Annotated in this window: 51 protein-coding genes and 3 pseudogenes (2 of these 54 running past the window's edge); 36 read left to right on the top strand and 18 right to left on the bottom strand. The window is 65.5% G+C overall.

Annotated features, from left to right (window positions below; translation table 11 throughout):
- Both mtnC and B7D75_RS16420 read left to right on the top strand, forming a co-directional pair.
- Positions 1-619, top strand: partial view of an acireductone synthase gene (mtnC, locus tag B7D75_RS16425; RefSeq protein WP_311622681.1) — the 3' portion only. The gene continues 59 nt to the left of window position 1, outside the view; the window shows 619 of its 678 coding nt (coding positions 60-678); its start codon lies off the left edge, out of view; the stop codon is at positions 617-619.
- A 48-nt stretch (positions 620-667) separates the two neighbouring features.
- On the top strand, positions 668-859 hold the full coding sequence (locus B7D75_RS16420; RefSeq protein ID WP_012076227.1) for a PLDc N-terminal domain-containing protein: 192 nt from the start codon (positions 668-670) through the stop codon (positions 857-859).
- A 13-nt stretch (positions 860-872) separates the two neighbouring features.
- Here B7D75_RS16420 and B7D75_RS16415 read toward each other — a convergent pair whose 3' ends face one another.
- On the bottom strand, positions 873-1,766 hold the full coding sequence (locus tag B7D75_RS16415) for a DNA-3-methyladenine glycosylase family protein (RefSeq protein WP_012076226.1): 894 nt from the start codon (positions 1,764-1,766) through the stop codon (positions 873-875).
- Between the two features lie 149 nt (positions 1,767-1,915).
- Between B7D75_RS16415 and speE the strand changes: the two genes are divergently transcribed.
- From speE to B7D75_RS16400, 3 genes are all read left to right on the top strand, one after another.
- Positions 1,916-2,776, top strand: coding sequence for a polyamine aminopropyltransferase (gene speE, locus B7D75_RS16410; RefSeq protein WP_003152170.1), 861 nt, complete (start codon positions 1,916-1,918; stop codon positions 2,774-2,776).
- Positions 2,777-2,937: 161 nt separating this feature from the next.
- Entirely contained in the window at positions 2,938-3,807 is an 870-nt protein-coding gene (locus B7D75_RS16405) for an NHL repeat-containing protein (protein WP_034078843.1), read from the top strand.
- A 2-nt stretch (positions 3,808-3,809) separates the two neighbouring features.
- Entirely contained in the window at positions 3,810-5,912 is a 2,103-nt protein-coding gene (locus B7D75_RS16400; RefSeq protein WP_058129340.1) for an LTA synthase family protein, read from the top strand.
- A 57-nt stretch (positions 5,913-5,969) separates the two neighbouring features.
- Here the strand turns inward: B7D75_RS16400 and bglX are convergent, their stop codons facing one another.
- Together bglX and B7D75_RS16390 are read right to left on the bottom strand one after the other, a co-directional pair.
- Positions 5,970-8,264 carry a beta-glucosidase BglX gene (gene bglX, locus B7D75_RS16395; protein WP_107114230.1) on the bottom strand — a complete coding sequence of 765 codons (2,295 nt, stop codon included), beginning with the start codon at positions 8,262-8,264 and terminating at the stop codon, positions 5,970-5,972.
- Positions 8,265-8,422: 158 nt separating this feature from the next.
- Complete coding sequence (locus B7D75_RS16390; RefSeq protein WP_034078846.1) at positions 8,423-10,480, bottom strand: putative bifunctional diguanylate cyclase/phosphodiesterase; 2,058 nt, start codon at positions 10,478-10,480, stop codon at positions 8,423-8,425.
- Between the two features lie 363 nt (positions 10,481-10,843).
- On the opposite strand from B7D75_RS16390, the gene B7D75_RS16385 reads away from it, so the two are divergent.
- The 6 genes from B7D75_RS16385 (at position 10,844) to B7D75_RS16360 (ending at position 16,334) form a co-directional block, all read left to right on the top strand.
- Entirely contained in the window at positions 10,844-11,185 is a 342-nt protein-coding gene (locus B7D75_RS16385; RefSeq protein WP_003157539.1) for a ribonuclease E inhibitor RraB, read from the top strand.
- A gap of 126 nt (positions 11,186-11,311) precedes the next feature.
- Positions 11,312-12,010 carry a type 1 glutamine amidotransferase gene (locus B7D75_RS16380; RefSeq protein WP_034078847.1) on the top strand — a complete coding sequence of 233 codons (699 nt, stop codon included), beginning with the start codon at positions 11,312-11,314 and terminating at the stop codon, positions 12,008-12,010.
- Positions 12,011-12,354: 344 nt separating this feature from the next.
- A complete protein-coding gene (locus B7D75_RS16375) occupies positions 12,355-13,767 on the top strand; it encodes a circularly permuted type 2 ATP-grasp protein (RefSeq protein ID WP_107114229.1) in 1,413 nt (470 codons plus the stop codon).
- A gap of 2 nt (positions 13,768-13,769) precedes the next feature.
- On the top strand, positions 13,770-14,726 hold the full coding sequence (locus B7D75_RS16370) for an alpha-E domain-containing protein (protein WP_003152872.1): 957 nt from the start codon (positions 13,770-13,772) through the stop codon (positions 14,724-14,726).
- Entirely contained in the window at positions 14,723-15,523 is an 801-nt protein-coding gene (locus B7D75_RS16365) for a transglutaminase family protein (protein ID WP_012076219.1), read from the top strand. Before B7D75_RS16370 ends, B7D75_RS16365 begins: the two co-directional genes overlap by 4 nt.
- A 79-nt stretch (positions 15,524-15,602) precedes the next feature.
- Entirely contained in the window at positions 15,603-16,334 is a 732-nt protein-coding gene (locus tag B7D75_RS16360) for a peptidase (RefSeq protein ID WP_003152877.1), read from the top strand.
- Between the two features lie 7 nt (positions 16,335-16,341).
- On the opposite strand, the gene B7D75_RS16355 is transcribed toward B7D75_RS16360, so the two are convergent.
- Positions 16,342-17,160 (bottom strand): cytochrome c, encoded by an 819-nt coding sequence (locus B7D75_RS16355; protein ID WP_107114228.1) that lies wholly within the window; start codon positions 17,158-17,160, stop codon positions 16,342-16,344.
- Positions 17,161-17,272: 112 nt separating this feature from the next.
- Here B7D75_RS16355 and B7D75_RS16350 point away from each other — a divergent pair, with 112 nt between their 5' ends.
- The 4 genes and pseudogenes from B7D75_RS16350 to B7D75_RS30100 all read left to right on the top strand — a co-directional run.
- Positions 17,273-18,160 (top strand): AEC family transporter, encoded by an 888-nt coding sequence (locus B7D75_RS16350; protein WP_107114227.1) that lies wholly within the window; start codon positions 17,273-17,275, stop codon positions 18,158-18,160.
- A gap of 572 nt (positions 18,161-18,732) precedes the next feature.
- Complete coding sequence (locus tag B7D75_RS16345) at positions 18,733-19,938, top strand: acetyl-CoA C-acetyltransferase (protein WP_107114226.1); 1,206 nt, start codon at positions 18,733-18,735, stop codon at positions 19,936-19,938.
- A 14-nt stretch (positions 19,939-19,952) separates the two neighbouring features.
- Positions 19,953-22,097 carry a 3-hydroxyacyl-CoA dehydrogenase NAD-binding domain-containing protein gene (locus tag B7D75_RS16340; RefSeq protein WP_043103142.1) on the top strand — a complete coding sequence of 715 codons (2,145 nt, stop codon included), beginning with the start codon at positions 19,953-19,955 and terminating at the stop codon, positions 22,095-22,097.
- Between the two features lie 110 nt (positions 22,098-22,207).
- Positions 22,208-22,333, top strand: a pseudogene (locus tag B7D75_RS30100) (hypothetical protein); the annotation flags it as partial.
- Here the strand turns inward: B7D75_RS30100 and B7D75_RS16330 are convergent.
- On the bottom strand, positions 22,303-22,674 hold the full coding sequence (locus B7D75_RS16330; protein ID WP_003152886.1) for a glutaredoxin family protein: 372 nt from the start codon (positions 22,672-22,674) through the stop codon (positions 22,303-22,305). The pseudogene B7D75_RS30100 and the gene B7D75_RS16330 overlap by 31 nt on opposite strands.
- A gap of 245 nt (positions 22,675-22,919) precedes the next feature.
- On the opposite strand from B7D75_RS16330, the gene B7D75_RS16325 reads away from it, so the two are divergent.
- The gene (locus tag B7D75_RS16325; RefSeq protein ID WP_034078856.1) at positions 22,920-23,642 is read left to right on the top strand and encodes an amidotransferase; all 723 of its coding nucleotides are present in this window, start codon (positions 22,920-22,922) and stop codon (positions 23,640-23,642) included.
- A 56-nt stretch (positions 23,643-23,698) separates the two neighbouring features.
- On the opposite strand, the gene B7D75_RS16320 is transcribed toward B7D75_RS16325, so the two are convergent.
- From B7D75_RS16320 to B7D75_RS16310, 3 genes are all read right to left on the bottom strand, one after another.
- On the bottom strand, positions 23,699-23,938 hold the full coding sequence (locus B7D75_RS16320) for a hypothetical protein (protein WP_012076212.1): 240 nt from the start codon (positions 23,936-23,938) through the stop codon (positions 23,699-23,701).
- A 27-nt stretch (positions 23,939-23,965) separates the two neighbouring features.
- Positions 23,966-24,184, bottom strand: coding sequence for a hypothetical protein (locus B7D75_RS16315; RefSeq protein ID WP_012076211.1), 219 nt, complete (start codon positions 24,182-24,184; stop codon positions 23,966-23,968).
- Positions 24,185-24,316: 132 nt separating this feature from the next.
- Positions 24,317-24,802, bottom strand: a complete 486-nt coding sequence (locus tag B7D75_RS16310) for a hypothetical protein (protein WP_003152894.1) — start codon at positions 24,800-24,802, stop codon at positions 24,317-24,319.
- Positions 24,803-25,012: 210 nt separating this feature from the next.
- On the opposite strand from B7D75_RS16310, the gene B7D75_RS16305 reads away from it, so the two are divergent.
- Positions 25,013-25,519, top strand: coding sequence for a macro domain-containing protein (locus tag B7D75_RS16305; protein ID WP_003152896.1), 507 nt, complete (start codon positions 25,013-25,015; stop codon positions 25,517-25,519).
- A 66-nt stretch (positions 25,520-25,585) separates the two neighbouring features.
- On the opposite strand, the gene B7D75_RS16300 is transcribed toward B7D75_RS16305, so the two are convergent.
- Complete coding sequence (locus B7D75_RS16300) at positions 25,586-25,774, bottom strand: hypothetical protein (RefSeq protein ID WP_107114225.1); 189 nt, start codon at positions 25,772-25,774, stop codon at positions 25,586-25,588.
- A gap of 150 nt (positions 25,775-25,924) precedes the next feature.
- Entirely contained in the window at positions 25,925-26,614 is a 690-nt protein-coding gene (locus B7D75_RS16295) for a crotonase/enoyl-CoA hydratase family protein (protein WP_034078860.1), read from the bottom strand.
- 440 nt (positions 26,615-27,054) lie between these two features.
- On the opposite strand from B7D75_RS16295, the gene B7D75_RS16290 reads away from it, so the two are divergent.
- The gene (locus B7D75_RS16290; protein ID WP_003087762.1) at positions 27,055-27,339 is read left to right on the top strand and encodes a GNAT family N-acetyltransferase; all 285 of its coding nucleotides are present in this window, start codon (positions 27,055-27,057) and stop codon (positions 27,337-27,339) included.
- Positions 27,340-27,397: 58 nt separating this feature from the next.
- Here the strand turns inward: B7D75_RS16290 and B7D75_RS16285 are convergent, their stop codons facing one another.
- Entirely contained in the window at positions 27,398-28,474 is a 1,077-nt protein-coding gene (locus B7D75_RS16285) for a 3-deoxy-7-phosphoheptulonate synthase (protein ID WP_034078862.1), read from the bottom strand.
- A gap of 320 nt (positions 28,475-28,794) precedes the next feature.
- On the opposite strand from B7D75_RS16285, the gene B7D75_RS16280 reads away from it, so the two are divergent.
- From B7D75_RS16280 to cysB, 4 genes are all read left to right on the top strand, one after another.
- Complete coding sequence (locus B7D75_RS16280) at positions 28,795-29,151, top strand: thioredoxin family protein (protein ID WP_034078932.1); 357 nt, start codon at positions 28,795-28,797, stop codon at positions 29,149-29,151.
- Positions 29,151-30,098, top strand: a complete 948-nt coding sequence (locus B7D75_RS16275; RefSeq protein ID WP_053814118.1) for a putative 2-dehydropantoate 2-reductase — start codon at positions 29,151-29,153, stop codon at positions 30,096-30,098. The genes B7D75_RS16280 and B7D75_RS16275 overlap by 1 nt, the downstream gene beginning before the upstream one ends.
- A 137-nt stretch (positions 30,099-30,235) precedes the next feature.
- Entirely contained in the window at positions 30,236-30,733 is a 498-nt protein-coding gene (locus tag B7D75_RS16270; protein WP_003152906.1) for a universal stress protein, read from the top strand.
- A gap of 137 nt (positions 30,734-30,870) precedes the next feature.
- Positions 30,871-31,845, top strand: a complete 975-nt coding sequence (gene cysB, locus B7D75_RS16265) for an HTH-type transcriptional regulator CysB (RefSeq protein WP_034078869.1) — start codon at positions 30,871-30,873, stop codon at positions 31,843-31,845.
- A gap of 56 nt (positions 31,846-31,901) precedes the next feature.
- On the opposite strand, the gene B7D75_RS16260 is transcribed toward cysB, so the two are convergent.
- Together B7D75_RS16260 and B7D75_RS16255 are read right to left on the bottom strand one after the other, a co-directional pair.
- Positions 31,902-32,249, bottom strand: coding sequence for a hypothetical protein (locus B7D75_RS16260; RefSeq protein WP_003152907.1), 348 nt, complete (start codon positions 32,247-32,249; stop codon positions 31,902-31,904).
- Between the two features lie 63 nt (positions 32,250-32,312).
- Positions 32,313-33,046: pseudogene (locus B7D75_RS16255) on the bottom strand (phosphoadenylyl-sulfate reductase).
- Between the two features lie 203 nt (positions 33,047-33,249).
- Between B7D75_RS16255 and thrH the strand changes: the two are divergent.
- Positions 33,250-33,867 (top strand): bifunctional phosphoserine phosphatase/homoserine phosphotransferase ThrH, encoded by a 618-nt coding sequence (gene thrH, locus B7D75_RS16250; protein WP_012076205.1) that lies wholly within the window; start codon positions 33,250-33,252, stop codon positions 33,865-33,867.
- Positions 33,868-33,906: 39 nt separating this feature from the next.
- Here the strand turns inward: thrH and pabB are convergent, their stop codons facing one another.
- Positions 33,907-35,268 carry an aminodeoxychorismate synthase component I gene (gene pabB / locus B7D75_RS16245; RefSeq protein WP_107114223.1) on the bottom strand — a complete coding sequence of 454 codons (1,362 nt, stop codon included), beginning with the start codon at positions 35,266-35,268 and terminating at the stop codon, positions 33,907-33,909.
- 164 nt (positions 35,269-35,432) lie between these two features.
- Here pabB and B7D75_RS16240 point away from each other — a divergent pair, with 164 nt between their 5' ends.
- The 7 genes and pseudogenes from B7D75_RS16240 to B7D75_RS16205 all read left to right on the top strand — a co-directional run bounded on the left by B7D75_RS16240 (position 35,433) and on the right by B7D75_RS16205 (position 46,257).
- Complete coding sequence (locus tag B7D75_RS16240) at positions 35,433-38,144, top strand: LuxR C-terminal-related transcriptional regulator (protein WP_069734894.1); 2,712 nt, start codon at positions 35,433-35,435, stop codon at positions 38,142-38,144.
- A gap of 2 nt (positions 38,145-38,146) precedes the next feature.
- Entirely contained in the window at positions 38,147-40,870 is a 2,724-nt protein-coding gene (locus tag B7D75_RS16235) for a LuxR C-terminal-related transcriptional regulator (RefSeq protein ID WP_012076202.1), read from the top strand.
- 231 nt (positions 40,871-41,101) lie between these two features.
- Positions 41,102-41,539 (top strand): DUF6160 family protein, encoded by a 438-nt coding sequence (locus B7D75_RS16225; RefSeq protein WP_003152910.1) that lies wholly within the window; start codon positions 41,102-41,104, stop codon positions 41,537-41,539.
- 79 nt (positions 41,540-41,618) lie between these two features.
- Complete coding sequence (locus B7D75_RS16220; protein ID WP_003098072.1) at positions 41,619-42,380, top strand: C39 family peptidase; 762 nt, start codon at positions 41,619-41,621, stop codon at positions 42,378-42,380.
- A gap of 39 nt (positions 42,381-42,419) precedes the next feature.
- Complete coding sequence (locus B7D75_RS16215; RefSeq protein WP_107114222.1) at positions 42,420-43,445, top strand: transporter; 1,026 nt, start codon at positions 42,420-42,422, stop codon at positions 43,443-43,445.
- A 19-nt stretch (positions 43,446-43,464) separates the two neighbouring features.
- Positions 43,465-45,063 (top strand): outer membrane protein transport protein, encoded by a 1,599-nt coding sequence (locus B7D75_RS16210; RefSeq protein ID WP_079741318.1) that lies wholly within the window; start codon positions 43,465-43,467, stop codon positions 45,061-45,063.
- Between the two features lie 10 nt (positions 45,064-45,073).
- Positions 45,074-46,257: pseudogene (locus tag B7D75_RS16205) on the top strand (MalM family protein).
- A 56-nt stretch (positions 46,258-46,313) separates the two neighbouring features.
- Here the strand turns inward: B7D75_RS16205 and B7D75_RS16200 are convergent.
- The 4 genes from B7D75_RS16200 to ppsR form a co-directional block, all read right to left on the bottom strand.
- Positions 46,314-47,297, bottom strand: coding sequence for an alpha-L-glutamate ligase-like protein (locus B7D75_RS16200; protein WP_003120311.1), 984 nt, complete (start codon positions 47,295-47,297; stop codon positions 46,314-46,316).
- A 3-nt stretch (positions 47,298-47,300) separates the two neighbouring features.
- Positions 47,301-48,827 (bottom strand): osmotic stress tolerance membrane protein RloB, encoded by a 1,527-nt coding sequence (gene rloB, locus B7D75_RS16195; protein ID WP_012076197.1) that lies wholly within the window; start codon positions 48,825-48,827, stop codon positions 47,301-47,303.
- Positions 48,828-48,832: 5 nt separating this feature from the next.
- Entirely contained in the window at positions 48,833-49,372 is a 540-nt protein-coding gene (gene rloA, locus B7D75_RS16190) for a retropepsin-like aspartic peptidase RloA (protein WP_107114221.1), read from the bottom strand.
- Between the two features lie 288 nt (positions 49,373-49,660).
- A complete protein-coding gene (gene ppsR / locus B7D75_RS16185; protein ID WP_003152915.1) occupies positions 49,661-50,479 on the bottom strand; it encodes a posphoenolpyruvate synthetase regulatory kinase/phosphorylase PpsR in 819 nt (272 codons plus the stop codon).
- A gap of 171 nt (positions 50,480-50,650) precedes the next feature.
- Between ppsR and ppsA the strand changes: the two genes are divergently transcribed.
- The 6 genes from ppsA to B7D75_RS16150 form a co-directional block, all read left to right on the top strand.
- On the top strand, positions 50,651-53,029 hold the full coding sequence (gene ppsA / locus B7D75_RS16175) for a phosphoenolpyruvate synthase (RefSeq protein WP_107114220.1): 2,379 nt from the start codon (positions 50,651-50,653) through the stop codon (positions 53,027-53,029).
- Positions 53,030-53,097: 68 nt separating this feature from the next.
- Positions 53,098-54,108: an alpha/beta fold hydrolase gene (locus B7D75_RS16170; protein WP_012076194.1), complete on the top strand. Its 1,011-nt coding sequence runs from the start codon at positions 53,098-53,100 to the stop codon at positions 54,106-54,108.
- Between the two features lie 104 nt (positions 54,109-54,212).
- A complete protein-coding gene (rraA, locus tag B7D75_RS16165; protein ID WP_003152917.1) occupies positions 54,213-54,701 on the top strand; it encodes a ribonuclease E activity regulator RraA in 489 nt (162 codons plus the stop codon).
- 189 nt (positions 54,702-54,890) lie between these two features.
- Positions 54,891-55,889, top strand: coding sequence for a zinc transporter ZntB (locus tag B7D75_RS16160; protein ID WP_043101496.1), 999 nt, complete (start codon positions 54,891-54,893; stop codon positions 55,887-55,889).
- 48 nt (positions 55,890-55,937) lie between these two features.
- A complete protein-coding gene (locus B7D75_RS16155) occupies positions 55,938-56,192 on the top strand; it encodes a hypothetical protein (RefSeq protein ID WP_023443014.1) in 255 nt (84 codons plus the stop codon).
- A 2-nt stretch (positions 56,193-56,194) separates the two neighbouring features.
- Positions 56,195-56,507 carry the 5' portion of a mechanosensitive ion channel family protein gene (locus B7D75_RS16150; protein WP_033997249.1) on the top strand. Its footprint extends 512 nt past the window's final position, so only the first 313 of its 825 coding nucleotides appear in the window; the start codon lies at positions 56,195-56,197; the stop codon falls past the right edge of the window.

Raw genomic sequence — 56,507 nt, 5'->3', positions numbered from 1 at the left:
CTTCGACGTGCTGTTTCCCTATGCCGTCCGGCACCTGCCGGATTTCGTCCGCGAGCACGCCGGGGAGGCCGAGGTGGCCGCGCAGCTGGATGCGGTGCGCGCCGCGAGCGGTGAGGCGGACGCCGGTGTCGAGCGAGTGATCGCGATCCTCCTGCAGTGGATCGCCGAGGACCGCAAGGCGACGCCGCTGAAGACCCTGCAAGGCATGGTCTGGGCCCAGGGCTACCGCGACGGCCAGTTGAAGGGGCATGTCTACCCGGACGCGGCGCAGGCGTTGCGCGAATGGAAGGCGAGAGGGCTGGACCTGTACGTCTATTCCTCCGGTTCGATCCAGGCGCAGAAGCTGATCTTCGGCTGTTCCGAGGCCGGCGACCTGGGCCCGCTGTTTTCCGGCTACTTCGACACTACCAGCGGGCCTAAGCGGGAAAGCGCCTCCTATGCGCGGATCGCCGGGGCCATCGGCCTGCCGGCCGCGCAGATCCTCTTCCTCTCCGACGTGGTGCAGGAGCTGGATGCCGCGCGCGACGCGGGCCTGCGCACGCTCGGCGTGGCCCGCGAAGGCGGCAGCCTGGACGGGCATCCGACGGTGGCAAGCTTCGCCGACATCGTCGTGGAGTGAACGCGCCGGCTATCCTGAGGGAACACTCTCGCTCGGGAGCATCGCGCCATGGGTTCCACCCTCAGCGGGCTGATCAGCCTGGTCATCCTGGCCCTGGATATCTGGGCCATCGTCAACATCCTGAAAAGCGCTGCGGAAACCGGGATGAAGATCATCTGGGTCCTGGTGATCATCATTCTGCCGGTGCTCGGCCTGATCATCTGGGCCATCGCCGGCCCGCGTGGCAACGTGAAGCTCTAGGTACGCGCGGCGGCTAGCCGCCGGCGGCATAGTGCTGCCACAGGTGGATGGCGGCGTAGGCGCGCCAGGGCCGCCAGGCCTCGGCGCGGGCCTTGAGGCTGCGCGCGTCAATGCCGCCCGGGCCCCAGACCGTGGATTTCAGCAGGCCGAGGTCGGCGGCGGGAAAGGCATCGGCTTCGCCCATGGCGCGCAGCGCTATGTACTCGGCAGTCCAGGGGCCGATGCCGGGCAGGGCGCAGAGGCGTTCGACCAGCGCCTCGGGGCCGTCCGCCAGGTCCAGGCACAGCTCTCCCGAGGCGATCGCCGCGGCGAAGCGTTGCAGTGTCTGTACGCGCTTGCCGGGCATGCCGATGCCGTCGAGGTTGGCTTGCGCCAGCGCGGCGGGCGTCGGGAACAGGTGGCTGATGCCGTCGTAGCCGGGATTTTCCAGCGGCTCGCCGAGGCGCTGGATCAGGCGCCCGGTGATGGTCACCGCGGCCTTCACCGTGACCTGCTGGCCAACTATGGCCCGCACCGCCTGCTCGAACGGATCGAAGGCCACCGGCAGGCGCAGCCCGGGGTTGGCAGCCACCAGCGGGCCGAGCAGCGGATCGCCGGCGAAATGCCGGGCGATGGCTTCCGGGTCGCTGTCCAGGTCGAACATCCGCCGGACCCGCGCTTCGAGTTCGCGGGCCAGCGGGCGGGCAGCCGGGCTCAGGGTCAGTGCCAGGGCCTGGCGCTCCGCCAGCGGACGCACCTCGAACCAGGCGCCACGGCCATCGGCGCGGAAACTGCGGGCATAGTGTCCCTCGCCCAGGTTCTCGACGCCGGCGAGCAGGCGCAGGGCGAAATGCTGGTGGAACTGGCGCCATTCCCAGGGCGACTGGTAGGGCAGGTGCAGGACGAGGGGAGAGTCGGGCTGGTTCATGGGCAGACGATACCCGTCCGCCGCGTTCGGCGCCATCCGCCGGCGGGGGTTCGACCTGTCATGGCCGCCAGCGTAGAATGCGCGCCTTTCTTCGCGGCGCGGGCAGGTCCCCGTGCCAGATTGCAGCCTTACCAGGGAGATCCCGGCCCATGAGCGATTATCAGGAAACTCTGTACCAGGGCTACGGCCAGCGCTTCAGCATCGACAACATGCTGCACGAGGTGCGCACCGAACATCAGCACCTGGTGATTTTCGAGAACGCCCGGATGGGTCGGGTCATGGCGCTCGACGGAGTGATCCAGACCACTGAGGCCGACGAGTTCATCTACCACGAGATGCTCACCCACGTGCCGATCCTCGCCCACGGCGCGGCCAGGCGTGTACTGATCATCGGCGGCGGCGACGGCGGCATGTTGCGCGAGGTGGCCAAGCACAAGAGCGTGGAGCGGATCACCATGGTCGAGATCGACGGCACCGTGGTCGACATGTGCAAGGAGTTCCTGCCCAACCACTCCCAGGGCGCCTTCGACGATCCGCGGCTGAACCTGGTGATCGACGACGGCATGCGCTTCGTGGCTACCACCGAAGAACGCTTTGACGTGATCATTTCCGACTCCACCGACCCGATCGGCCCTGGCGAGGTGCTGTTCTCCGAGAACTTCTACCAGGCCTGCCGGCGCTGCCTGAACGAGGGCGGCATCCTGGTCACCCAGAATGGCACGCCGTTCATGCAACTGGACGAGGTACGCACCACCGCCGGGCGCACCAACGGCCTGTTCGTCGACTGGCACTTCTACCAGGCCGCGGTGCCGACCTACATCGGCGGCGCCATGACCTTCGCCTGGGGCTCGACCCGCGAGGGTCTGCGTCACCTGCCGCTGGCGACCCTGCGCCAGCGCTTCCGCGACAGTGGCATCGCCACCCGCTACTACAACGCCGATATCCACCAGGGCGCCTTTGCCTTGCCGCAGTACGTACTGCAGGCCATCGGCAAGCAGGACAACGACTGACGCTTCACCGGGGAAGGGCCGAAAGGCCCTTTTTCATGTCCGGCGCGGACATCCCCTGTTACTGCCAGCTAACATTTTTTTCACAATTGATCCGGGAAAATCTGCGCGCTTTTTTCCATCGCCATGGCTATAAATGGCAGTTTTGTCCTTGAGTGCATCGAATGCTGACCAAACGATTGCGCCAGAGCGGCGTAGTAGCCTCCTGCCTGCTCGGTAGCGTCCTCCTAATCGCCCTGGCCTTCCTCGGCTGGCAGCGTTTCGCCCCGGTGTCCGCGATTCCGGGCTGGTCCTATCGGGTGGTGCTCGAGGATATTCCCCATGTCAGCGCCCTGGCCCGCGACCCGGACGGATTGCTCTACGTGAGCCAGGAGCTGCAGGACGGCAAGGGGCTGGTCTTCCGCATCGCCGCCGACGGTAGCCGGACTACCGTGCTCGACGGCTTGTCCAAGCCCGACGGCATGGCCGCGTTCCGCGACGGTATCGCGATCAGCCAGGAACAGGGACAGTCGCCGGTGTTCTGGTGGCATGGGCAGCAGGCCCTGCCGCTGTTCGACGGGGTCCAGGTGGAGGGCGTCGCCAGCGACGGCCGCTACCTGTACGCCGCCGAGGATCGCGACCTGGACGGACGGATCCTCCGCTACGACCCGGAGACGGGCGCACTGGCGGTACTGCGCGAGGGATTGCAGCGCTCCGAGGGGGTGGCTGCCTGCCCGGACGGCGGCGTCTTCTATACGGAAAAGAAACGTGGCCACGTCATGCGCCTGCATGAGGGGGCCGAGGACGAGGTGGTGCTGAACGGACTGAACGCACCGAGCTTCTTGCTGTGCGATAGCGAAGGCCTGTGGATCACCGAGGACTCGACGCATAATGCGCGGGCCCTGTTGCTGCCGCCCGGCGGCCAGCTGCAGGTGATCGTCCGGCGCCTGCGCTCCGCGCAATCCCTCCTGCCCATCGGGCCCGGCCGCTACCTGCTGGCCGAGCAGGGGCGGGACCGCATTCTCGAAATCGAACGACAGAAGAGCGAATTGTAAACATGGACCAAACGGAAGTCCGAACCACCCAATCGCCATCCCGGCTGTTCCAGCCGACCATCCGCAGCCACCTGGCATTCACCGCCCTGAGCGCCCTGGTGCTGCTGGTCATGTTCAGCCTGCTACGCCTGGCGCTGCTGATCTACAACCGCGAACTGATCGGCGCGACCCCGGCGAGCACCTTCCTCGAGGCGTTCTTCAATGGCGTGCGCTTCGACCTGCGGGTCGTGGTCTACGCGGTGGCGCCGCTGGTGCTCTCGCTGTTCGCGCTGCGCGCGATGGCCGCCCGCGGCCTGTTCCGCGCCTGGCTGACGGTGTTCGCCAGCATCACCCTGTTCCTCGGCGTACTGGAACTGGACTTCTACCGCGAGTTCCACCAGCGCCTGAACAGCCTGGTCTTCCAGTACATGTCGGAAGACCCGAAGACCGTGATGAGCATGCTCTGGTACGGCTTCCCGGTGGTCCGCTACCTGCTGGCCTGGGCGTTCGCCACCTGGGTGCTGTACCGGCTGTTCAAGGCGGTGGACCTGGCGACCCGCCCGAGCCAGCGCAAGCCGCGCGAGGACAGCGTGGTCGCCCGGCCGAACGCCGCCGCGCCCTGGTACGTGCGCGGCGTGGTGCTGTTCGTCTGCGTGCTGGTCTGCGTCCTCGCCGCCCGCGGCACCCTGCGCCAGGGCCCGCCGCTGCGCTGGGGCGACGCCTTCACCACCGAATCGATGTTCGCCAACCAGTTGGGCCTCAACGGCACCCTGACCCTGGTCAAGGCGGCCAAGGAGCGCTTCTCCGAAGATCGCGCGAACATCTGGAAGGCCACCCTGGACGACAAGGTCGCCCTGGAAACCACCCGGCAGATGCTGCTGACCCCCAACGACAAGCTGGTGGACGCCGACGAGGCCGCGGTGCGCCGCGAATTCACCCCGCCGGCGGCGAACACCCTGCCGGTCCGCAACGTGGTGGTGGTCCTGCTGGAAAGCTTCGCCGGCCACTATGTCGGCGCCCTGGGCGCGCCGGGCAACATCACGCCGTATTTCGACAAGCTGTCGAAGGAAGGCCTGCTGTTCACCCAGTTCTTCTCCAACGGCACCCATACCCACCAGGGCATGTTCGCCACCATGGCCTGCTTCCCCAACCTGCCGGGCTTCGAGTATCTGATGCAAACCCCGGAAGGCGGCCACAAGTTCTCCGGCCTGCCGCAGCTGCTCAGCGCCCGCCAGTACGAGGACGTCTACGTCTACAACGGTGACTTCGCCTGGGACAACCAGTCCGGCTTCTTCAGCAACCAGGGCATGACCACCTTCATCGGCCGCAACGACTATGTCGACCCGGTGTTCTCCGACCCGACCTGGGGCGTTTCCGACCAGGACATGTTCGCCCGTGGCAACCAGGAGCTGGACAAGCTGGCGAGCACCGGCAAGCCGTTCTACGCGCTGCTGCAGAGCCTCTCCAACCACGTGCCCTACGCGCTGCCGAAGGACCTGCCGGTGGAGCGCGTGACCGGCTACGGTTCGCTCGACGAACACCTGACCGCGATGCGCTATTCCGACTGGGCGCTGGGCCAGTTCTTCGAGAAGGCGAAGCAGTCGCCGTACTACAAGGACACCCTCTTCGTGGTGGTCGGCGACCACGGCTTCGGCAGCCCGGAGCAGCTCACCGAGATGGACCTGCACCGCTTCAACGTGCCGCTGCTGCTGATCGCTCCCGGCATCCAGGAGAAGTTCGGCACCCGCCTGCCGACCGTCGGCACCCAGGTCGACATTGTGCCGACCATCATGGGCCTGCTCGGCGGCGAGACCGTCCACCAGTGCTGGGGCCGCGACCTGCTGAACCTGCCCGAAGGCGACAAGGGCTTCGGAGTGATCAAGCCGTCGGGCAGCGAGCAGAACGTCGCCATCGTTTCCGGCAATCGCATCCTGGTGCGGCCGAAGGACGGCGACGTGCGCGTCTACGACTACCAGCTGGGCGGCGACGCCAAGGCGGTGATCACCAAGGACGTGCCGGACCAGGCCGAACTGCAGAAGAAGCTGGAATCGTTCATCCAGACCGCGACCAAGAGCCTGCTGGACAACACCGCCGGCGTGGTGCACGGGATTCCGGACAAGGACTGATCCGCGGGGTGCATGAGAAAGGGGCCGTCAGGCCCCTTTTTTTCATCCCGCGGTCGCTCAGAGCAGGGTGAAGCGCCCTTCCTCGACCTTTGCCGAGTCCAGGCCGACGAAGACCTTGAACTCGCCTGGCTCGGCAGCGTGTCTGAGCTGGCTGTCGTAGAACTTCAGGTCCGCCTCGCCGAGGGTGAAGACAATCTCGCGGGACTCGCCTGGCTGCAGCAGCACCTTGCGGAAACCGCGCAGTTCCTTCACCGGCCGGCTGAGGCTGGCGACCGGGTCCTGCAGGTACAGCTGGACCACCGTGGCGCCGGCGCGCTTGCCATCGTTCTTCAGGGTCACCCGTGCTTCCAGCGTATCGCCGCGGGCCAGGCGCTCGCTGGACAGGCGCAGTGGCGAGAGGCTGAATTCGGTGTAGCTGAGGCCGTAGCCGAACGGGTAGAGCGGTCCGTTGGCCTCGTCGAAGTAGCGCGAGGTGTACTTGCCGGGGTTGTCGTGGTCCATCGGCCGGCCGGTGTTCAGGTGGTTGTAGTAGACCGGCACCTGGCCCACCGAACGCGGGAAGGACATGGTCAGCTTGCCGCTGGGGTTGTGCTCGCCGAACAGCACGTCGGCGATGGCGTTGCCGCCCTCGGTGCCGCTGAACCAAGTTTCCAGGATCGCATCGGCGTTTTCCTGCTCCCAGCCCAGCGACAGCGGGCGTCCGTTCATCAGCACCAGCACCAGTGGCTTGCCGGTGGCCTTCAGTGCCTTCAGCAGCCGCCGCTGGCTGGCCGGGATGCGCAGGTCGGTGCGACTGGAGGCCTCGTGGGCCATGCCCTGCGATTCGCCGACCACGGCGATGACCAGGTCGGCGTCGCGCGCGGAGCGCAGCGCCTCGTCGAGCATTTCGTCGGCGGGACGGGGGTCGACCTCGACTTCCGGGTTGTAGCTGTTCAGGTAGTCGAGGATCGCCGGGTCGCCGCTGACATTGGCGCCCTTGGCATAGAGGAGGGTGGCGCGCTCGCCGACGGCGTTGGCCAGGCCCTGGTACACGCTCACCGCCTGGCGTGGCACGCCGGCGGCCGACCAGCTGCCGATGACGTCGCGCTGGCTCTTGGCCAGGGGGCCGATCACCGCGATCCGCCCCTGTTTCTTCAACGGCAGCAGGCCGTCGCGGTTCTTCAACAGGACCAGCCCTTCGCGAGCCACCTCGCGGGCGGCCTGGCGGTGCAGGCGGCTCTCGGCGTTGGTGTCGAACGGCGGGTCGTCCGGCTTGCCCAGGCGCCGATAGGGATCGGTGAACAGGCCGAGATCGTATTTCGCCGCCAGCACGTCGCGGCAGGCGCGATCGATGTCGGCCTGGTCGATCTCGCCGGCCGCCAGCAGCTTCGGCAGCCAGGTGGAGTAGAGATCATCGTTCATGTTCATGTCGACACCGGCCTGGATCGCCAGGCGCGTGGCGTCCCGCTCGTTGCCGGCGAGGCCGTGCTTGATCAGTTCCTTCACCGCGCCGTGGTCGCTGACGGTCAGTCCCTTGAAGCCCCATTGCTGGCGCAGCAGGTCGGTCAGCAGCCAGCGGTTGGCGGTGGCGGGCACGCCGTTGATGGTGTTCAGCGAGACCATCACCGCGCCGGCGCCGGCGTCCACCGCGGCCTTGTAGGGCGGCAGGTAGTCCTGGAACATGCGCGGCAGGCTCATGTCCACGGTGTTGTAGTCGCGGCCGCCCTCGGCTGCGCCATACAGTGCGAAGTGCTTGACCGCCGCCATGATGCTGTCCGGCGCGGCGAGGTCCTTGCCCTGGTAGGCGCGGACCATCGTGCCCGACAGCAGCGAGGTCAGGTAGGTGTCTTCGCCGAAGCCTTCCGAGACCCGTCCCCAGCGTGCGTCGCGGGTGATGTCGACCATCGGCGAGAAACTCATGTCGAGGCCGTCGGCGCTAGCCTCCAGCGCGGAGATCCGTGCGCTGCGGGCGACCACCTCGGGGTCCCAGCTGGCGGCGAGGCCGAGGCTGATGGGGAAGATGGTGCGATGCCCGTGGGCCACGTCGTAGGCGTAGAACAGCGGGATCTTCAGGCGGCTGTGGCGGACCTGGTCCTGCATCGCGCGGATGTCCGGCCGGGTCACCGTGTTGAAGATCGCGCCGACCTTGCCGGCGCGGATGTCCGCCATCAGCGCTTCCTTGGGATGGTCGGCGCCGACGCTGACCAGGCGCAGCTGGCCGATCTTTTCCTCGTTGCTCATGCGAGCCATGAGGGTGGAAATGAAACGCTCCTTGGCGTCCGCTGCCGGATCGGCGGATCCAGCCTGGCCTGCCGCCAGTGCCGGGCTCCCGCTCAGCCCGATGAAAAGCCCCAGTACACACAGCCTGTTCATGCATGTTTTCTCGTTATTGGGTAGACGCTCGTCGTGGCGGCGTGGCGCGCATTGGCCCATGCCGCCCGGCGGGCGCGACATAAGGTGTTCGCAGCGAGGGCGGAAGTCAACGCAGCGGCGATGGTTCGACGGCTCTGGCGACGGGCCGCTGTCGGCGCTCAGGCGACGCTGGCGAGCAGTTGCTCGGCCGGCATCGGCCTGCCGAGGAGGAACCCCTGCAGCGAATTGCAGCCGAGACGGGTGAGGAACTCCTTCTGCGCCTCGGTTTCCACGCCTTCGGCGACGATCTTCAGGTTCAGCGTGCGGCCCAGGGCGACGATCGCCGAGACGATCGCCGCGTCGTCGCTGTCATGGGCCAGCTCGTTGATGAAGCCGCGATCGATCTTCAGTTCGTTTGCCGGCAGGCGCTTGAGGTAGAGCAGGCTGGAGTAGCCGGTGCCGAAATCGTCGATGGAGATGCCGACGCCCATCGCCGACAGCCGCTCGAGGATCACCAGGCTGGCATCGGCGTCGCGCATGGCGGTCGATTCGGTGACCTCGAGGATCAGGTGTGCGGGTTCCAGGGCATGCTGCTGCAGGGCGTCGCGCACCGCGTCGAGCAGTCCGGCATGGGCGAACTGCAGGGCCGAGAGGTTGACCGCGATGCTCCAGTCCGAGTGGCCGGCGTCCAGCCACAGACGCATCTGCCGGCAGGCCTCGCCGAGGACCCACTCACCGATCTGCACGATCAGCCCGGTCTTTTCCGCCAGTGGCAGGAACTGGTCCGGGGTGATCAGGCCATGCAGCGGATGCTGCCAGCGCAGCAGGGCCTCCACGCCGATCATCGGGCCGCTCGGCGCCAGCACCTTGGGCTGGTAGTGCAGCACCAGTTGCTGGCGCTCCAGGGCCTGGCGCAGGTCGTGGAGCAGTTGCAACTGCTCCTGGGCGTTGGCGTTCATCGAACTCTCGAAGAAGCAGTAGCCGTTCCGCCCCTGGTCCTTGGCGTGGTACATCGCGGCGTCGGCGTTGATCATCAGTTCGTGGCGGGTCTGGCCGTCGCCGGGGAAGAGGGCGATGCCGATGCTCGCCGATACGCGCACCTCATGGCGGGAAATCTGGTACGGCTGGCTGATCTGCTTCACCAGTTTCTCGGCGAGCGTCGCGGCGTCGGCCGGCTCGCGCGCCTCGATCAGCAGGACGAACTCGTCGCCGCCAAGGCGGGCAATGGTGTCCTGGGCGCGTACATTGCCGCGAATGCGCTCGGCGACCTCGATCAGCAGCAGGTCGCCGAGGTGGTGGCCGTAGGCATCGTTGACCGCCTTGAAGCCATCGAGGTCCATGAACAGCACGGCGAACCGACGCTCATCGCGAATCGCCTGCTGGATCGCCTGCTCCAGCCGGTCGTCGAGCAGCATGCGGTTGGGCAGCTTGGTCAGGTTGTCGTGCAGCGCCAGTTGGATCAGTTCGCGGTTGGCCCGCGCGAGGGAGTTGGCGAGCACCGAGGTGCGCGCTTCCAGGCGCGAGTCCAGGACCGAGACGATCAGCGCGATGGCGATCACCGCCAGGGTGATGACGATCACCAGCACCGCCAGCCAGCCATTGTCGATCCCGCGCCCGGCCGCGCCGCAGAAGCTGCCCAGGGGAAATTGCGCGGCGGCCATGCCGGTGTAGTGCATGCCGACGATGGCGCAGCCCATCACCAGGGCGGCGCCGGTGCGCACCAGGACGATACGGCGGCTGCCGTGGCGCAGGCGGAAGGCGATCCACAGCGCGGCGCCGGAAGCGACCACCGCGATCAGGATGGACAGGCCGAACCACAGCGGGTCGTAGACGATGCCCGGCATCATCAGCAGGGCGGCCATGCCGGTGTAGTGCATGGCGGCAATGCCGCTACCCATCAGCAAGGCGCCCAACGCCAGCCGCTGCCAGGGCAGCTCGGCCTGGCACACCAGCCACAGGGCGAAAGCCGAGCTGCCGACGGCCAGCAGCAGCGACAGCAGGGTCAGGCCGAGGTCGTAGCCGAGCGGGATCGGCAGGCTGAAGGCGAGCATGCCGAGGAAATGCATCGACCAGATGCCGAAGCCCATGGCGAAGGCGCCGCCGCTCAACCACAGGGCCGCCTCGCGGCCTTTCGCCAGGGTGACCCGTCCCGCCATGTCGAGAGCGGTGTAGGACGCGAGGATGGCCACAAGCAGGGAAAAGGCGACAAGAACCTGGTTGTAGCTGCTGATAAGCATGAAAGCGTCCGAGCGGGATTACGGGAAAAGAGTGATTGATGTCAACCTGACATTATTGCATGAGTCCCGTCCGCGATTGCCAACGGGGAAGACCAACGGTCGCTATCGGTACTTCGGCGCAGCTGAAATCTAGCTCAACCCGCCGGGGGTTGGTACAGCGCTTCGTCTGCCGCCGGTCGCTCCTCGCCCGCAGAGTCGCTGGAAAGCTCGGCAGCGCTGGCAGGTTGACGCTACCCTGAAAGAAGCCGTGGTCGCCGATCATCACTTCAAGCAGTCAAGAAAATCCTACGATCGCCGACGATGACTGCAAGTTATTGGGGAATCCGGTGATCTACATGAATGTCTCGGCAGGAGGTGCGTCTCATGGAAAAGCCCTTCTCGGATGATGTCAGCGTGAATGTCCTGCGCCGCATGAAAGAAGGCGGCTTCGATTTTGCGCGGATCCATCCCATCGACTTCTTCGCCATCTTTCCCAGCGAGCGGGAAGCCCGCCAGGCCGCGGGCCAGTTTCGCGGCGAATCCTTGAGGGCCCAGGTGGTAGCCCGCGACGATGGTACCTGGAACCTGCAGGTCAGCAAGGTGATGTACGCCACCCACGCCGCCATCGGCGCCTTCGAGCATGACCTGGAGGAAGTCGTGGTGCCGCTGGGGGGTGTGCTCGATGGTTGGGGCGTAACCCAGGAGGTCACCTCGCTGCGACCGTGATGGCGGTATGCCCCCGGCCGCCGCCAACGGCCGGGGGGGGGGGCCGCGACGCCCGGGGCTCCGGCGGTGGGCGCCGGGCTTTTCTTCCGTGCAGGCTTTCCTTCAGACTGGGGACGGAGGTAAGCCATGAGCGATATTCTGATTCTGACTCATGCCGAGTTCTGTCCGCCGGGTCACTTGGCCACCGTGCTGGCGCAGCGCGGCCTGGATTTCCGGGTGGTCCGCGCCGACCTCGGCCAACTCGCCGGCCTCGACGCCGAACGCCCGCGCGCGGTGGCGATCATGGGCGGGCCGATGAGCGTCAACGACGACCTGCCCTGGCTGGGCGACGAACTGGCGTTGCTGCGTCGCTTCGTCGAGCGACGCATACCCTTGCTCGGCCATTGTCTCGGTGGGCAGTTGCTGGCGCGCGTCCTTGGCGCGACGGTACGGCAACAGCCCTATACCGAGATGGGCTGGCAGCCGATGCAGCGCGAGAGCCGCGACAGCCCGTGGCTGGCGCACTTGCCGGAGCGCTTCGCGATCTTCCAGTGGCACGGCGATGCCTTCGACCTGCCGCAGGGCGCGGAGCGCCTGCTGTCGAGTGCCTGGTGCGAGAACCAGGCGTTTTCCTGGGGTGGGCATGTGCTCGGCCTGCAGGGACATCCGGAAATGACCGAAGAACTGGTGCGGCGCTGGATCGATGGCTGGCCGCAGCTGCTCGACTCCTCGCAGCCCAGCCAGCAGTCCCGCGAGGCGATGCTGGCCGACCTGCCGCTCAAGGTTGCCGCGCTGAACCGGGTGGCGGAGGGCTTCTATCGCCACTGGCTGTCCCTGCTCCGCTGAGGACGCCTGCCTCGGGCGGCCCTCCCTGCTACCGTTGGTCCGCCCGATCGCTCGTTCGAGCGAGGCGGCTGTCTGGATAGAAGGTGGGAGAAGAACCTCTACCTTCCGGGTCTGTTCCAGACCCATCGGCCCGATAGGATGCTTCGTGACCGGCAGGTCGATGCCGGTCCGTGGTTGCGGGCGCGTACGCCGTCAAACGGGGCGCCCTTTCTTTCCGTGTCGGCAGGATGCACCAGACTGGGGCGAAGCCGCCGCAACAACCCTGCCAGTGGCCACTGGGTCCTGGCTCGGCGCTGGCACGGGCTTTGCGAGTTCCCGTTGTTCGTGACGACAAGGAGTCCGGCATGGCACGCATGTTTTACGACGAGATGCACGATGCGGGCGGCGAATGCCGTTCGCATTACCGGGAGTTCGCCCGCTGGCTGGCCGACACCCCCGAAGAACAGCTGCTACAGCGCCGGCGCGAGGCCGACCTGCTGTTCCACCGGGCCGGGATCACCTTCACTCTCTACGGCGACGAGCAGGGTACCGAGCGGCTGATCCCCTTCGACACCATCCCGCGCAGCATCCCGGCGCTCGAGTGGGCGCACATCGAGGCTGGCTGCATCCAGCGGGTCCAGGCGCTGAACCTGTTCCTCGCCGATCTCTACCACGAACAGCGGATCCTCAAGGCCGGGGTGATCCCCGCGGAACAGGTGCTGGCCAACGACCAGTACCAGCTGGCGATGCAGGGGCTGGATCTGCCGGGCAACGTCTACGCGCACATCGCCGGGGTCGACCTGGTCCGCGACGGCAGGGGCAACTACTACGTGCTGGAAGACAACCTGCGCACGCCCAGCGGCGTTTCCTACATGCTGGAAAACCGCAAGATGATGATGCGCCTGTTCCCCGAACTGTTCGTTCGCCAGCGCGTGGCGCCCATCGACCACTACCCGGACCTGCTGCTCGATACTCTCAAGCGCGCCAGCGAGGTCGAGGGGCCGAGCGTGGTGGTGCTGACTCCGGGGCGCTTCAACAGCGCCTACTTCGAACATGCCTTTCTCGCCCGCGAGATGGGCGTGGAACTGGTCGAGGGCGCCGACCTGTTCGTCCGCGACGAGCGGGTCTACATGCGCACCACCGCAGGACCGCAGGCGGTGGACGTGATCTACCGGCGGGTCGACGATGCCTACCTCGACCCGCTGGCGTTCCATCCCGATTCGCTGCTCGGCGTACCCGGCCTGCTGGCCGCCTACCGGGCCGGCAACCTGGTGCTGGCCAACGCGATCGGCACCGGTGTGGCGGACGACAAGTCGATCTATCCCTATGTGCCGGAGATGATCCGCTTCTACCTCGGCGAGGAGCCGCTGTTGCACAACGTGCCGACCTGGCAGTGCCGCAAGCCGAAGGAACTGGCCCATGTGCTGGCTCACCTGCCGGAGCTGGTGGTGAAGGAAACCCAGGGCTCCGGCGGCTACGGCATGCTGGTCGGGCCGACGGCGAGCCGGGAAGAGATCGAACTGTTCCGCGAGCGCCTCAAGGCCCGCCCGGAGGCCTATATCGCCCAGCCGACGCTGTCGCTGTCGACCTGCCCGACCTTCGTCGAAAGCGGCGTCGCGCCGCGCCACATCGACCTGCGCCCGTTCGTCCTGTCGGCGCCGGACCGGGTCCGCCTGGTACCCGGCGGCTTGACCCGGGTGGCGTTGCGCGAGGGCTCGCTGGTGGTCAACTCGTCCCAGGGCGGTGGCACCAAGGACACCTGGGTGGTGGAGGAATAGGCATGCTCAGCCGCACTGCTTCGGACCTGTACTGGATGTCGCGTTACCTGGAGCGCGCCGAGAATCTCGCGCGCATGCTCGACGTCAGCTACTCGCTGTCGCTGCTGCCGCAGGATCGCAGCGGCGGTGGCCTGGACGAACTGGCCATGCCGCTGCTGATCACCGGTACCCTCGACGCCTACCTGGAACGCCACGGCGAACTGGCCGCCGAGCGCCTGCTGAACTTCTTCGCCCTCGACCCGGACAACCCGGCCAGCATCTATAGCTGCCTGGCCGCGGCGCGTGCCTGCGCCCACGCGGTGCGCGGGCGGATCACCCTGGATATGTGGGAAAACATCAACGCCACCTGGCTGGAGATGCGCGGGATCGCCACGGAGGGCATCCTGCGCTACGGCATCAGCCGTTTCTGCGAATGGGTGAAGGACCGTTCGCACCTGTTCCGCGGGGCGACCTTCGCCACCAGCATGCGCAACGACGCGTTCCGCTTCGTCCGTCTCGGAACCTTCATCGAACGCGCCGACAATACCTTGCGCCTGCTCGATGCGCGCTACCAGACCCAGGACGAGCCAGGCGACAGCGTCGGCGCCGAGGAGGGCACTGCGCGCGGCTACTACCAGTGGAGCGCGCTGCTGCGGGCGCTGTCCGCCTTCGAGGGCTACACCGAGCTGTACCGCGCCTCGCCCAACGCCCGCAATATCGCCGAGCTGCTGCTGTTGCGCGAGGACGTGCCGCGCTCGCTGCTGTCCTGCATCGAGGAGCTCAGCGAGATTCTCTCCGGCCTGCCGGGCGTCAACGGCCGCCCGGCGCAGCGCCTGGCCGCCGAGCTGCAGGCGCGGGTGCGCTACACCGGGATCGACGAGGTGCTGGAACAGGGCCTGCATACCTGGATCACCGACTACATCCTGCTGGTTCGCCAGCTGGCCAATGCCATCCACCGCTCCTATCTGGAGGCCGCATGAGACTCTCGATCAGCCACGACACCACCTACCGCTACGAAGACCGGGTACGGGCGAGCATCCAGTACCTGCGCCTGACACCCCAGGACAGCGAGCGCCAGCACGTGGTCGACTGGCGCCTGGACCTGCCGCGCCCGGCCCGGCCGCAACGCGATCCCTATGGCAACATCCTGCACGTGCTGACCCTCGACGAGCCGCACGAGTCGGTGCTGATCGCCGCCCATGGCCTGGTCGAGATCGACGAGGAGAGCGAAGTGGAACACGACCGCCAGTCACCGTTGCCGTTCCTGCGCAGCACCCGCCTGACCGGCGCCGATGCCGAGATGCGCGCCTTCGCCGAACGGGCGCTGGGCGGGCGCAAGGACCGCGGCGGCCTGCTCGACCTGATGCATGCCCTGCACGAGCGCATCGCCTACCAGCCGGGCGCGACCCGGGTCGACAGCACCGCCATCGAGGCCTTCGGCGCTCGCGCCGGGGTCTGCCAGGACCACGCCCACGCCTTCCTCGCCTGCGTTCGCAGCCAGGGCGTGCCGGGGCGCTATGTGTCCGGCTATCTCTACACCGAGGACGAGACGCACCTGGCCAGCCACGCCTGGGCCGAGGCCTGGCTCGGCGACGGCTGGTACAGCTTCGACGTGACCAACCGGCTCGGCCGTCCGGAACGCCATCTCAAGTTGGCGGTTGGCCTGGACTACCTCGACGCCTGCCCGGTGCGCGGCCTGCGCCGTGGCGGCGGTTGCGAGCAGATGCATGCGCGGGTGCTGGTCAGCGCGCCGTTGCTGCAGGTCCAGCAACAGTGACGAGCCATTGCGCGCCTGGCGTTATCGGCGATTGCCTTTACGCTTGAGGCGGGGACGGACGGAAGAAGGAAGATTCGAGATGACCTACTGTGTCGCGATGCACCTGGCCGAGGGGCTGGTGTTCGTCTCCGATTCACGGACCAACGCCGGGATCGACCATATCGCCACCTTCCGCAAGCTGTTCACCTTCGGCACGCCCGGCGAGCGCCTGCTGGTGGTGCAGACGGCCGGCAACCTGGCGACCTCGCAATCGGTGATCAACCTGTTGCAGCAGCGCATCCGCCGGGACGGCGCCAGCCTGCTCAGCGTTCCTTCCGTCTACGACGCCACGGCGCTGGTCGCCGAGACCGCCCGCGAGGTCATGAAGCGCGACGGCGGCAACCTGGCAGGGAACACCGACCTGAGTTGTTCCTTCCTGGTTGGCGGGCAGATCGCCGGCGAGCCGCCGGCGCTGTACAGCATCTATCCCCAGGGCAACTTCATCCAGGCCACGCCGGACACGCCTTTCCTGCAACTGGGTGAAAGCAAGTACGGCAAGCCGATCCTGGACCGCAACCTGACTTTCGATACGCCGCCGGAGCAGGCCCTGCGTTGCGCGCTGGTGTCGTTCGACTCGACCATCCGCAGCAACCTCTCGGTGGGCATGCCGCTGGACCTGCTGGTCTATCACCGCGACAGCCTGATCCTGCCGGAGGGCTACCGGGTCACCGAGGACGACGCCTATTTCAGCGCCATCCGCCGGCAGTGGGGCGCCGGCCTGCACGACTTGCTGGAACGCCTGCCGTCGCCGCCCCCGGTGTACAACATCTGACGACTCTTCAGCCGGCCGCGCCGGCCTTGCGCCCGGCCATGTGGCGCAGGTAACCGATCAGCTGGCGCAGTTCCTCGTCGTCGATCACCCGTTCCGGGAACGCCGGCATCTTCGCCTGCGGCCACTGCCGCAGCGCCTGCGGATCGCGGATGTAGCGGGCGAGGAAGCGCGGCTGGAAGTATTCGGTGGGGTTGTACGGCAGGTTCAGGTCCGGACCGAACTGGGCGTCGCCGGCGCCATTGAGGCGGTGGCAGGCCAGGCAGTTCTTCTGGAACACGGCGAAGCCGGCGCGCACCTCCGTGCTGGCATCGGCGGCCGGCAGCAGGGCCGGGAAGCGTTCGGCCAAGGGGGGCTGGTAACGGATGCGGACGACCTGGAAGGGCCATTGCTCCGGGCCGATGCGTCGTTCCTCGGGGTTGCGCCAGACCAGGTAGAACGGCCCGGCGGAAGGCTTGCCGGCGCCCAGCGGTGGCCAGGGGTGCTGTGGGTCTTCTATCGCCAGCCAGGCTTGCGAGCCGTGGCTGGCGAGCAGCGGGGCGGCCGCCATCTCGGCGGCGAAGCCGTCGCTGGCCACCGCCTGCAGGTGGTCTGCGGGACGCACGCCCTTCAACAGGGCCGCCAGTGGTACGGCGCGGTAGCGCATGCTCCGGCGGTAGGCGACGTCCGCCGGGATATCCAGCTCGCGGGCCTGCGGATGCCTGAGCAATTCCTCGCTGCTCCAGGTCTGCGTGCCGCCCGGCAGTTCCAGGCGGAGCTCGGCGGCCCAGGCGGCCACAGGGAAGAGCAGGGCGCCCAGCAGTGCCAGGCGCGGGAGAGAGACAGGCATAGCGGTTCCTCGTGCATCCGCCGGTTTCGGCATGGAGCGAGAGATTGGCACGGAACGGGGGCCTCGCGGTAGCATGCGGGCCATTGCATGGCTGGCTGACCAAGGGGTTCCTGTGCTCGCCGAGTTGTTCGCCGTGATGGCGCCGGTACTGTTCGGCGCCGGTGTCGGGTATGCCTGGGTTCGTCTCGGGCACGCCTATCCGACCGAGTTCGTCTCGCGCATCGTGTTCAACATCGGTTCGCCCTGCCTGATCCTGGCGACCCTCGCCCACACCCGGGTGGATCTGCACAGCTTCGGCTGGATGGCCCTGGCCAGCGCGCTGATCTGCCTCTGCATGGGGGCGCTCGGATGGCTGGCGGCGCGACTCGGGCGCCAGGAGTGGCAGGTGCTGGTGCCGGCCTACAGCTTCCCGAATGTCGGCAACATGGGCCTGCCGGTATGCCTCTATGCGTTCGGCGAGGCGGGAATGACCCTGGCGGTGGCGTTCTACCTGATCATGTCGATCGGCAACTTCAGCCTCGGCGTGTTCTGGATGAGCGGCGAGCGTTCCTGGCGCTCGCTGCTGGGCAACCCGATCCTCCTCAGCGTGCTGCTGGCGCTGCTGCTGATGGGGCTGGACCTGCAACTGCCGCGCTGGCTGGCCAATACCGTCGACCTGATGGCCGGACTGACCATCCCGCTGATGCTGATCACTCTCGGCGTGTCGCTGGCGAGCATCCGCCCGCGACAACTGGGCCATGGCTTCTTCTACGGTGGGTTGCGCCTGCTGCTCGGAGCGCTGGTGGGCTGGTCGGTGGCGCTGCTGCTGGATCTGCCGCCGCTGGCGCAGGGGGTGCTGGTGGTGCAGTCGTCGATGCCGGTGGCGGTGTTCAACTATCTCTACGCCTTGCGCGGAAATCGCTCGCCGGATCAGGTCGCCAGCCTGGTGCTGTGTTCTACGCTCCTGTCGTTCGCCTTCATTCCCCTGCTGCTGACCTGGTGGCTGCCCGCGCTGCGCTGACCGCGGGCGCGGCGCGCAGCATGCAGGCAAGGGCCCTAGCGGATCAGACTGTTAAGGTTGGGAAGGATCAGGATGACTGTGGTGGCGAAGACGATGAGGCTCGCTTGCCGCCATCTTTTCGGCTGCTCGTTCAACATGGCCTGTCTGCCTTTCTTGTTGTCAGGGTGGCAGCCGGCTCCGCGCCATGGCTCGACGGAGTGGCTTGCCACGGTGTGGCGTGCTCTTCGGTCGGCCCGGCATCCCCGGCGTCGACCTCCCTTTCGAACGCTTGCATGAATCAGTCTAAGCCCCGGCCCGCGCGGGCTTAGACCACTTGGATACAAGACGCTCGAGTCCAGACATAATCCTTCTATATGACAGCGCGGTGACCGCTCTGGCGTGCGCCCCGACCGTTCGTCCGCTCGCCGCCGCTTCCGATCGAAAGCTGGCATGGCCCATGTGGTCCGGCGCGCCACAGGCTGAGCTGGGTGGTCAATCAGCCTGAGCGGTTCGGTCATTGTCCCGCTGGCGTGCCTGTTTAAGGTAGGCGGAGGCCCGCTCGGCCGGACGAGAACAGGATAAGAGAGACCGCCATGACCGACGCATTCATTTACGACGCCGTGCGTACTCCCCGCGGCAAGGGCAAGAAGGATGGCGCGCTGCACAGCGTCAAGCCGGTGAACCTGATGGCCGGGTTGCTGCGTGCGGTGCAGCGGCGCAACGAACTGGACACCGCACAGGTCGACGATATCGTGCTCGGTTGCGTGACCCCGGTGGGTGACCAGGGCGCCGACATCGCCAAGGCCGCGGCGCTGGTGGCGGACTGGGACGAACAGGTCGCCGGTGTGCAGATCAACCGCTTCTGCGCCTCCGGCCTGGAAGCGGTCAACCTCGGAGCGATGAAGGTGCGCTCCGGCTTCGAGGACCTGGTCCTGGTCGGTGGCGTCGAGTCCATGTCGCGCGTGCCGATGGGTTCCGACGGCGGCGCCTGGGCGCTGGACCCGGAAACCAACCTGCACACCAGCTTCGTCCCGCAGGGGATCGGCGCGGACCTGATCGCCACCCTGGAGGGCTTCAGCCGCGCCGATGTCGACGCGTTCGCCCTGCGTTCCCAGCAGAGGGCCGCCCAGGCCCGCGCCGACGGGCTGTTCGGCAAGTCGCTGGTACCGGTCAGCGACCAGAATGGCATCGTCCTGCTCGACCACGATGAGTTCATCCGTGCCGACTCCACCCTCGAGGGCCTCGCCGCGCTCAAGCCGAGCTTCGAGATGATGGGCCAGATGGGCTTCGACGCCACCGCGCTGCGCAAGTACAGCCAGGTCGAGCGCATCGAGCATGTGCATACGCCGGGCAACAGTTCGGGGATCGTCGACGGCGCCAGCGCCATGCTCATCGGCTCCGAGGCAAAGGGCCGCGAGCTGGGCCTGAAGGCTCGGGCGCGGATCGTCGCCACGGCGGTGACTTCCACCGATCCGACCATCATGCTCACCGGCCCGGCGCCAGCGACCCGCAAGGCCCTGGCCAAGGCCGGCCTGAAGGTGGAAGACATCGACCTGTTCGAGGTCAACGAGGCGTTCGCCTCGGTGGTGATGAAGTTCATGAAGGACATGGGCGTGGCGGAAAGCAAGGTCAACGTCAACGGCGGCGCCATCGCCATGGGCCACCCGCTCGGCGCCACCGGCTGCATCATCCTCGGCACGCTGCTCGACGAGCTGGAGCGGCGCAACCTGCGCTACGGCCTGGCCACGCTTTGCGTGGGCGGCGGCATGGGCATCGCCACCATCATCGAGCGCGTGTGAAGGGGAGAACCGCAATGACTGACGCGATCCGTTACGAGAAAGGCCAGGACAACATCGTCATCCTGACCATGGACATGCCCGGGCAGAGTGCCAACACCATGAACGGCGCCTACCGCGAGGCGATGGAGAAGACCGTTGCGCGGCTGGAGGCGGAAAAGGATGGCATCGCCGGGGTGGTGCTGACCTCGGCGAAGAAGACCTTCTTCGCCGGCGGCGACCTCAACGAGCTGATCAAGGTGACCAGGGCCGACGCCCCGGCCTTCTATGCCGGCATTCTCGCGATCAAGGGCCAGCTGCGGCGCCTGGAAACCCTCGGCAAGCCCGTGGTCGCGGCGATCAACGGGGCGGCGCTGGGTGGTGGCTGGGAGATCTGCCTGGCCTGCCACCATCGCATCGCCCTGGACAATCCCGGCGTGCAGCTGGGCCTGCCGGAGGTGACCCTGGGCCTGTTGCCGGGCGGCGGCGGGGTGGTGCGCATGGTACGCCTGCTGGGCCTGGAAAAAGCCCTGCCGTACCTGGCCGAAGGCAAGAAGGTGCGCCCGGCCGAAGCGCTCAAGGCCGGGCTGCTCCATGAGCTGGCCGGCAGTCCCGAGGAGATGCTGGAGAAGGCGCGCGCCTGGATCCTCGCCAACCCCGCGGTCAAGCAGCCGTGGGACGGCGCCGGCTACAAGATTCCCGGCGGCACGCCGTCCAGCCCCGGCGTGGCGCAGATGCTGGCCATCGCACCGTCGGTGCTGCGCGACAAGACCAAGGGGTGCTTCCCGGCGCCGGAGAAGATCATGTGCGCGGCCGTGGAGGGCGCCCAGGTCGACTTCGATACCGCGCAACTGATCGAGGCGCGCTATTTCACCGAGTTGACCACCGGCCAGGTGGCGAAGAACATGATCGGCACCTTCTGGTTCCAGCTCAACGAGATCAATGCCGGCAAGTCGCGGCCGCAGGGATATCCGGTGCGGGCGACGAAGAAGGTCGGGGTGCTCGGCGCCGGGATGATGGGCGCGGGCATCGCCTACGTCTCGGCGGCGGCCGGCATCGAGGTGGTGCTCAAGGACGTCTCGCTGGAAGCGGCGGAGAAGGGCAAGGCCTATTCGGCCAGGTTGCTGGACAAGAAGGTTTCGCGCGGCCACCTGTCCGCCGAGAAGCGCGACGCATTCCTCGCGCGGATCACGCCTAGCGCCAGCGAAGCCGATTTCGAGGGTTGCGACCTGGTCATCGAGGCGGTCTTCGAGGACCGCGAACTCAAGGCCAAGGTCACCGCCGAGGCGGAGAAACATGCCCTGGCCGATGCGCTGGTGGCGTCCAACACCTCGACCCTGCCGATCACCGGGTTGGCGCAGGCGGTGGCGCGGCCGGAGAAGTTCATCGGCCTGCATTTCTTCAGCCCGGTGGACAAGATGCCGCTGGTGGAGATCATTCGCGGCGAGAAGACCAGTGACGAGACCCTGGCACGCGGCTTCGACTACGTGCTGCAGATCAGGAAGACCCCGATCGTGGTCAATGACAGCCGTGGCTTCTTCACCTCGCGGGTCTTCGGCACCTTCACCAACGAAGGCATCGCCATGCTCGGCGAAGGCATCAGCGCCGCGATGATCGACAACCAGGCGCGCCAGGCCGGGATGCCGGTGGGGCCGCTGGCGATTTCCGACGAAGTCTCCCTGAGCCTGATGACCCACATCCGCAACCAGACCGCCCGCGACCTGCAGGCCGAGGGCAAGGCACTGCCGGCGCATCCGGCGTTCGCCGTGATCGACCTGATGGTCAACGAGTACAAGCGCCCGGGCAAGGCCGCCGGTGCCGGCTTCTACGACTACCCGGCGAACGGCAGGAAACATCTCTGGGCGGAACTCAAGAGCCGTTTCGAGAAACCCGATGCGCAGATCTCCGCCGGGGACGTACGCGACCGCCTGCTGTTCATCCAGGCCATCGAGACAGTGCGCTGCGTGGAGGAGGGCGTGCTGCAGTCCACCGCGGACGCCAACATCGGCTCGATCTTCGGCATCGGCTTCGCCGCCTGGAGCGGGGGCGCCCTGCAGTTCATCAACCAGTACGGCCTGAAGGACTTCATCGCCCGTGCCCAGTACCTGGCCGAACAGTACGGCGAGCGCTTCGAGCCACCGGCGCTGTTGCTGGAGAAGGCGGCGAAGGGCGAACTGTTCTGAGTCCTGCCGGCGCATGGAGAGCCGGCCTTCGGGCCGGTTTTCTCGTGGTCGCGAACCGGGGCGGATGCGTCACGCCCGAATCCCCCGGCGCAACCCGGCTCCGCGAAGTAAGACGCCTGTTGCCGGGGCGCGAGGACGAGGTGCGGGCGCGTGTGCTGATCCATCGCCGGCCCCTGGACGCGGCCGGGGGCGGTGGAGGGGGCACTCAGGCGTTGGCGAAACGGCCTTCCAGATAGGCGATGATCTCGTTGGACTCGTACATCCAGCGCACCTGTCCGTTTTCCTCGATGCGCAGGCACGGCACCTTGACCTTGCCGCCGCCTTCCAGCAGGGCCTGGCGGGCCTGCGGATCGTTCATGGCGTCCTTGAGTTGCACCGGCAGGTTGAGGCGGTGCATGGCGCGGCGCGTCTTCACGCAGAACGGACAGGCGCGGAACTGGTAGAGCGACAGGCTCCGCAGCGCTCGCTCGACCTCGGCCTGGGCCTCGGCGCTGCGCTGCAGCTTGCGGGGGCGGCTGACGAAGTCGGCGAAGATGATCGCCTGACCCAGTCCGTTACGTATTGCCTTGAGCAACATGGCATGTGCCTCGCGGGAAAAACCGCCAGTTTACGTGGCGGTTCCGGGCGTGGGGAGGCCTTCCGTCCCCTGTGCAGATTTCTTTACGGTTGCGCGTTTCGGGAAACTTTCTGCCGGCCGCTTGTTTTTTGGCGAATCGTCCGGATATTCCTTTCGAGAGCAGGGCGACAGTTCCCTTGCCTGCGCTCCTGTGTTAATTAAATCAAACGAAAACGACAATAACCCCACTTCTTCAGAGAGTCTTTATGTCGCTCCGCATCTGTATCCTGGAAACCGATATCCTTCGCCCCGAACTGATCGAGCGGTACGAGGGCTACGGCCGGATGTTCCAGCAACTGTTCGCCAAGCAGCCGATCGCTGCCGAGTTCGTCATCCACAATGTGGTGGAGGGACGCTATCCGGCGGAGGACGAGCGCTTCGACGCCTACCTGGTGACCGGCAGCAAGGCCGACTCCTTCGCTCCCGACCCGTGGATCCAGACCCTGAAGACCTTCCTCCTGGACCGCTACGAGCGCGGCGACAAGCTCCTCGGCGTGTGTTTCGGCCACCAGTTGCTGGCCTTGCTGCTCGGTGGCAAGGCCGAGCGCGCCAGCCAGGGGTGGGGCATGGGCATCCACCAGTACCAGTTGAACGAGCGAGCCGATTGGATGAGTCCCGCGCTGCCGGACCTGACTCTGTTGATCAGCCACCAGGACCAGGTTACCCGGCTGCCGGAAAACGCGCGGGTGATCGCTTCCAGCGACTTCTGTCCCTACGCCGCTTACGCCATCGGCGACCAGGTGTTGTGCTTCCAGGGCCATCCCGAGTTCGTCCACGACTATTCCCGCGAACTGCTCGAACTGCGCCAGCAGCATCTGGGCGAGGAGCTCTATCGCAAGGGGGTCGATAGCCTGGCGAGGGACCACCAGGGCACCGTTGTCGCCGAATGGATGATGCGCTTCGTCGCGCGCCAGCCAACCGGCGCCTGAGCCGGCCCGCGCCATACGAGCGCCGCCAGCCTCCCGGGGTTGGCGGCGTTTTCGTTTCAGGCCGGGCAGTCGAGGATGAAGCGCTCAGGGATCCCGCGCTGCGGGCGTGCCGGCGGGGTGCCGCTCTGCAACTTCAGCGCCAGGTTGGCCGCCAGCGCGCGAACCATCGCCTGGTTGCATTCGAGGGTGCGCGCCAGCGCACCCGCCGAGCCTTGGGCCAGGCCGAGCAGCGAATAGCCATTGGTCAATATCGCCAGGGAGGCGACGATCCAGAATTTCCTTGTTTGCCTTCTCATGCTGTTTCCCGGGAAAGAAGCCGGCGTTCAACCGGCGCGTCGACTGTTCAACCCCGAGAGCAGCCCTGGCAGGGCCTGGCCGATCTGGTTGTAGAAGGTCGTGGCGGTGTCGTTGTCGGGTGTGGCGTTCCTGGCGCTTTCGGCACCGGCGAGGAGGCTCAGCACGACCAGCATGAGGATGGCGTACAGACCCAGGGTGGCCAGGGCGGTGTTGCGGGCATAGTGGCGTGGGCTGCGACGTTTCATGGCGGCTTCCGTGATCGATACCTCGATGGGCATAGGATCGCGGATGGAAATTCGATTGAATAACGAATTGTCGCGCTATCAACTATCGACAGAAATGATGATTTAGGCGAAGGGGTCCTGGGCCCGCAGCGCTCAGGAGGTCGGCGCGAGCAGCCGGTCGACCACCTGCCGGGCCCGCTCGAAGGAAGGGTAGCCGCTGCGCGCCACCGGCAGGTCGGCGTAGGCCTGCCGGTAGGATTCGGCCCTGGGAATGTCGGCACGCGGCAGCAGGTAGGGTTCGGCGTAGATCTTGTAGAGCATCGCATTGGCCAGCGGGTAGCCCCGCCTGGCGGAGCGTTCGAGCAGGCCGGTGACGCGTTCGCAGTCGCTGGCCTGGCCGTCGCGGCGGGCGAGCAGGACCGCCTGATAGAAGTCCGCCTCGCCACTGCGATCGTCGCGCGCGGCGCGTTCGAGCAGGGCCTGGGCCAGGGGCAGGCGTTCGCGGTCATTGGCGACGATGATCAGCTTCGCCTGCAGCATGTCATTCTCGAACAGCAGTTTCTCCCTGTCGTTTTCCTGGCGGCAGGTGGCGCAGCTTGCCAACAGCGGGAGCAGGCAAAGTGCAATCCATTTCGGCATGGCGGATTTTCCTTGTCATGGTGAAACGCTGGAAACCAATGGAGGGGCGAGGCGCCCCCAAGGTTCCCCCGCATGCAGTCTAGTCGGCCAGGCGCGGGGTGGTGCCGGCGACCCTTGATGCGCATCAACTGGCGCCGGTGGGCGAGGCGTACGGTGAAAGATGCAAGGCGGCGCACGCCGCGCCAGCCCGAAGCCAAGAAGGAAACGCTCATGATTCGTGAAGTTGAAGGTGACATTCTGCTTTCCGGGGCGCAGGTGATCGCCCATGGCATCGCTCCCCAGGATCATTTCGACAGCGGTCTGGCCCTGGCCTTGCGCGAGCGCTGGCCGTCGATGGTCCGCGACTACCGCCACGCCGCCCATGCCAGGGCGCCCGAGCCGGGCGGCATCTGGGTCTGGGCCGGGGTCGACGAACAGGGCAGGACGCAGTGCATCGTCAACCTGATCACCCAGGGCATGCTGCACAGCGGACGCAGCGCCAAGCCGGGCAAGGCGAGCCTGGAGGATGTCGGCCACGCCCTGCGCGAACTGGCTCGCTACGTGCGCAGCGAAGGGGTGAGCAGCCTCGCCTTGCCCTGCGTGGCGACTGGCGTGGGCGGGCTGGCCTGGTCCGAGGTCAAGCCGCTGGTGCTGCGTCATCTCGCCGACCTGGAGATTCCGGTGATTCTCTACGAGGTCTATCGCAAGGGCGTGGCGGCCGACGAGAAGCTGGCCTGAACGAAGAAGCCCGGCATTCGCCGGGCTTTTCAGGTTCTACGAGTGGGCATGAGCGGGCGAGGGGGCTCAGCCCTGCGCATCGCTATCGCTCGCAGCCGGCGCGATGGCCTGCTGCTGGTGGGCCTGTTCGATGGCGTGCTGGTTCAACCGGACCATGCGGTTTTCCATCAGGCTGGACTCGTCGGCGAAGACACCCGGCAGGGAAAGGCTGGCCTCCAGGCCGAGCAGGAGAGTGGCGAAGACATTGCGTTTCATGATGACCTCCGGTTTTCCTTGGATGTCATCAGTATGATCCGTAATAATTTTTGAAAAACTGCGCTTTATAAGAGTAACTATTACCTTATAGGTAATTATCTGTCGTAAAAAAGCCCGACGCGGGTCGGGCTCTTCATCGGGCGGGGTTGTTCAGCCCAGGTGTTTCCTGTCCAGTTCGATCGCCTGGTCGAGGGTGTCCAGCAGCGCCTTGCGCACCTTGAGCTTGGTGTTGCGGTGCGCGGTCATGTTGAGTTTCTTCAGTTGGCGGGCCGCGCTCTTCGCGGTCTCCAGCAACTGCTCGGGGCTGACCAGGACGTCGAGGAAGCCGGCGTCGACCGCGGCGGAGGGGCTGAACATCTCGGCATTGATCACCGAGCGGGTGAACGCCGACTTGCGCAGGCGGTCGCGCGCCAGTTCGATGCCGACGTGATGCATGGTCATGCCGATGGCGACTTCGTTCAGGCCGATCTGGAACGGCCCGTCGACGCCGATGCGGTAGTCGGCCGAAAGCAGCAGGAAGGCGCCCTTGGCGACCGCGTGCCCGGGACAGGCGACGATCACCGGATAGGGGTGGGAGAGCAGGCGGCGGGCCAGGGTGGAACCGGCGGTGACCAGGTTGACGGCGTTTTCCGGGCCGGAGGTCATGACCTTCAGGTCGTAGCCGCCGGAAAGGATGCCCGGCTGCCCGGTGACGATGACCACGGCCTTGTCCTGCTGGGCCTGGTCGAGTGCCTGGTTGAAGGCGTCGATCAGCGCCGGCGAGATGGCGTTTACCTTGCCGTTGCTGAGGGTCAGGGTGGCGATGCCGTCTTCGAACTGGTAGCTGATCAACTCGCTCATGACAGGTTTCCTTGTGGTGGAGTGGGGCAGACTTTATTGAGGGGCGCAGCCTGCGTAAAGCGCTTTGGCTGACCCACGGGTCATGCCGGGCCGGGCTCGCGAGGTTCTGCTGCGGGCCTGGACCTGCCGGCGCGTGGCGAAGCGGAGTGGAGTGGACGCCGGAAGCCGCCACGAGGCTCCGAGCCCGGCATTGCCCGGCCTGCCAGAAGAAACGGTTGAGTCTGGTCGGGGAAGGCCGCAATATGGGCCCTATCGTTAGTCCGGCCGCGCATGAGCGCGAGTCAGCCGTTTCGAGACTCCGCCGGGCGCCATTCGCCGTGGGGACGCGAGCGGACGAAGGTATTCGGTGGTCCGAGGAGGGCCGGTAGCGCGAGGGATGGCCTCGCGTGGAACAATCATTCAGGCGCGGGTCGGGTTGCGGGCCCGTTGAGGAGATCAAAGTGAGCGAGTCCCTGTCCATCCATCACGACGTGGGCGGCCATCAGTTCGAAACGACGGTGGATGGCCATCGCGCCTATCTGGCCTACATGGACCTGGGCAAGCAGACCCTGGACATCTACCGGACCTTCGTGCCGGATTCGCTGCGTGGCCGCGGGATCGCCGCCGCGCTGACCGAGCATGCCCTGCAGTATGCCGACCGCATGGGCTACAGCGTGATCCCGTCCTGCTCCTACGTGGAGCGCTACATCGAACGGCGACAGCGGCAGGCCGACCCCGCCGCCTGAGCGAGGCGCGCAAGGAAGAACGCCGGGCGGATGCCCGGCGTTTTCGTTTACCCCACGCTCAGCCGCGCTGGCGTTTCGGCAATACGTCCCTGAGCTTGGCGTGCATGCCGCGGATACTCTTCTCGGTGGCCGCCCAGTCGATGCAGGCGTCGGTGATGGAGACGCCGTACTGCAACTGGCCGAGGTCCTTCGGGATCGGCTGGCTGCCCCAGCCCAGGTGGCTTTCCACCATCAGGCCGACGATCGAATTGTTACCCTCGACGATCTGGTTGCTGACGTTGTCCATCACCAGCGGTTGCAGGGCCGGGTCCTTGTTGGAGTTGGCGTGGCTGCAGTCGACCATGATGTTCAGCGGGACCTTAGCCTTGTTCAGGTCCTGTTCGCAGAGGGCGACGCTGACCGAGTCGTAGTTCGGCTTGCCGTTGCCGCCGCGCAGCACCACGTGGCCGTAGCGGTTGCCCTTGGTGGTGACGATGGATACGCCGCCCTGCTGGTTGATGCCGAGGAAACGGTGCGGGCTGGAGACCGATTGCAGGGCGTTGATCGCCACGGTCAGGCTGCCGTCGGTACCATTCTTGAAACCGACCGCGGACGACAGGCCGGAGGCCATCTCGCGGTGGGTTTGCGATTCGGTGGTGCGCGCGCCGATCGCCGACCAGCTGATCAGGTCCTGCAGGTACTGCGGGGAGATCGGGTCGAGCGCTTCGGTAGCGGTGGGCAGGCCTTTCTCGGCGAGGTCGCGGAGCAGTTGCCGGCCGATGTGCAGGCCATCTTGGATCTTGAACGAGTCGTCCAGGTACGGATCGTTGATCAGGCCTTTCCAGCCGACCGTGGTACGTGGCTTCTCGAAGTACACGCGCATGACCAGGAACAGCGTATCCGCCACTTCGGCCGCGAGTGCCTTGAGGCGGTCGGCGTATTCATGGGCGGCCTTGATGTCGTGGATGGAGCACGGGCCGATCACCACGAACAGACGGTGGTCCTTGCCGTCGAGGATGTCGCGCACCACCTGGCGACCGTGGGCCACGGTCTGCAGGGCCTTGTCGGTCAGGGGGATTTCACGCTTGAGCTGCTCCGGCGTGATCAGGGTCTCGTTGGAGGCAACGTTAAGGTCGTCGATCTGTAAATCAGCCATCGTGGTACTCAATCAGGTCACGGGCGCCGGCCGCCGGGAGTCCCCCTGCGAAAGGGCGCAGGCATGAAGTTCGCAAGCGGGGAGACGAACCTTAACGTGTCGGGCCGGGCCTAGACAATGGGCCGGACGCGGATGGGCGGGGTTTTTCCCGCGCGCCGGGAGATTTCTTCGCCCAGGCGTCGCCGCAGTTGCAGGCGCCGCCGCCGCGGTCGATAGTGTGCAGGCGCTACGGTGGCGCGGCGCCCGCAGGCGAGGCGGGGCCCTGGCCCAACGCTCGGCGGGAGCAGCGGCGAACGCACCGGCAGCGCTTTTCCCAATCCATCTCTACCGAGGTCAACAGCGTGCCGTCCCTGGAACTCACCGATCTGGACGCCGACCAGCGATTGCTCGCCCTGCCAGGGGTTTCCCTGCTGGTTTTCACCGGCGAAGGGTGCGCCTCCTGCCGATGGGCGCGGCGTCACCTCGGTGACCTGGATCTCCCCGTCGAGCGCCTGTGCTGGGTGGATGCCGGCCGCAACGGCGGACTGGTGGAGCGCTACGGGGTTTTCCACCTGCCAGCCCTGTTCGTGGTTCGCGACGGCCGTTTCCACGGCGCCTTGAATGTCCCGCTGCAACGCGAGGCCCTGCGGGGCGCGGTACTGGCGGGATTGTCCGGTTCACCTGAGGAGTTGCCCTGATGAAACCAACGCAGCGGCGGATCGGCATCATCGGTACGGGAGCCATCGGCGGCTTCTATGGATCGATGCTGGCGCATGCCGGCCACGATGTGCATTTTCTCCTGCGCAGCGAGTTCGAGGCGGTCAGTCGCGCCGGCCTGACCCTGAACAGCGCGGTGCATGGTACGCGGCGCCTGGCGCCGGTCCAGGCCTACCATTCGGCGCAGGACATGCCGCCCTGCGACTGGTTGCTGGTGGGCGCCAAGACCACCAGCAACGCCCAGCTCGCGCCGCTGATCAGCGCGGCGGCGGCGGAGGGCGCGAAGGTGCTGCTGTTGCAGAACGGCCTGGGCGTCGAGGAACAGTTGCGCCCGTTGCTGCCCGAAAGCCTGCATCTGCTCGGCGGCCTCTGTTTCATCTGCGTGCACCGCAGCGAGCCGGGAGTGATCGAGCACCAGGCTTATGGCGGGGTGAACCTCGGCTATCATTCCGGCCCGGCCGAGCAGTCGCGACGAGGCGAGATCGTCGAGGAGGGGGCCGCGCTGTTCCGCGCCGCCGGCCTGGAATCGACGGCGATGCCGGACCTGGAGCAGGCGCGCTGGCAGAAGCTGGTGTGGAACATCCCCTACAACGGGCTGTCGGTATTGCTGGACAGCAGCACCGCGCCGCTGATGGCCGACCCGGACAGCCGGGCGCTGATCGAGGCGATGATGCAGGAGGTCATCGACGCCGCCGCTGCCTGCGGCTTCGTCCTGCCGCCTGGCTATGCCGGACAGTTGCTGGCGGCGACCGAGCGGATGCCCGATTATCGCCCGAGCATGTACCACGACTTCGCTCAGCGGCGTCCGCTGGAACTCGCGGCGATCTATGCTGCACCTCTGGCGCGGGCCGCCGCCACGGGATGCGACATGCCCAGGGTACAGGCGCTGCACCAGGCGTTGCGCTTCCTCGAAGCGCGAGGACGCTGAACAAACGCGACGCCCCTGGATGGGGCGCTCGGCGACATGGCTGGAAAAAGCCCGAAACAGCAGGGAACGCTAGGAGAATGGATGCTTGCTGCTAATCTGCCAATGAGGCCCGCCGCGCAGGCTGTCGAGGAGGCCGCATGATTCGTTCGATTCTCTATGCCACCGACCTGGGGCTCTATGCCCCGTACGTCCTGCAGCACGCCCTGTCGTTGACCCGCGCCTACAATGCCGAACTCTATGTCGTCCATGTGGTGGAGCCGCTCGGGTTGTTCGCCGAGTCGGTCCTGCAGACCTACCTGGACACCGAGCGCCTGCAGGACCTTCGCACGCAGGGTCTGGACAACGTCATGGAGAGCATCGAGAAGCGTGTCCTGGAAGGTTTTCGCGACGAGCTTGGCGAATTGCCCCAGGACGCCGCGCTGGTCAAGAGCGTGCGGGTGGTACAGGGCGATCCTCCGCAGATGATCCTCGACGAGGCGGAACGGCTGGCCGTCGACCTGATCGTCGCCGGTAGCCACAGCCACGGCACCCAGCTTGACACGCCGCTGGGACGGACCGCGGCGCGCCTGGTGCAACTGGCCGAAGTGCCGGTCTATCTGGTGCCGATGCTGCAGCACCGCAGCCGCGACCTGTGAATCGCGGCGCGACCGGCCTGGCGAATAAAGCGTGCAGAATCAGAAAAAACGTCTAATTTTATTCCTCAAACCATTAATATGGTTATATACCTACGGTTCTTGATCGCCGGTCGCGACAACCTTTTCGAGGAATCTCCATGAAGCTTCAGCAACTGCGCTATATCTGGGAGGTTGCGCACCACGACCTCAACGTCTCCGCCACGGCGCAGAGCCTCTACACCTCGCAGCCGGGCATCAGCAAGCAGATCCGCCTGCTGGAGGACGAACTGGGCGTCGAGGTGTTCGCGCGCAGCGGCAAGCACCTGACCCGGGTGACGCCGGCGGGCGAGCGGATCATCCATACCGCGGGCGAGATCCTGCGCAAGGTCGAGAGCATCAAGCAGATCGCCCAGGAGTTCTCCAACGAGAAGAAGGGCACGCTGTCCATCGCCACCACCCACACCCAGGCGCGATACGCGCTACCCCACGTGATCAGTGGGTTCATCAAGCAGTATCCGGACGTTTCCCTGCACATGCACCAGGGTACGCCGATGCAGATCGCCGAGATGGCCGCCGACGGCACCGTCGACTTCGCCATCGCCACCGAGGCGCTGGAACTGTTCGGCGACCTGATCATGATGCCCTGCTATCGCTGGAACCGTTGCGTGATCGTGCCCCATGGCCATCCACTGACCAAGCTGCCGAAGCTGACCCTGGAAGCCCTGGCCGAGCAGCCGATCGTCACCTACGTGTTCGGCTTCACCGGGCGCTCCAAGCTCGACGAGGCATTCAGCCAGCGCGGCCTAGTGCCCAAGGTGGTGTTCACCGCCGCCGACGCCGACGTGATCAAGACCTACGTGAGGCTGGGCCTGGGGGTGGGTATCGTGGCGCACATGGCGGTCGACCCGAAGCTCGACAACGACCTGGTGACTCTCGACGCCAGCCACCTCTTCGAGTCCAGCGTGACCAAGATCGGCTTCCGCCGCGGCACCTTCCTGCGCGGCTTCATGTGCGATTTCATCGAGAAATTCGCCCCGCACCTGACCCGCGAACTGCTGGCCAAGGCCGTGCAGTGCCACAACAAGGCCGAGCTGGACGAGCTGTTCGACGGTATCGAGCTGCCGGTCTACTGATCGCCTCCAGCCATGAAAAAGCCCGGCGCCAGGCTGGGCTTTTTCATGGCCGGCCTTCAGAGCATGTCGAGATTGTCGCGTCCGGCCAGCCTGGCCAGGGCCTCGCGATCGGCATCCGCGGCTTTCTCCGCCTGCGGTTCGAGGATTTCATGGAGGAAGCTCATGAACACGGTGTAGACCTGCTCGCGCCCGTCGTCGTGGCGAACCACGAAGAACGGTGCGGTGTCCACGCCATACTGCGCGGCCACCATCCAGCCGACGCTGTTCGGGTCGCGCTCGTCGGCCACCAGGGTGCGATGGATGCGCGGCAGGTAGCCGCCTTGCTCCAGGCGTTGCCGGACTTCCTTGCACTTGCGGCAGTCCTCGCCGTCGGCGAGGACTTTCTTGACCATGGTGATGCGCATGCTGGGTCTCCGCTCGGGGTTCGACCCGCACTTTACCCCGATTGCATACGCCTATCGACGCTTTCAGGCCTTGCTGATCAGATTGCCGGCGTGCAGGCCGCATTCCTTGTGGGTGGCTTCCTCCCACCACCAGCGGCCCTCGCGCTCGTGCTGGTTGGGCAGCACGGGGCGGGTGCAGGGCTCGCAGCCGATACTGATGTAGCCGCGCTCGTGCAGGCTGTTGTAGGGCAGCTCGAGCATGCGGATGTAGCCCCAGACTTCCTCGCTGGTCATGGCCGACAGCGGGTTGAACTTGTACAGCGGCTTTTCCGCGGTGGAAAAGGCACCGTCGATCTCCAGCACCGCTACCTGGCTGCGCGTGCCAGGGCTCTGGTCGCGTCGCTGGCCGGTGGCCCAGGCGCGAACGCCGGCGAGCTTGCGCTTGAGCGGTTCGATCTTGCGCACTCCGCAGCACTCGCCATGGCCATCCCTGTAGAAGCTGAACAGGCCCTTTTCCCTGACCAGCGGTTCGAGCAGGCGCGGGTCGGGGGAGAGCACGTCGATGGCGATGCCGTAGTGTTCGCGGACCTGGTCGATGAAACGGTAGGTTTCCGGATGCAGGCGGCCGGTATCGAGGCTGAACACCTTCACGTTGCGGTTGAGCTTCCAGGCCATGTCCACCAGGACGACGTCTTCGGCGCCGCTGAAGGAGATCCACAGGTCATCGCCGAAATGTTCGAAGGCGGCTTTCAGGATCTCCTGGGGGATTGGTCGGCAAGGCGGGAGGCGAGGGCGGGAACGTCAAACGGCTGGCTCATCGGGCTGGGGTCCTGGTGCTGGGCGGCGCTGTCGCGCTCTGTGGCGGGAATGGTAGCAAAGGGCGGCATATGGCCCTAAATAACCATTTACCTTTGTCTACCTTCGTTCGTGGAATAAGCTGGCGTTGCCTTGCCGTCGGCGAGCGGCTAGAGTGCCGCGTCCGTCGTCACCCCATCGTTCAGTGAATTTCGAGGAGAGTCCTGTGGAAATTGCCTGTCTTGACCTGGAAGGCGTGCTGGTTCCGGAAATCTGGATCGCGTTTGCGGAGAAAACCGGCATCGACGCGCTGAAGGCGACAACCCGCGACATCCCGGACTATGACGTGCTGATGAAGCAGCGCCTGCGCATCCTCGACGAGCATGGCCTGAAGCTGGGCGACATCCAGGAGGTGATCGCCACGCTGAAGCCGCTGGAAGGCGCGGTGGAGTTCGTCGACTGGCTGCGCGAGCGCTTCCAGGTGGTCATCCTCTCCGACACCTTCTATGAGTTCTCCCAGCCGCTGATGCGCCAGTTGGGCTTTCCGACCCTGCTGTGCCACAAGCTGGAGATCGACGAAAGCGACCGCGTGGTCGGCTACCAGTTGCGCCAGAAAGATCCCAAGCGACAGTCGGTGATCGCCTTCAAGAGCCTCTACTATCGTGTGATCGCCGCCGGCGACTCCTACAACGACACCAGCATGCTGTCCGAGGCCCATGCCGGTATCCTTTTCCATGCGCCGGAAAACGTGATCCGCGAGTTCCCGCAGTTTCCCGCGGTGCATAGCTACGAAGACCTCAAGCGCGAGTTCCTCAAGGCTTCCAGTCGTTCACTGAGCCTGTAACCGATGCCGCGGAAGAAGCCCGCCTGCCGCGGGCTTCTTTTATTCCAGCGGGCGGCTGGCGGCCAGCCCTTCCAGGGTGTCCAGCAGGACCCTGACCTTGTCCAGGGTCTCCTGGTATTCCTCTTCCCAGCGTGAATCGGCGACGATGCCGCCGCCGCCCCAGCAACTGACCTGGCCATCCTTGACCAACAGGGTGCGGATGGCGATCGAGCTGTCCATCTCGCCACGCACGTCCAGGTAGAACAGGCTGCCGCAGTAGATGCCGCGGCGACTCGGCTCCAGTTCGTCGATGATCTGCATGGCGCGGATCTTCGGGGCGCCGGTGATCGAGCCCCCGGGAAAGCTGCCTTCCAGCAGGTCGAGGGCGTCCTTGTCGGACGCCAGTTCGCCGGTGACGCTGCTCACCAGGTGGTGCACGTTGGGGTAGCTTTCCAGGGCGAACAGTTCCGGCACCCGCACGCTGCCGGGGCGGCAGCTGCGGCCGAGGTCGTTGCGCAGGAGGTCGACGATCATCAGGTTTTCCGCGCGGTCCTTGGGGCTGGACAGCAGCGAGGCGCCCAGCGCCGTATCCTCCGCAGGCGTCTCGCCACGGGGGCGGGTGCCCTTGATCGGGCGGGTCTCCACCTGCCCCTGGCTGAGCCTGAGGAAGCGCTCCGGCGAGAGGCTGAGGATCGCCCCGCCGGTCAGGCGCAGGTAGCCGGAAAACGGCGTCGGGCAGGCGCGACGCAGGGCCTGGTAGGCCGCCCAGGGCGAGCCGCTGCAGGCGGCCTGGAAGCGCTGGCTGTAGTTCACCTGGTAGCAGTCGCCGGCCTGGATGTAGTCCTGGATGCGCCGGATCGAGGCCCGATAGTCGGATCGGCTAATGCTTCGTCGGAATTTTCCCAGAAGCTGGAAGCTGCCGTTCGCGCCTGCCATTTCTTCGCTAAAAAGACTGATCAGGCGCTGGCGCTCCCCTTCATCCACGCATGGGTGGAACACCAGTTGACTGGTGCCGGCCTGGTGGTCGCTGATCAGAGCCCAGGCATACAGCCCGACGGCGGCCAGGGGTAGGTGCAGGTCGTCACGGGCGTGCTCGCCGATGCGTTCGATGCGGCGGCCCAGATCATAGGAAAGATAGCCCAGCAGACCGCCGGCGAAGGGCAGTTCGTGGGGCGGCGGAATCGTTGCCGGAGCGAGGCTCCTGCCGGCTTCGCGCAGGCGGGCGAAGAAGCGGTTGGCCGATTCGTCGGGCAGTGGCGCCAGTTCTGCCAATGGCCAGGCGCTCATAAGGTCATAGCGTCCACGGGTAGCGACAGGGCGACCCGAATCGAGCATTACCGCGCCGGGAGCCTCGTGGATGATGGCGAAACGACAGCTCGGGTCGCTGTGGTAGGGCAACGGGTGAACATGACAACTGGGCATGGAAAGTGGGGGTAGTGGGACAGTCAGGAATTCTAGTTCGCCGGAATCGTCGATCCTAGAGCCATTTCTTCAGTTTACGTAAGAAGGGTGATCTGCTAATTATGGAAATATCCCACGGAGATTTGGCTCCGTACCACAATGATAATGACACAGGGATACAGGCCGTGGATGCAGTACAGGATCCAGCAGCCGGCAGCCTTTCGCGCTCCAGAATAGTGCCGCCTCAGGTGCCAGCCGAATATTCTCTTCGCCCCGCGATCCGCGCTCTGCTGGATCGCAACCCTCATTCCCGCGTTCTGATGTTTTCCGCGCCTGCCGGCTTCGGCAAGACCTGTGCGCTCGCGGCCCTGGCCAGGGAGCGCACTGTAGCAGACCAGGCGGTGGCCTGGCTGTCGCTGGCCGAGGAGGACGACGATCCCGCGCGTTTCTGCCGGCAACTCATCGAAGCCGTTGGCGAAGCTGTACCGCAGTTGGGCGACGACGCCCAGTCCTATCTGCAGAACACCATGCGGGTACCGGTGGTGGCGGTCATCGAAAGCCTGCTCGGCGAGCTCAATCGCCATGCGCGGCCCCTGCTGCTGGTGCTGGACGACCTGCACCTGGTGAGCAACCCCGACATTTTCGCCGGCCTCAACCGCCTGGTGCAGTACGCGCCACCCGGTCTGGTCCTGGCCCTGGGCACGCGCTCGCAGCCGCCATTGAGCCTGGCCACCTGGCGGGCCAAGGGGCTGTTGCTGGAGATCGGCGTCGAGGAATTGCGCCTCGGTTTCGAGGAAACCCGCGAATACCTCGAGCGCAGCGGGCTCTACCTGGACGAGGCCTGCCTCAAGGCGCTGCATGGCCAGACCGAGGGCTGGGTGGTCGGCGTACATCTCGTCAGCCTGTGGCTGCGCCAGCAGCCGCAAGTCCAGGATCAGCAGATGGCCCTGCTGGACGGCGACAAGCAAGCGGTCAGCGCCTATCTGCTGGCGGCGGTCTTCGAGCGCCTGCCCGACGACCTGCAGCAAGCGCTGCTGGCATTGGGGGTGGCCAGCCAGTTGAGCGGTGACCTGGCCAATGCCCTGACCGGGCGGCAGGACGGCCAGGCGCTGCTGGAACGCCTGGAATCCATGCAGCTCTTTCTCCTGCCGCTGGATCGCGAGCGGCAGTGGTATCGCTTCCACCTGCTGTTCGCCGAGTTCCTCCGTACCCGCCTGCGCGAGTCCGACCCGGACCGCTTCAAGCAACTGCATTTCAACGCCAGCCTGTGGTTCACCAACCACCACATGCCCACCTTCGCCATCGAGCACGCCTGCGCCGCGGAGGATCCGGAAATGATCGCCGCGCTGGTCGACGGTTGCGGCCTGGAACTGATCAACCGCGGGCAGCTCAGCCTGATCTATCGTTGGCGCAAGCACGTGCCGGACGAAATTGCCGAACGTTATCCGATCCTGGTGCTCACCGATGCCTGGTCGCGCGCCAGCGACCTGAGCCTGGGCGACGCCAACCGGATCATCGACGAGCTGCTCGCGCGTTGGGGCGAAAGTCGCGGCGACGGTCCGATGGGCGACCAGTACCTGTCGGCGCTGGCGGTGAAAGCCGTGGTCGCGCTGCAGAAGGATGACCTGGAACTGTGCATCTCCCTGGCGCGCCGGGTGGAGGTACAGCTCGGCCAGAACGCCGCCTTCCTCGAAGTGGCTGTTCTGATCACCGCCGCGCTGGCCCAGGTGGTGCGCGGCCAGGCCGACCAGGCGCGACGCCTGCTGGGGCTGGCGCAGCAGCGCAATCATTTCCTCGAAGGGCGCTACCTGGACATGCAGCTGGCCAACGTCGAGGTGATCCTGGCCCTGGAGCAGGGCCAGGTGAAGCAGGCGCAACTTCTCATCGAGCGGCTCCGGCAACGCGCCCAGCCTCTGTTCGAGAAGTCCAGGAGCGCCCTGGCCCTGCCCACCATCACCGAAGCCCTGACCGCCTACTACCGGGTCGAGCTAGAGGGCCTCGAGGAGCGTCTGGGCTGGGCGCTGGGACATGTGGACGTGATCAACCCGATCGACTTCTATGCCCAGGGACAGATCTGCCTGGCGCGCACCCAGCGCCTGCTCGGTCGCCCGAAGGAGGCACTGGCCAGCCTTGCGGCGATGCAGGCCCTGGCTTCGCGCAACCAGTCGTGGCGTTTCTTCGCCCAGGCCATGGCCGAGGAGATCAACCTGATCCTTCAGGACATCGGGCCCGATCGCCTGAAGCGCGCCGAGCAGCGGCTGAAGAGCGTGGACTGGAACAAGATGGCCGCGCACTACCGCAACATGGCCTTCAACCCGGTCAACTGGTCGCTGGGCGTGACCCGTGTGCGCCTGTTGCAGGGGCGCGGGCATTTCAGCGAAGCCTTGCACGAGATCACTCAGTTGCGCGGCACCCTGCAGCCCGGCTGGCACGGCCTGCAGCGTCTGCGCCTGGACATCCTGGCGGCGCTCAGCTACCAGCGCCTGGGCTACCAGGAACGGGCCAACAGCCTGCTCGGCGAATGCCTGATCAACGCCGAGCGCGAAGGGGTGCGCAGCCTCTTCGTCGAAGAGGGCGAGGGAATCCGCCAGTTGCTCCAGCAGCTCGAGTCCACCGAGCGCCAGCCGGCATTGCAGGCGTTCATCCGTGGCCTGCTCGGCATCTGGCCGGGGCAGGGCGTGCGCAAACCCCAGGATGCGCTCGAGGAAGGACTGACGGAGCGCGAGCGCGAAGTGGTCTGCCTGGCCGCACAGGGCCTATCCAACGAAGAAATAGGCCAGCGCCTGTCGCTGGCCCTGGGGACCGTCAAATGGCATCTGCACAACATCTACGAAAAGCTCAAGGTGCGCAATCGCACCCAGGCGATCCGGCGGGCCCGCGAATTGAGCCTGCTCTGACCATGACGATTCGCGACGGAGCTTCCGCCAGCGCCATTCCGCTGTTGCAGACCAAGCTGTTCCCGCCGAACGCCGGCGGACTCCCGCTGCTGCCCCGGCAGGCGCTGATCGACCGCCTGTACGAAGCCCGCGCGCGGCGCGCGCTGGTCCTCAGCGCGCCGGCCGGGTTCGGCAAGAGCACCATCCTCTGCCAGCTGCGCCTGCGTCTGCTGGAGCAGGGCGCGGCGGTGGCCTGGTTGTCCTGCGACGAGACCGACAGCGAGCCGCAGCGTCTCATCCAGTACCTGCTGGCGAGCATCCAGAGCGTGGTGCCGACCTTCGGCGGCAATACCGCCAACCTCCTGGGGGCCGATGTCGCGGTACCGCTGGAGGGTATCCTGGATGCCTTCCTCGCCGACCTGCGGCGCCTGGAGGGGCCGCTGTACCTGTTCCTCGATGATTTCCACCGGATTCGCCACGCCGCCTTGCCGCATGGCGTCCGTTACCTGGTGGAGAACCTACCCGACCATGTGCGGGTGGTCGCCTCGACCCGTTTCCGGCCGCGCTTCCTGGTCGACGAACCGACCCTCAAGCCCTGGACCTTCTGCCTGAGCGCGGAAGACCTGCGCCTTTCGCGCGAGGAAAGCGATGCCTTCCTCCTCGAACTCAAGGGGCTGGATCTGGGCGAGCGCGAGCTCAAGCTGCTGTTCAAGCGCACCGAGGGCTGGATCACGGCGCTGCACCTGGCAGCCCTGGCGTTGAGCCGCAATACCGATCGGGAAGGCTTCCTCCGTGGTCTCTCGGGGACCGAACGGAACATCGCCGACTACCTGGCCGAGGACGTACTGGCCAGCCTGCCCGCCGACCTGCAGCTGTTCCTCGACCAGACCTCGGTGCTCGACGAGTTCAACGCCGAGTTGTGCAACGCGCTGACCGGCCGCCGCGATGGCCTGGACATGCTCATGCGCCTGCAGAACGAGCAGTTGTTCGTCATCGCCCTGGACGACCAGCGCGAGTGGTTCCGCTATCACCACCTGTTCGCCGAGTTCCTCCAGGGGCGCCTGTCCCGGCATGCCGACCCGACCCCGTTGCTGCACGCGGCGGCGCGCTGGTGCGAGGGGCGCGACATGGCCGACCGGGCGATCAAGTATGCCCTGCGCGCCCGCGACTACCTGTTCGCCGCCGAACTGCTGGAGCGGCAGGGCGCGCGCCTGATCGCCGGCAACCGGGTGTACGGCATCCTCGGCATGCTCAACGGCATTCCTTCCGAGGTGATCCGCGAACATCCGGTGTTCCAGATCTTCTACGCCTGGCAACTGGCGTTCGAGCAGCGTTTCGCCGAGGCCGAGGCGCTGATCGAAGAGGTCAGCCACCGTCTCCTGCAGGGACGCGGCAAGGTCATGCATTTCGGCCTCGGTGAGTTGCTCGCCGCGGCCCAGGTGCTCAAGGCCCTGGTGCTGCTCTACCAGGACAAGCTGGAAGCCTGCCTGAAGGTCGCCCGTCACTGGCTGTCGATGGTGCCGAGCAACCAGCCGGTGTTCCGCGCCAGCCTGCTCTGCGTGCAGGCCTCGGCGTACGCCCTGCTCGGCGACTACGCCGAGGCTGCCGGCGCCATCGGTTCGGCGCGTGAGGACCTGAAGGTCGCCGACAGCGAATACCTGCAGGTGGTGACCAGCCTGATCGAGTCGCTGATCTGCAAGGAGAGCGGCGACCTGGAGCGGGGAAGGGCGATCGCCGAGTCGGCGCGCAACCGGGTCGAGCAGGTCTTCGGTCGCCGCAGCCGGGTCGGCGGTCCGCTGTCGCTGGCCTACGCCGATCTGCTCTACGAGCAGGACCGGCACGCCGGCGTGCTTGCCGAGCTACCGCTGGCGACGGTCTGGCGGGACGTTGCGACACCCGTCGAACTGCTCAGCCGCGGCCAGTTGGTGATGGCCAGGGCGCGCTTCTTTTCCGGCGCCGCCGAACAGGGCCTGGCGCAACTCGACGAGTGGCTGGGCGGCTTGCTCTCGCCTGGCTACGAGCGCGTCTACGCTCATGCCATGAGCTGCAAGGTGCAGTTCCTTCTGTGGCTGCGCCGGCCCAACGAGGCCGAACGGGTCTGCCTGCAACTGGAACGACACCTGGCCGGGCTCTCCGGCGAACGGCATGCCGACGCGCAGACCGCCCTGGTCCTGGCGGAGGCGCGCCTGGCATTGTCCGAGCGGCATGCCGAACGCGCCCAGAGCAAGCTGGAAGGCTGTCTGGCCGGCTACTCTTCGGCCTACCAGAGGGACCGGCGGCTGCGTTTGTCCCTGTTACTTTCTGTGGCGTATTGGCAGAAAGGTAACAGCGAAAAAGCCATCGGCCTGTTCCTCGCCACGCTCGAGGAAGCCTGGAATCTCGGCTACCGGCGGCTGTTCCAGGACGATGCTTTGTGGTTGCTGCCGATGTGGGAAAGCTGGCGGGAGGCGGAGCCCAAGCGCGCGGCAGCCTGGCAGGGACTGGCCGACCTGCTTCGCGAACAGTGCCGGAAACTCTCCGTGGATCCGGAGAGTTTCGATGAAAATCAGGATGTTAGCCATCGCGAACGGGAAATCCTGCGGCTGGTGGCGGCGGGCTTGTCGAATCGTGATATCGCGCAGGCGGTGCACCTGTCGGAAGCCACCATCAAATGGCACCTGCACAACCTGTTCGCCAAGCTGGGGGTGAAGAGCAGAACGCAAGCCGTACTAAAGGGTAAAAGCCTGGGGTTGCTGAGCGAGGCGTGAATATGTCCCGCCATCGCTCCATCCCTTGGATGGGCTGGCGGTGCAGGGGGTGGCCCAGTAGCTTGGAAACCGGGACGAGAGAGCATGACGCTCTACCGCATCCATGTCCGGGACACCTAGGGAAGCAGTCCCGGACCTGGAGATCGGCGAAACGCCGGTCGACCTGCCGGGGAGAGGATGCAAACGGCAGTGCCCTGGGGCAAACCACACCTGAACACTGGAGAAATAACAATGAAAAAGCACCTGTTCCTTGCAACTGCTGTTCTGGCTGCTCCCTTGCTGGCGCATGCCGACCTGAAAGCCATGGACGATGGCGCGCTGTCCGACGTGACCGGTCAGGCAGGCATCAGCATTTCCGGTACCTTCCAGGGCTCCGTGGGAGCCGTGACCTATACCGACACCGATACCAACGGCGGCTCCCTGCGCCTGGAAAGCATCAGCCTGCCGGCGCTGACCATCGATGACAGCAAGCCGCTGACCATCGACGTGGTCACCGCCGACATCGGTGGCAAGTCGACCCAGCAACTGGCCATCGGCCTGCCGGCCATCACCGGCGACGTGACCGTCGGCGCGATCAAGGTAGGCGACACCAGCGCCGCCAGCATCGGTTCGCTGACCGTTTCCGGACTGAACATGGCCGGTTCCACCATCAAGGTCTGGGGTCACTGATCCAGGCGATCCGGGTCGAGACGCGAAGACCTCGCCGAGGCATCGGCGGGGTCTTTCTCCAAAGAGGTACGACGGGGCGATGTTCGAGATTTTGCTGGGAAGTCTGATCGGACTGTTCGGGTTCACCCAGACGGTCGACACCAAGCCGCAACCGCAGGGCACGGTCAACCTCAGCCAGCCTCTGACCCCCAATGGCCCCTATCGCGAATCCGTGCAGCTGGAACCGATGAGCCAGCTGCAGTTCCGCAACGTCATCCGCCAGGCCTACGACTACAGCTGCGGCTCGGCGGCCCTTACCACGCTGCTGGACTACTACCTCGGGCGCAACCTCGAGGAACGCCAGGTCATGGAAGGGCTGCTGCGCTATGGCGAGGCCGATAAGATCGTGCAGCGCCGCGGTTTCTCGCTGCTCGACATGAAGCGCTACGCCGCTGCGCTGGGCTACAAGAGCGGTGGTTTTCGCGCCGAGTTCAGCGACCTGGACGCTCTCGAGCATCCGGCGCTGGTCCCCATCCACTATGCCGGCTTCAAGCATTTCGTGGTGGTGCGCGATGTCTACAACGATCACGTCTTCGTCGCCGATCCGGCCTTGGGCAACATCAGCTTCACCCGGACGCGCTTCGAGGAAATCTGGGACCAGAACGTCCTGTTCGTGATCTTCCCGAGTGGGCAGGAGCCCCGCAACGCGCTGGCGCTGAACGATCGCGACATGCGCCTGGTGGACGACCGCACCGTCAGCCTGCTGGCGTTCCGCGAGTTTCCGCAGATCAACAAGATCACTGAAAACCAGGTCCGTGAGCTGGGCACTGGTGGCGACGTCATACACCTGCGCACCAAGTAGCAGGTACCCAAAACAAGAACAATCTCTGGGGATAGCGCCATGAGAATCAGGGGGTACACAGGCGCAGCGGCGCTGCTGCTGTGCATCAGCGGCCTGTCCGTCGCCGAGGAGGCCTCGGTCGAGCAGGCCCGTGACGCGCTGGCCAAGAAGTCGGATGACGCCGATAGCGCCAAGGCGCTGGAAGAGGTCTTCCAGGCCGCCGAGAAGAGCTACACCTTGCTGAAGAAAGGCGAGCGGACCCTCACCTACGGTTTCGACTACGCGCTGGTGCGCGACCAGCGCCTGACCCTGGTGCCGCTGACCACCACCAGCGGCGGTACGCAGATCTACGGCCTGGCCGGCCGACAGAGCCAGTCCCAGCACACTTTCACCAATTCCTTCACATTCGACTACGGGATCTGGGACAACCTTACCTTCAGCTTCCGCCTGCCGCTGGCGGCCAAGTACGACACCGAGATGGACACCCACGCCTACAGCCTCGGCGACGTCTCCGCGACCCTGCGCTGGCAGCCCTGGGCGGCGGTGCGCGGGCGGCCGGTCACCACGCTGTACACCACCATCGGCCTGCCGACCGGCGACAGCCCCTACAAGACCAACCTGGACAAGGACATCTCCACCGGCAACGGCTACTACAGCCTGGGCTTCGGCGCGAACATGTCCTATGTGATCGACCCGGTGGTCCTCTACGGCTCGCTCGGCTACACCTGGAACCTGCCGGTGGACGACGTGCACCAGACCCTGGCCGACGACTCCCGGCTGGAGAAGGTCTCGCCCGGCAACACGATCAACTTCAACATGGGCATGGCCTACGCGCTGTCCTACGACGTCTCGCTGGCGACCTCGTACCAGATGGCCTACACGCTGAAGAACCGCTATCACACCACTGCCGGTACGTTCGAGTCGTCCGAACAGACCAGCAGCATCATGAACTTCTCGCTCGGCTTGCGGACGTCGCCGGACTACATCGTCAACGTCAACGCCGGTTTCGGCCTCACGGAAGACTCGCCGGATGTACTGCTGGGGTTATCCGTACCCCTGGATATCAAAGGGCTGAAGGCCCAGTAACCCGCGAGCGAGGCCCATTATGAAGATGCGCATTGCGCCGCTGCGGCTGGCGCTGGCAGGGGTGTGCCTGGCCTGGATTCCGCCGGCCGGCGCACAGATGGCCAACGACCTGACCATCGGCAACCCGAAAGCCATGGCTCTCGGCAACGCTGTTACAGCCGACGAGACCGGTATCGACTCGGTGCACTACAACCCGGCGGCACTGACCAGGATGAAGGGGCGCCAGGCGACCGTGAAGCTGCTGACCGGGGTGATGGATATCCGCGCCGGCTTCAAGGCGCCGCCGAACTACGGCGAAGGCACCTTCGGCCTGCGCGACGATCCGGTCGCCAACAGCCACAGCCGGACCCTGACCCCGACCATGTACCTGCCGGGGCTCGGCGGCATGACCGAAGTACCCCTGCTGGTGGCGCCGCTGGCCGGGATCTCGATCAACCCGCCGGGCTCCAAGTTCACCTTCGCCACCAACGTCTATACCCCTCAGGCGCTGGGCTACAGCCGCGACTCCGACAGCGATCCGGCGCGTTACCAGGGGCGCGAGGTATCGCTGCAGCGGCTGACCTACTTCTCGCCGACGCTGGCCTACCAGGTCAACGACGAGCTGTCGGTCGGCCTCTCGGTGGGCTTCTCCCATCAGGCAGTGGCGCTTAACCAGGACTTCCGCGCGCCCAACCAGTTGCTCGGGTTGTTGCAGCAGACCAAGGAGATCGGCTGCCTGCCGGGGATGCAGGAGATCCTCGAGGTGTTCTTCAACGTCTGTGGCGGCAACATCGGCCCGTTCCAGAACCTGGCGAACATCGATCTGGACATGCAGCAATCGCTGTCGCCGAGCTTCAACCTGGGCGTGCTCTGGGAGCCCACCGACTGGTTCGCCTGGGGCGCGACCTACCAGAGCGAGTCGCGGATGAAGCTCAAGGGCAAGTACCGGGTCGACTACGGCCAGGGTTGGCAGGGCTTCTGGACCGGGGTGCACAAGTCGCTCGGCGGTGCGATTCTCGGGCAGATGTTCCCCTACGGGAACGTCGACGAGGAACACGGCAACGCGACGATGAACATGGTCTACCCGGACGCCTTCTCCACCGGGATCCGGGTGCGACCGTTCAAGAAATGGCAATTCAACGTCGACCTGAAATGGAACGGCTACAGCGACTGGAACGAGTTCAAGATCGAGTTCGATCGCGAACTCGACCTGCTGCGCATCGCCAAATATCTCGACTCCAAGGATGCCACCAGCCACAGCATCACCCTCGACCGCGGCTACCGCGACACCTGGAGCTGGGCCATGGGCGTGCAGTACGACGTCAACGATCGCCTGCAGCTGCGCGCCGGCTATGAGTACCGGCCCTCGGCGATTCCCAAGGGCCAGGCAGACATCCTGGTGCCGATCGGCGACGCCGATCTCTACGGCCTGGGGCTGGGCTACCAGTGGGACAAGGACACGGTGATCGATGTCGGCTTCAATTACTTCGTCACCAAGCAGAGCGTCAAGGCCGACACCAGCTGCAACCTGAACTGCACCGGGCTCGACAACCTGGTGTACAACCCCTACGCGGGTCTGGACGTGGACACCACGGTGAAAGCCTATATTTTCGCCATGACCTACCGCACGACCTTCTGAGGGCTGGAACATGCGCGCATCCATCGTACTCGGCGCTGCGCTGGCGCTGCTGGGATCCCCGGCGGGCTGGGCTTCCGGCGGCCGCTACCTGACCTGGGTAGACGACAATGGCGGGGTGCACAACACCTTCGTCGACGGCCGGTTCGAGCAGCAACAACGCCAGGCGCGACAGCGCGTCGGCCAGAGCGACCAGGCGCGGGTGCTGAACAATGCGGACAATGCCACGCAGTGGCCGGGGAACAAGAGCGGGGGGAGAGCAAGCGCCGCTATTACACCTGGATCGACGCCAGCGGTAACGTGCAGAACAGCTTCTACGCCGGCGCCCAGGTCGCCGGGCAGCGCGCCGACTATGTCCTGCCCAACGGCGAGCACTCCGCCGAATACATCGATGCTGAGGCCTTCGAGGGCAAGGGCTTCGTTCGCAGCGAGAACGGCAGTCCCTACTACACCTGGGTGGACGAGAAGGGCCGCATGCACAACTCGCAGATCCCGCCCGAGGAGCGCGCGGCGCGCTTCAAGCGGGAGGCCGCGCCTTCGTCGCAGATCGCCTTCACCGAGGGCCGGCAGATCGAGTTCAAGCAGCGTCCGGCGGCGTTGCCCGGCCTGGATGGCGCCGGCCAGCAGAGCGATGCGCTGAAGGCTTTGCTCAAGGGCACCGAGATGACCATCGACGATCTCTACCAGGATCTGCAACGGCGTTGCTGCGAGCAGATCGCCGAAAGCGACTTCACCGAGCTGGATGCCGACGAACCGCGCTACGAGGAGTTGAACCGCTTTTCACCGAGCTTCGACTTTCCCATGGGCAGGAGCTTCTACGCGGCGATCCGGCTGCCGCGCTCCCAGGGGGTCTACGGCCTGCGCATCCGCAGTTTCGCCAACCGCCAGGTGGTCTACCCGTCGCTGCTGTTCCTCGACGAGCACAAGCGGCCGACCCGGCTGGTCAGCGACGCGGTGTACAAGCTGAACCCGGAAACCTGGTATCGCTACGCTTTCATCGAGGGTACGGTACCGGTGCGGGCCAATCGCGGCGAGCGCTACGTGCTGCTGCTGACCACCGACGAGGACCGCTCGCTGCAAACCCTCGACAACAAGCCGTTCAAGCGTCCGTTGCAGGACCTGGCGGTAAACGAGGCGGGTATGCAGGTGCACGAGCACGCCCGGCAGGGCAGTTTCGAGTTGGCCGTGGTGCGTTGAAATCCGAGACATGAAAAAGCCCGGCCGGAGCCGGGCTTCTTCATACTGGAAGCACGTCAGCCCTGTTGCTGCTGGACGTGGCCGAACAGCTGCTGGGAGAAGCGTACGCGCTCTTCCGCGGACTCTTCGATGCCTTTCGCCTTGAGTTCTTCCAGTCGCGCCTCGACGGCGTGGCAGCGGTGCACCAGGCCGCTGTCGTTGGCGATCTGGATGTTCAGGCCCGGGCGGGCGTTGAGCTCGAGGATCAGCGGGCCTTTCTCCTGGTCGAGAACCATGTCCACGCCGATGTAGCCGAGGCCGGACAGCTCGTAGCAGCCGGCCGCCAGCTTCATGAAGCCGTCCCAGTTCGGCAGTTGCACGCCGTCCACCGCGTTGGTGGTGTCCGGGTGCTTGGCGATCTTGTTGTTCAGCCAGGTGCCGCGCAGAGTGACCCCGGTGGCCAGGTCGACGCCCACGCCGATGGCGCCCTGGTGCAGGTTGGCCTTGCCGCCCGACTGGCGGGTCGGCAGGCGCAGCATGGCCATCACCGGGTAGCCCATCAGCACGATGATGCGGATGTCCGGCACGCCTTCGTAGCTGATGCTCTTGAAGATCTGGTCGGGGGTCACCCGGTATTCGATCAGTACGCGGTCGCGATGACCGCCGAGGGAGTAGAGGCCGGAGAGGATGCTCGAGATGTGGTGCTCTATCTCCTCGTGGCTGACGATCTTCCCCGAAACGGTCTTGTAGCGGCCCTCGAAACGGTCGGCGATCACCATGATGCCGTCGCCGCCGGCGCCCTGCGCCGGCTTGATGACGAAATCGTTGTGCTCGCCGATGATCTCGTTGAGCTTGTCGATGCCTTTCTCGGTCTCGATGATGCCGTACATCTCCGGCACGTGGATGCCGGCCTCGAGCGCGCGTTCCTTGGTGATGATCTTGTCGTCCACCACCGGATACAGGTGCCGCTTGTTGTACTTCAGGACGTAATCGGCATTGCGTCGGTTGATGCCCATCACGCCTTTGGCGGTCAGGTCTTTCCAGGTCTTCCAGATCGACATGGTTCAGTCCTTGAGCAGGGCCTTGAAGCGGAACAGCTCGGTCAGGCGGTAGCCGCGGTAGCGGCCCATGGCGAGCATGAAGGCGACCAGGATCAGCAGCACGGCCGGGAAGGTGAAGATGAAGTACACCAGTTCCGGGATGCGCATGAGGATGTGCGCCAGCGATGCCGCGAACAGGGTGCCGATGGCCACCTTCATCGCATGGCCGCCGCCGCGCTCTTCCCAGGTGATCGACAGGCGTTCGATGGTCATGGTCAGGATCACCATCGGGAACAGGGCGATCGATAGGCCGCTCTCGAAGCCGAGCTTGTGGCTGAACAGGCTGATCACCGCGATCATCACCACCACGAAGGTCAGCACCACCGACAGTCGCGGCAGCATCTGCAGTTTCAGATGCTCGAGGTAGGAGCGCAGCGACAGGCCCAGCGCGGTGATCACCGTGAACAGGGCGATACCCCATTGCAGGCCGGTTTCGCGGAAGGCCAGGGCGATCAGCACCGGGGTGAAGGTGCCGAGGGTCTGCAGGCCGATCAGGTTGCGCAGGATCAGGATCACCAGCACGCCGATCGGGATCATGATCATGATCTGGAAGGTTTGCTGGGTAGACAGCGGCAGGCCGTACAGGGAGTACTCGAGGAAGGCCGCCTCGGTGTTCTCGTCGGACAGCTTGGCCAGGCGGATGGCGTTCATCTCGCTGCTGTTCAGGCTGAAGCTGACCTGGGCCTTCTTGCCGCCGTCGATGCTCATCAGCGGTTCATCGCCGAGCCACCAGATCAGGCGGTCGGAGGGCAGGCCCTGCTCGCCGGTGACCACGTTGAAGTACAGCCAGTTCTCGCCGTTGAAGCTGCGCAGCCAGAGTTCCGGGCTCTGCTGCAGGTCGGCGACCAGGCGGATGGTATGGACCCGCTCCATCGGCACGTGGGCGATGGACAGCAGGGTCTCGACGATATGCGCTTTCTTTTCCAGGCTGGTGTCGCCGGCCATCAGCAGCTTGACGTTGTCGTCGTTGCCGTTGTTGGCGCGCTTGATGGCTTCGCTGACGAAGGTCTCGACGTCCGCCGAGTGCTGGCGGATCGGTGCGAGCAGGGCTTCGGCGGCGATCTTTTCCGGGCCTTCCAGGGGCAGGCTGTCGCGGAAGATCGGGCCTTTCTCCTTGGTCTTCTCGCCGGTGTAGCGCTTGGTCAGCACCAGGCGGTAGTAGAGGGTCTGCTTGCCGTTGGCGCGGCGCGCGGACCAGGTCACCTTGCGGTTGCCGTCGGCGCGATTGATGCTGACGCCGTAGTTGTTGGAGACGAAGCTTTCGTTGAGGCTGACATAGTCCTGGCTCAACGGCGGAACGAACATCTGCACCTTGACCGGGGTTTTCGGCGTGGCGACGAAGTCGACCTTGGCATCGATGTTCCAGAGATCATCGGTTTCGGCTTCGGTGACAGGAATACCCTGGACGAAAATCTGATAGGCAGTGATCGCCACGCCCAGGGTCAGGAGAATGGCGATCAGGACTTTCAGATGCAGGTTGAGAGAGCGCATGTGGTTTACTCAGCAGGTTTTGCATCAGGTTTGCAGCCGGGTTTCCCGGCCGAGTATTTCAGGCTCGGATCGACCAGCGCATCGAATTTCTTCAAGGCTTCCGAGCCGATCAAAAGCGGGTATTGGAATGCACTTCGGTCGGTCAGGTTCACTTCGATGGTGCGAATCGCCTTGCCCATGCAGACCTGCAGTTCGATCACCGGTCGGGCGGTATAGGCCTTGCCTTCGTCCGGATTGAAGTCGCCATGGCGGCGCTTGATCTTGCTGATCCGCGCCAGGGGCTTCTCGATCGGGGTGTCGTCAGCGTTGTCGGTGGCCAGGTAGAAGCGCACCCAGGTCTCGCCGTCGCGCTTGAAGCGCTTGATGTCGCGGGCGCTGAGGGAGGCGGTCTTGGCGCCGGTATCGAGCTTGGCGGCCAGTTGGATGTCCGGGTCACTGATACGCGCGTATTCGTTCAGGCCGTAGACCGTCTTCTCGGCGGCTACGCTCAGGCCTGGTACGGCGATGAATAGGTAGAACAGGGAGGCTAAGGGCTTGAGTTTCATAAGTCCTGGTTGGTGTCGCGTTCGGCGGGTCGATCTTGCGATCGCTGTCCAGTCCGTGACGGAAAACCCTGCGTCATCGGCCCGCGCTCGGCTGGCCGGCATGCCGGGCGCCCCGCCAGGCGCATGCGGGCCGGATTCTATCATGCGGATTTTCGCCAGCGACAGCCGCTTATGCCACTTGGTCGGGGTTTCGCTCCCTGCATGAAACAAAATCCCGTCCCGGGGCTCGAAGCGTTACCGGAAGCCGGCAAGCAGTTCTGCCGGCGCTGGCCGGAGGCCCTGGAAGCGCTACTTGAAGCGCCGCTCGACGCCTTTTTCGACGAGGATCTTGGCGGAAATCTCTTCCACCGAGAAATGCGTGGAGTTGATGTAGGCGATGTTCTCGCGGCGGAACAGGCTTTCCACCTCGCGCACTTCGAACTCGCATTGGGCGAAACTGGCGTAGCGGCTGTTGGGCTTGCGTTCGTTGCGGATCGCCGTCAGGCGGTCGGGGTCGATGGTCAGGCCGAACAGCTTGTGCTTGTGCTGCTTGAGGGCGCTGGGTAGCTGCAGGCGCTCCATGTCCTCTTCGGTCAGCGGGTAGTTGGCGGCACGGATGCCATACTGCAGGGCCATGTACAGGCAGGTGGGGGTCTTGCCGCAGCGCGAGACGCCGACCAGGATCAGGTCGGCCTTGTCGTAGTAATGGGTGCGGGCGCCGTCGTCGTTGTCGAGGGCGAAGTTCACCGCCTCGATACGGTCCATGTAGTTGGAGTTGTGGCCGATCGAGTGGGACTTGCCGACAGAGTAGGAGGAATCGGCGGAAAGCTCCTGTTCCAGAGGCGAAAGAAAGGTGGCGAAGATATCGATCATGAAACCGTTGGATTGCGCCAGGACCGCCCGTATGTCGCGGTTGACGATGGTGTCGAAGATGATCGGGCGGGCCCCGTCCGACTCGGCAGCATTGTTGATTTGCTGTACCATGGCGCGCGCTTTTTCTTCGGTATCGATGTACGGTCTCGTCAGTTTGACGAAGCTGATGTTCTCGAATTGTGCCAGAAGGCTTTGGCCCAGGGTCTCGGCGGTGATGCCGGTGCCATCCGAGATGAAGAATGCGGTTCGTTTCATTTGCACCGAAAGCCTTAAGGTAGGAACGATTCTTGGCTATGATAGGCCGCGCGTTGTCAGAGGCCTTTCTGTCGCAGCATTGTCACTTATTTCTAAGGGCCAGGCCAGAATCCAGCGGAGCTGCTCCTGGCCCCGCTTGAGCTTTTCCAATTCAATAGTGGAGAGATCACCTTGGTAGAGTACGTAGTTTCCCTCGATAAGCTCGGCGTCCATGATGTAGAGCATGTGGGGGGCAAGAACGCATCCCTCGGCGAGATGATCAGCAACCTGGCCGGTGCCGGCGTTTCCGTACCCGGCGGCTTTGCCACCACCGCCCAGGCCTACCGTGACTTCCTCGAGCAGAGTGGCCTCAACGACCGTATCCATGCGGCGCTGGACGCACTGGACGTCGACGACGTCAGCGCCCTGGCCAAGACCGGCGCGCAGATCCGCCAGTGGGTGATGGAGGCCGAGTTCCCGGCCCGCCTCGACAGCGAGATCCGCCAGGCCTTCGCCGCCCTGGCCAACGGCAACGACAACCTGGCCGTGGCCGTGCGCTCCTCCGCTACCGCGGAAGACTTGCCGGACGCCTCGTTCGCCGGCCAGCAGGAGACCTTCCTGAACATCCGTGGCGTGGACAATGTGATCCGTGCCGCAAAAGAAGTCTTCGCCTCCCTGTTCAACGACCGCGCCATCGCTTACCGCGTGCACCAGGGCTTCGACCACAAGCTGGTCGCCCTGTCCGCTGGCGTGCAGCGCATGGTCCGTTCGGAAACCGGCACCGCCGGGGTGATGTTTACCCTGGATACCGAGTCGGGTTTCCGTGACGTGGTATTCATCACCGGCGCCTATGGTCTCGGTGAGACCGTGGTCCAGGGCGCGGTGAACCCCGACGAGTTCTACGTGCACAAGCCGACCCTGGAGGCCGGTCGCCCGGCGATCCTGCGCCGCAACCTGGGCAGCAAGGCGATCAAGATGGTCTATGGCGAAGAGGCCAAGGCCGGTCGCTCGGTCAAGGTGGTCGACGTCGAGCGTGCCGACCGCGCCCGTTTCGCCCTGAGCGACGCCGAGGTCACCGAGCTGGCCAAGCAGGCCATGATCATCGAGAAGCACTACGGCCGCCCCATGGATATCGAATGGGCCAAGGACGGTGACGACGGCAAGCTGTATATCGTTCAGGCCCGCCCCGAGACCGTGAAGAGCCGTGCCAGCGCCACCGTCATGGAGCGCTACCTGCTGAAAGAGAAGGGGACCGTCCTGGTCGAGGGTCGCGCCATCGGCCAGCGTATCGGCGCCGGCCCGGTCAAGGTGATCAACGACGTGTCGGAAATGGACAAGGTCCAGCCGGGCGACGTCCTGGTCTCCGACATGACCGATCCGGACTGGGAGCCGGTGATGAAGCGCGCCAGCGCCATCGTCACCAACCGTGGCGGGCGTACCTGCCACGCCGCGATCATCGCCCGCGAGCTGGGCATTCCGGCCGTGGTCGGTTGTGGCAACGCCACCCAGGTCCTGCAGGACGGCCAGGGCGTGACGGTTTCCTGTGCCGAAGGCGATACCGGCTTCATCTTCGAGGGCGAGCTCGGCTTCGACGTGCGCAAGAACTCGGTCGACGCCATGCCTGAACTGCCGTTCAAGATCATGATGAACGTCGGCAACCCCGACCGCGCCTTCGATTTCGCCCAGCTCCCGAACGAAGGCGTGGGCCTGGCCCGCCTCGAGTTCATCATCAACCGCATGATCGGCGTGCACCCCAAGGCGCTGCTGAACTTCGCCGGCCTGCCGGCGGATATCAAGGAAAGCGTCGAGAAGCGCATCGCCGGCTATCCCGACCCGGTCGGCTTCTATGTCGAGAAGCTGGTCGAGGGCATCAGCACCCTGGCCGCGGCCTTCTGGCCGAAGAAGGTCATCGTGCGCCTCTCCGACTTCAAGTCCAACGAGTACGCCAACCTGATCGGCGGCAAGCTCTACGAACCGGAAGAAGAGAACCCGATGCTCGGCTTCCGCGGCGCATCGCGCTATATCAGCGAATCGTTCCGCGACTGCTTCGAACTGGAGTGCCGGGCGCTGAAGAAGGTCCGTAACGAGATGGGCCTGACCAACGTCGAGATCATGGTGCCGTTCGTACGTACCCTGGGCGAGGCGAGCCAGGTGGTCGAGCTGCTGGCCGGTAACGGTCTGAAGCGCGGCGAGAATGGGCTGAAGGTCATCATGATGTGCGAACTGCCGTCCAACGCCCTGCTGGCCGACGAGTTCCTCGAATTCTTCGATGGCTTCTCCATCGGCTCCAACGACCTGACCCAGCTGACTCTCGGCCTGGACCGCGATTCCGGCATCGTCGCCCACCTGTTCGACGAGCGCAATCCGGCGGTCAAGAAGCTGCTGGCCAACGCCATCGCCGCCTGCAACAAGGCCGGCAAGTACATCGGCATCTGCGGCCAGGGCCCCTCCGACCATCCTGACCTGGCGCGCTGGCTGATGGAGCAGGGCATCGAGAGTGTCTCGCTGAACCCCGACTCGGTGCTGGACACCTGGTTCTTCCTCGCCGAAGGGCAAGAGCACCAGGCCTGAGCGCTCCTCGCTGTATCCGGAAAGGGCGGGTAACACCGCCTTTTTTGTGTCTCCAGTCCAAGATAAGCATGCAAAGCAGTAGTCGCCTCTTTCCTGTCGCCCTGGTCAGCGCCGAGCTGCGCGCCGACCTCACCGAAGACATCTACCGCCTGAAGCCCGGCAACAGCCCTGACGGCAGCGTCGAGCTGGTCGTCACCCGCCTTGGCCAGCAGGCTGCCGGCGAGCGTCGCGGGGTGCCGGTGATTCTCCTGCATGGCAGTTTTTCCAATCGGCGCTTCTGGTATTCGCCGCGTGCGCTCGGGCTCGGTCCCCATCTGGCGCGGGCCGGATTCGACGTCTGGCTGCCGGAAATGCGCGGCCACGGCTTGTCGATCCGCAATGACGGCTACCGGGGCAACCGGGTTGCCGACTATGCGCGCCACGATCTGCCGGCGATCGCCGACTTCATTCATGAGCAGAGCGGGCAGCCGGCGCACTGGATCGGCCACTCTCTGGGTGGCGTGGTGCTGGCGGCGGGCCTGGGGGGAGGGTATCTGGACCAGGCACGGATCGGCTCCGTAGCGCTGTTCGGCAGCCAGGTCAGCACCGCGCACTGGTTGTTCAGGTTGCCGCTGGCGGCCTGGGTCGCGCGCCTGCTGCTGCGTCGTGTCGACGCAGTCTCCGGGAGCCGCTGGCGACAGGGGCCGGAAGACGAGCCGGTCGGGGTCGCCCTGGAGGTCTTGCGCTGGCATGGTCTGTTCGGGCGTTTCGGCGAGCCGGGCAACGACTGGTGGACGGGGCTGGCGGCGGTCGATGTGCCGCTGCTGGCGGTGGCCGGTGCGGGGGACCGCCAGGACCCGCCCTGGGCGTGCCGCAAGTTGTTCGAGCGGTTTGCCTCGGCGGAGCGCGAGTACCTGCTGCTCGGCCGCGAAGAGGGGTTCGTCGAGGATTACGGGCATATCGAGATGCTGGTAAGCAAGGCCGCGCAGCGGGAGGTATGGCCGCTGGTCGAGCGCTGGCTGCGCCAGCGTTCGGCGGTGCTGGAGGAAACCGTGCGGAGTCGGGCGCTAGACGTATCGGAAGCCGGTCTCAGCGGCTAACATGTGACGCAAACAGTGGCTCCGGTCACGTCGGCGCCGCCTGAACGGGCGGGTGTGGCAGCCGGATCCGCGCGAGCCTGAACTTCACCCACAGGAGCTTCCTCATGCATTACGTCACTCCCGATCTGTGCGATGCCTATCCGGAACTGGTCCAGGTCGTCGAACCGATGTTCAGCAACTTCGGCGGTCGCGATGCCTTCGGTGGCGAGATAGTGACCATCAAGTGCTTCGAAGACAATTCGCTGGTCAAGGAGCAGGTCGACAAGGACGGCAAGGGCAAGGTCCTGGTCGTCGATGGCGGCGGCTCGCTGCGTCGTGCTTTGCTTGGCGACATGCTCGCCGAGAAGGCGGCGAAGAACGGCTGGGAAGGCATCGTCGTCTACGGCTGCATCCGCGACGTCGATGTGATCGCCCAGACCGAGCTCGGCGTCCAGGCCCTGGCCAGTCATCCGATGAAGACCGACAAGCGCGGGATTGGCGACCTGAACGTCGTCGTGACCTTCGGTGGCGTCACTTTCCGTCCCGGCGAATTCGTCTATGCCGACAACAACGGCATCATCGTTTCCCCGCAGGCGCTGAATATGCCCGGCTAAGGCTGTTTTACGCAGGGTTCCCGGCCCCGGCGACGCAGGCAGTGTCCCGGGGCTTTTCGTAGGAGTGAACCCCATGAGACAGTCCTGGTCTCAGGGTTGACTTTAAGCTTGTGCCGCAAGTCCATGAATTGACTGAAGCCAGTCTTCTGCTTTTACTGTCGGAATGGTCGTTTTGCCAAGGGAAGCGCAATGCCAGCGTATGAGTCAGGTAACGAGCGCGGTCTGATCTATGGCTACGTCCTCGATGGGCGTGGCGGTGGCCGGCGCGTCGGCCGCAATGAAATTGCCGTGCTCGACCTTACGCCCGATGAGAGCCTCTGGTTGCACTGGGACCGGGGCGTACCCGAGGCGCAGGCCTGGTTGCGTGATTCCGCGGGACTGAGCGAATTCGCCTGCGACCTGCTGCTGGAGGAGGCGACCCGCCCCAGGCTGGTGGACCTCGGCGCGGAAAGCCTGCTGGTATTCCTTCGCGGGGTGAACCTGAACCCGGGCGCGGAGCCGGAGGACATGGTGTCGCTGCGGGTCTTCGCCGATGCTCAACGAGTCTTCTCCCTGCGCCTGCGTCCGCTGAAGGCGGTCGCCGACCTGCGCGCGGACCTGGACGCGGGAAAGGGGCCGAGGACGGCCTCGGAAGTGGTCTACTATCTCGCGCATTATCTGACAGACCGTGTCGACACGCTCATCAGTGCGATAGCCGACCAGCTCGACGGGATCGAGGAGCTGGTCGAGGCGAACGAACGGGCCAGTCCCGACCAGCACCAGTTGCGCACCTTGCGCCGTCGCTCGGCCGGATTGCGTCGCTACCTGGCGCCGCAGCGCGACATCTACTCGCAGCTGGCGCGCTACAAGCTGTCCTGGTTCGTCGAGGACGATGCCGACTACTGGAACGAACTGAACAACCGGCTGACCCGCAATCTCGAGGAACTCGAGCTGATCCGGGAACGCATCAGCGTGTTGCAGGAGGCCGAGTCGCGACGAATCACCGAGCGGATGAACCGCACCATGTATCTCCTTGGTATAATCACCGGCTTTTTCCTGCCGATGAGTTTCGTCACCGGCCTGCTGGGAATCAACGTCGGCGGCATTCCGGGAGCGGATGCCCCGCACGGGTTCTGGCTGGCCTGCCTGCTGATCGGCGGGGTCGCCACGTTCCAGTGGTGGGTATTTCGTCGGCTGCGCTGGCTTTGACGTGACCAGCGCGGGGAAGAGGGCGTCACCCCCTCGTACAGACATGAGGTGCGCATGCACGATCCGTTCGAAGAGTCCCTGCGGGACCTGCTCAAGGCTTCGGCTCCCCAGCCGGACGACGACGCGCGTCTGGGCCGGGTATTGAAGACGGCCAACCGCCAGGTCGGCGCCGGGGACCTGTTCAGCCTGATGGGGCACTGGTTGCAGGCGCTGATGATCGGCATCAACAACGGCTCGCCACACCTGGCGCCGGTTTCCCGTCTTTCCGCGAAAAACGCATCTGCTGCTGACAAGGCTGAGTGAACATGCAATTCGATATCTGGACCCAGAGCCTGCTGACCGCGATGAACACCCTGTGGGGCAAGCTGGCAGGTTTCATTCCCAACCTGCTCGGCGCCCTGGTGGTCGTGCTGCTCGGTTTCGTCATCGCCAAGCTGCTCGACGCCTTGCTCTCCAAGCTGCTCGCCAAGCTCGGCCTGGATCGTCTGATGGGCGGTACCGGCCTGACCAAGCTGCTGGCCCGGGTCGGCATCCAGGTTCCGGTGTCGACGCTGGTCGGCAAGATCGTCTACTGGTTCGTGCTGCTCGTATTCCTGGTCTCCGCCGCCGAGTCGCTCG

The organism is Pseudomonas paraeruginosa (assembly GCF_003025345.2).
GTDB classification, from domain to species: domain Bacteria; phylum Pseudomonadota; class Gammaproteobacteria; order Pseudomonadales; family Pseudomonadaceae; genus Pseudomonas; species Pseudomonas paraeruginosa.
This window is presented reverse-complemented; position numbering and strand designations above follow the sequence as displayed.

What these genes read in the sequence shown, in the direction of transcription:
- B7D75_RS16170 (WP_012076194.1), top strand. Translation starts at nt 53,098, where the DNA reads ATGCAAAGCAGTAGTCGCCTCTTTCCTGTCGCCCTGGTCAGCGCCGAG.
- B7D75_RS16325 (WP_034078856.1), top strand. Translation starts at nt 22,920, where the DNA reads ATGTCGCTCCGCATCTGTATCCTGGAAACCGATATCCTTCGCCCCGAA.
- B7D75_RS16330 (WP_003152886.1), bottom strand. Translation starts at nt 22,674, where the DNA reads ATGTTGCTCAAGGCAATACGTAACGGACTGGGTCAGGCGATCATCTTC.
- B7D75_RS16300 (WP_107114225.1), bottom strand. Translation starts at nt 25,774, where the DNA reads ATGAAACGCAATGTCTTCGCCACTCTCCTGCTCGGCCTGGAGGCCAGC.
- B7D75_RS16235 (WP_012076202.1), top strand. Translation starts at nt 38,147, where the DNA reads ATGACGATTCGCGACGGAGCTTCCGCCAGCGCCATTCCGCTGTTGCAG.
- B7D75_RS16275 (WP_053814118.1), top strand. Translation starts at nt 29,151, where the DNA reads ATGAAACCAACGCAGCGGCGGATCGGCATCATCGGTACGGGAGCCATC.
- B7D75_RS16310 (WP_003152894.1), bottom strand. Translation starts at nt 24,802, where the DNA reads ATGCCGAAATGGATTGCACTTTGCCTGCTCCCGCTGTTGGCAAGCTGC.
- B7D75_RS16375 (WP_107114229.1), top strand. Translation starts at nt 12,355, where the DNA reads ATGGCACGCATGTTTTACGACGAGATGCACGATGCGGGCGGCGAATGC.
- pabB (WP_107114223.1), bottom strand. Translation starts at nt 35,268, where the DNA reads ATGCCCAGTTGTCATGTTCACCCGTTGCCCTACCACAGCGACCCGAGC.
- B7D75_RS16315 (WP_012076211.1), bottom strand. Translation starts at nt 24,184, where the DNA reads ATGAAACGTCGCAGCCCACGCCACTATGCCCGCAACACCGCCCTGGCC.
- B7D75_RS16420 (WP_012076227.1), top strand. Translation starts at nt 668, where the DNA reads ATGGGTTCCACCCTCAGCGGGCTGATCAGCCTGGTCATCCTGGCCCTG.
- rloB (WP_012076197.1), bottom strand. Translation starts at nt 48,827, where the DNA reads ATGCGCTCTCTCAACCTGCATCTGAAAGTCCTGATCGCCATTCTCCTG.
- B7D75_RS16355 (WP_107114228.1), bottom strand. Translation starts at nt 17,160, where the DNA reads ATGCCTGTCTCTCTCCCGCGCCTGGCACTGCTGGGCGCCCTGCTCTTC.
- B7D75_RS16370 (WP_003152872.1), top strand. Translation starts at nt 13,770, where the DNA reads ATGCTCAGCCGCACTGCTTCGGACCTGTACTGGATGTCGCGTTACCTG.
- B7D75_RS16415 (WP_012076226.1), bottom strand. Translation starts at nt 1,766, where the DNA reads ATGAACCAGCCCGACTCTCCCCTCGTCCTGCACCTGCCCTACCAGTCG.
- B7D75_RS16260 (WP_003152907.1), bottom strand. Translation starts at nt 32,249, where the DNA reads ATGCGCATCACCATGGTCAAGAAAGTCCTCGCCGACGGCGAGGACTGC.
- cysB (WP_034078869.1), top strand. Translation starts at nt 30,871, where the DNA reads ATGAAGCTTCAGCAACTGCGCTATATCTGGGAGGTTGCGCACCACGAC.
- B7D75_RS16295 (WP_034078860.1), bottom strand. Translation starts at nt 26,614, where the DNA reads ATGAGCGAGTTGATCAGCTACCAGTTCGAAGACGGCATCGCCACCCTG.
- B7D75_RS16285 (WP_034078862.1), bottom strand. Translation starts at nt 28,474, where the DNA reads ATGGCTGATTTACAGATCGACGACCTTAACGTTGCCTCCAACGAGACC.
- speE (WP_003152170.1), top strand. Translation starts at nt 1,916, where the DNA reads ATGAGCGATTATCAGGAAACTCTGTACCAGGGCTACGGCCAGCGCTTC.
- B7D75_RS16160 (WP_043101496.1), top strand. Translation starts at nt 54,891, where the DNA reads ATGCCAGCGTATGAGTCAGGTAACGAGCGCGGTCTGATCTATGGCTAC.
- ppsR (WP_003152915.1), bottom strand. Translation starts at nt 50,479, where the DNA reads ATGAAACGAACCGCATTCTTCATCTCGGATGGCACCGGCATCACCGCC.
- B7D75_RS16360 (WP_003152877.1), top strand. Translation starts at nt 15,603, where the DNA reads ATGACCTACTGTGTCGCGATGCACCTGGCCGAGGGGCTGGTGTTCGTC.
- B7D75_RS16365 (WP_012076219.1), top strand. Translation starts at nt 14,723, where the DNA reads ATGAGACTCTCGATCAGCCACGACACCACCTACCGCTACGAAGACCGG.
- B7D75_RS16270 (WP_003152906.1), top strand. Translation starts at nt 30,236, where the DNA reads ATGATTCGTTCGATTCTCTATGCCACCGACCTGGGGCTCTATGCCCCG.
- B7D75_RS16390 (WP_034078846.1), bottom strand. Translation starts at nt 10,480, where the DNA reads ATGCTTATCAGCAGCTACAACCAGGTTCTTGTCGCCTTTTCCCTGCTT.
- B7D75_RS16305 (WP_003152896.1), top strand. Translation starts at nt 25,013, where the DNA reads ATGATTCGTGAAGTTGAAGGTGACATTCTGCTTTCCGGGGCGCAGGTG.
- B7D75_RS16320 (WP_012076212.1), bottom strand. Translation starts at nt 23,938, where the DNA reads ATGAGAAGGCAAACAAGGAAATTCTGGATCGTCGCCTCCCTGGCGATA.
- B7D75_RS16215 (WP_107114222.1), top strand. Translation starts at nt 42,420, where the DNA reads ATGAGAATCAGGGGGTACACAGGCGCAGCGGCGCTGCTGCTGTGCATC.
- B7D75_RS16220 (WP_003098072.1), top strand. Translation starts at nt 41,619, where the DNA reads ATGTTCGAGATTTTGCTGGGAAGTCTGATCGGACTGTTCGGGTTCACC.
- B7D75_RS16225 (WP_003152910.1), top strand. Translation starts at nt 41,102, where the DNA reads ATGAAAAAGCACCTGTTCCTTGCAACTGCTGTTCTGGCTGCTCCCTTG.
- rraA (WP_003152917.1), top strand. Translation starts at nt 54,213, where the DNA reads ATGCATTACGTCACTCCCGATCTGTGCGATGCCTATCCGGAACTGGTC.
- B7D75_RS16200 (WP_003120311.1), bottom strand. Translation starts at nt 47,297, where the DNA reads ATGTCGATCTGGAAGACCTGGAAAGACCTGACCGCCAAAGGCGTGATG.
- B7D75_RS16400 (WP_058129340.1), top strand. Translation starts at nt 3,810, where the DNA reads ATGGACCAAACGGAAGTCCGAACCACCCAATCGCCATCCCGGCTGTTC.
- B7D75_RS16380 (WP_034078847.1), top strand. Translation starts at nt 11,312, where the DNA reads ATGAGCGATATTCTGATTCTGACTCATGCCGAGTTCTGTCCGCCGGGT.
- rloA (WP_107114221.1), bottom strand. Translation starts at nt 49,372, where the DNA reads ATGAAACTCAAGCCCTTAGCCTCCCTGTTCTACCTATTCATCGCCGTA.
- B7D75_RS16385 (WP_003157539.1), top strand. Translation starts at nt 10,844, where the DNA reads ATGGAAAAGCCCTTCTCGGATGATGTCAGCGTGAATGTCCTGCGCCGC.
- B7D75_RS16210 (WP_079741318.1), top strand. Translation starts at nt 43,465, where the DNA reads ATGAAGATGCGCATTGCGCCGCTGCGGCTGGCGCTGGCAGGGGTGTGC.
- B7D75_RS16345 (WP_107114226.1), top strand. Translation starts at nt 18,733, where the DNA reads ATGACCGACGCATTCATTTACGACGCCGTGCGTACTCCCCGCGGCAAG.
- bglX (WP_107114230.1), bottom strand. Translation starts at nt 8,264, where the DNA reads ATGAACAGGCTGTGTGTACTGGGGCTTTTCATCGGGCTGAGCGGGAGC.
- B7D75_RS16340 (WP_043103142.1), top strand. Translation starts at nt 19,953, where the DNA reads ATGACTGACGCGATCCGTTACGAGAAAGGCCAGGACAACATCGTCATC.
- B7D75_RS16405 (WP_034078843.1), top strand. Translation starts at nt 2,938, where the DNA reads ATGCTGACCAAACGATTGCGCCAGAGCGGCGTAGTAGCCTCCTGCCTG.